Here is a 55,785-nt window from a genome sequence, read left to right on the forward strand (position 1 = left end):
GCGGCTGCCCGTCACGGCGGCGCAGGCCGACGCGGACCGTGTAGGAGCCCGGGGGCAGGGAGAAGGAGAAGCCGCCGCTCGGGCTGGTGTAGGAGGCGGAGGACCGCAGTTCCACCGGCTGGTGCGGGGTGATGTCGAGGTAGTGGTAGCCGAGCGGGTCGCCGGCCGCGGTGCGGGCGACGCCGTGCACGGCGCCGCGCGTCGGGCGCTGCGGGCGGCGCGCCGTCACCGCGCCGCCGCCCGGTGTCCGTACCTGTTCACGCGCCCCCCTGGCGAGTGCGGCGGGCGGGTGTCAGTCCTGGTGGCCCTGGGCGCGGAGGATCTCGTCGATGCGGGCGCGGTGGGCCGCCTCCCAGGTGTCGAGGGGTTCCGCGGCCTCCTTGGCGAGCTTCGCGCGGGCGTCGGCGAGGAGTTGGGGCGCGCGGTCGCGCGGGGCGACCACGATGCCCTCCTCGTCGGCCACCACGATGTCGCCGGCGTGCACCCGGACCCCGCCGCAGGTGACCGGGGCGTTCAGGGGCGTGGCGGCGGCCTTGGCACCCGGGATGGGGATGACGCCGCGGGCGAAGACGGGGAAGCGCATCTCGCGGATCTCGGCGAGGTCGCGGACCACGCCGTCGATCACGAACGCGGCGATGCCGTTGCGCTGGGCGACCGCGCAGACGTTGCCGCCCGCGACCGCGTGATCGATGTCGCCGGCCTCGACCACGACGACGGAGCCGACCGGGGCGCGGTGGATCGCGGCGTGCAGCATCAGGTTGTCACCGGGCGGGCAGCGCACGGTGAAGGCCGGACCTGCCACCCGCGGCACCGACGGCCACAGCGGCCGGATGCCGATGTCCATGACCTGCGCGCGGTCGAGCAGGTCGGCGAGCGTGGTCGGCGGCACATCCTGGAACCCTGCGGTCTCGTCCACGCGCCCGACCGTAGCACCGGCGGTACCGGTATGTGCCGGCGTGCGCAGGCGCGAGGGCGCCCCGGGCGCCGGCGGGGCGCCCGGGGCAGCGGCCCGGGGGAGGGCCGGTCAGGCGCTCAGGGCCTGGGAGACCTGCGCGAGGCTCGGGTTCGTCATCGTGGACTTCTTGCCGCTGGGCGCGACCACGAGGACGGTCGGCACCGTCTGGTTGCCGCCGTTGGCCTCCTCCACGAACTTCGCCGACGCCGGGTCCTGCTCGATGTTGATCTCGGTGTAGGCAATGCCCTCCCGGTCGAGCTGGCTCTTCAGCCGGCGGCAGTAGCCGCACCAGGAAGTGCTGTACATCGTCACGGTGCCGGACATGTCGTGATCCGCTCCTCGTCCAGGGTCCTCAAGTTGCCTCGGTCCGGGAACGCCGGACGAGGTCTCGGCATTCCCGGCAACGCCCCGGCCCCGGCGCGCATTCCGGACCGGGGCGGGCCACCCGGTACGGGCCGGGCTGTGGACAACCCGGCGGGGCTGTCGCCGGAACCTGGCACAGTGGCGGTGTGACTGCGACAACCCACGACTCGCTCTTCCCCGCGATGCCCGACTCCGCGGACGCGGTGCTCGACGGACTCGACCCCGAGCAGCGCGCCGTCGCCACGGCCCTGCACGGCCCGGTGTGCGTGCTGGCCGGCGCCGGCACCGGCAAGACCCGTGCGATCACCCACCGGATCGCGTACGGCGTGCGCGCCGGCGTCCTCCAGCCCGCCACGGTGCTGGCGGTGACGTTCACCGCGCGCGCGGCGGGGGAGATGCGCGGCCGGCTGCGGCAGCTCGGCGCGGGCGGGGTGCAGGCACGGACGTTCCACGCCGCGGCCCTGCGGCAGTTGCAGTACTTCTGGCCGCGCGCGATCGGCGGCGAGATGCCGCGCATCATGGACCGCAAGGTGCAGCTCGTCGCGGAGGCCGGCGCCCGCTCCCGGATCAGGCTGGACCGCAGCGAACTGCGGGACGTGACCGGCGAGATCGAGTGGTGCAAGGTCACCCAGACGGTGCCGGAGGAGTATCCGGCCGTCGCCGCCAAGACCTCGCGCGACGTGCCGCGCGACCCGGCCGAGGTCGCGCGGATCTACGCGACGTACGAGCAGCTGAAGCGCGACCGCGGCCTGATCGACTTCGAGGACGTCCTGCTGCTGACCGTCGGCGTGCTCCAGGACCGGCCGGACGTGGCGGAGACCGTCCGCTCGCAGTACCAGCACTTCGTGGTGGACGAGTACCAGGACGTCAGCCCGCTCCAGCAGCGCCTGCTGGAGCTGTGGCTCGGCGGCCGCGGGAATCTGTGCGTGGTCGGCGACGCGTCCCAGACGATCTACTCGTTCACCGGCGCCACCCCGGACTACCTGCTCGGCTTCCGCACCCGCCACCCGGACGCCACCGTGGTCAAGCTCGTCCGGGACTACCGCTCCACCCCCCAGGTCGTCGGCCTGGCCAACGGCCTGCTCGCCCAGGCCCGCGGCCACGCCGCCGCCCACCGGCTCGAACTGGTCTCGCAGCGCGACCCCGGCCCCGAGCCGGTGTACACCGAGTATCCGGACGAGCCGGCCGAGGCCGAGGGCGCCGCCCGCCGGATCAAGGACCTGATCGACGCCGGGGTGCGCCCCAGCGAGATCGCGGTGCTCTACCGGATCAACGCCCAGTCGGAGGTGTACGAACAGGCGCTGGCCGACGCCGGTGTGCCCTACCAGCTGCGCGGCGCCGAGCGGTTCTTCGAGCGGCCCGAGGTGCGCGAGGCGGGCATGCTGCTGCGCGGCGCCGCCCGCGCGGCCGCCAACCCCGGCGAGCAGCCGGAGACGATCCCGCAGCAGGTGCGGGCCGTGCTCAGCTCGCGCGGCTGGGCCTCGGAGCCGCCCGCCGGTTCGGGCGCGGTGCGCGACCGGTGGGAGTCGCTGGCGGCGCTGGTGCGGCTGTCGGAGGACTTCGCCGCGGCCCGGCCCGACGCGGTGCTCGCGGACTTCGTCACGGAGCTGGACGAGCGGGCCAACGCGCAGCACGCCCCGACCGTGGAGGGCGTCACCCTCGCCTCCCTGCACGCGGCGAAGGGCCTGGAGTGGGACGCGGTGTTCCTGGTCGGCCTGACCGAGGGCACCATGCCGATCACCCACGCCAAGACCGACGAGCAGATCGAGGAGGAGCGCCGCCTGATGTACGTCGGGGTGACCCGGGCCCGGCTGCACCTGTCGATGTCGTGGGCGCTGTCGCGTTCGCCGGGCGGGCGCGGCGGGCGGCGGCCCTCCCGCTTCATGGACGGGCTGCGGCCGGGCTCCGCGCCGCGGGGGGCTCGGGGCGCCGGCGGCCAGGGCGGCGTCGAGCGCGGTGCGGGCGGGCGCAGCCGGCGGCGCGGCCCGGTGCTGTGCCGGGTGTGCGGGCGGACCCTCTCGGACGCGGGCGAGATCAAGCTGATGCGCTGCGAGGACTGCCCCTCCGACCTCGACGAGGCGCTGTACGACCGGCTGCGCGGCTGGCGGACGGAGCAGGCGAAGGCGCTCGGCCAGCCCGCCTACTGCGTCTTCACCGACAAGACGCTGCTGGCCATCGCCGAGGTCCGGCCGTCCGACGAGCAGGGGCTCGCCGCGATCCCGGGGGTGGGGGCCAGGAAGCTCGACAAGTTCGGGGCCGAGGTGCTGGCACTGTGCACCGGCGATGCGCGCGATGAGGTCGGGGACGCCGGGGACCCCGAGGACGCCGCCGCCGACGGGGGGCCGGAGGAGGCTTCGGACGAGGTCGGAGCGGGTGCGGTGGAGGCGTTTCCCGCGGACGGGGAAGAGGCCGCCGAATCTTCTTCGGAAGAAGCCGAAAAATAGTTTGCGCATCCCGCAGGAGTCCTCATAGCCTGCGGGAGCACGGTCGGGAGCGGGTCTTCCAAGAGCCGCCAAGACTGTGATGTACTAGGCAAGTCCGGTTTACCGCCCTTACGAGACGCCGAGAGGAGGCGAGCACAGTGAGCACCTTCACCACCATCACCAAAGTGACCGATCGCCCGGTCGCCGCTGCCGCCTGCTCGCTCGACGTCTCCATGGTCTCGCTGCGCGGCACCGGTCTGTCCCTCGCCTCCGCTCTGCTGCCGGTTCTGCCGCTGCGGGCGCGGAGTGAGCGACCGACCGAGGCGCCCGCGGTAGCGGCGGCGAAGGCACAGGCGGCTGCCTATGCCTTTACCTCCGCGGCCGTCGGCGCCGGCGCGATCAGCGCGATCTCCGCTATGCGCGGTGCCAATGGTGCCGATACGGCCATTGTCACCGGCCTGGTGAACGGACAGCAGGAAAAGCAGACGCAGCACGGTAGCTGGGCCTTCCGCGGGCCTGAACCCTGGAGCGATCCAACCTGACAGCGAGTCAGGTCGGCACCCTCTCAGGGCCGCGGAATCCCACACCGGGAACCGCGGCCCTTCTGTTTTCTCCACCCGAGATCGCTGTCTTCGCAGACAGGACAACCGAAGACCGGCCCACCGGCCGAACCGACAGACGAGGAACGAACACCGTGCATTCCGCCCCGCACGACACGTCCGGACTTCAGCCCGACCTGACCGGGACGCCCACCGGCGACCTCACCGACCGCCCGCCTCTCGGCTCCACCGCCGGGAACCCCAGCACAGACCCTCCGGAGAAGACCTTGCTGCCCCTCACCGAGCTTGACGACGAGATCGAGCGACTCGGCGTCCCCGTCCCCTGCCGCACCTACGACCCCGAGGTCTTCTTCGCGGAGTCCCCGGCGGACGTGGAGTACGCCAAGTCCCTCTGCCAGACCTGCCCGGTCCGCGAGGCCTGCCTCGCCGGTGCCAAGGACCGCCGCGAGCCCTGGGGTGTCTGGGGCGGCGAGCTGTTCATCCAGGGTGTCGTGGTGCCCCGCAAGCGGCCGCGTGGCCGTCCGCGCAAGAACGCCGTGGCGGCATGAGCACGCGCGCCGTGTTCCGCGCCCGGCCCGGCACGATCGACCGGCCCCTGACGCACGACCCGAAGCACCGCGACTCCAAGAATCAGGCCCCGATGACAACTCCCCGCACCGATCAGCCCGCACGCACCTCCGACGCCATGGCGTCGACCCAGAACAGGAACCTCGAAATGCAACTCATGCCAGAAGCCCTGGCACGTGCCCATATGCAGGACCGGCTGCGCGAGGCCGAACGCGAACGCAGGTCCCAGCACCTGATCGCCGCCCGCCGCTTCCAGCGCCGCGCCGAACGCGCCTCGCTGCGCGCCCGCCGCGCACTGGCCATGGCGGTCATGCAGTAACGCGCACCACCACCCACGCCCGCGCGCGGGTAGCCGGGATGCAGTAACGGCCCCCCGGCACCTGTGCAACGGCACTGACCACCTACGATCCCGCGGGACCGGCCCGACCAGGGCCGGTCCCGCGGTGCGTTGCCGCGGCGCGGCCCCCTCCCGCGGAGGTACCGTCAACCGGTGGATCACAAACCCGATCAGGCCACGACGGCGACCGGCACAGCGTCCGGCGCGACCACCCGCACCGCGTCCGGTACGAGCTGCGGCCGCTGCGGCACCGTTGCCGATACCTTTCCGCTGAGCTGGGCCTGCTCCGTCGAGAACGGCCGGCGCCGCTACTTCTGCGACACCTGCGTCCGCCGGCACCTGCGCAGCATCGAAGGGCGCCTCGACTCCGCCTGGTGGTAGCTCACTCCGGCGGCGCGGTGTCCTTCGGGGCGAACCCGGGCAGCCACTCCGCCAGCTCCGCGCGCAGCCGCACCTGGGCGCCGAGCTGGCACAGCACCCCGACCGTGCTGAGCGTCACCCGGTGGATCAGCAGATACGACGGCGGCAGGTTCAACTGCTTGCCCAACTGGTGGGCCGGCGAGCGCGGATCGGCGATCCGGGCCGCCTGCGCCCGCATCCACGCCCGGTCGAACCGGAACTCCTCCTGCCCGGCCGGCTCGATGATCGGCAGCAGGTAGTCCAGCACCGCCTCCGCGTCGAGCTTGATCGTCGGCTTGACGAACCCCTCCGCGCGCAGCATGCGGTACACCTCGTCCGCGTCGCCCGCCAGCGCCAGCCGCAGCGCGGTGCCGATCGGCAGTGGCAGCCCCTCCGGCAGCCGGTCCACGGTGCCGAAGTCCAGCACCCCCAGCCGCCAGCCCTCCGCCGGGCCGTCGTCGGTGAGCAGCCGGAAGTTGCCCGGGTGCGGGTCGGCGTGCAGCAGCCCGGTCCTGGCCGGGCCGGCGAACAGGAAGTGCGCCAGCAACTGCCCGGCCCGGTCCCGCATCTCCTGGCTGCCGTCCGCGATCACCTCCGACAGCGGCACCCCGCCCATCCACTCGGTGACCAGCACCTGGTCCGCCTGGTGCACCACGTCCGGCACCTCGACGTCGGGGTCCCCGGCGAACTCCCGCGCGTGCGCGTGCTGGGCCGCCGCCTCCAGTTCGTAGTCCAGCTCCTCCGCGATCCGCGCCCGCAACTCCGCCAGCAGCGGCTTCACGTCCATCCCCGGCACCAGCGGACCGAACAGGCGTGCCACCCGGCCCAGTTGCGACAGGTCGGACAGCAGCGCGTCCCCGGCCCCCGGATACTGGACCTTCACCGCGACCTGGCGGCCGTCGCTCCACACCGCCCGGTGCACCTGCCCGATCGACGCGGCCGCGGCCGGGGTGTCCTCGAAGGACGTGAACAGCGAGCGCCAGTCCTTGCCGAGCCGCTCGGCCAGCACCCGGTGCACGGTGCGCGCCGGCATCGGCGGCGCCGCCTCCTGGAGCTTGGTGAGCGCCGCCCGGTACGGTCCCGCGACGTCCTCCGGCAGCGCCGACTCGAAGACCGACAGGGCCTGCCCGAACTTCATCGCGCCGCCCTTCAGCTCACCGAGCACCTTGAAGAGCTGCTCCGCGGTGCGCTCCTGCAACTCGGTCGCGACCTCGTCGGCCGGCCGGCCGCCCAGCCGCTTGCCCAGCCCGAGCGTGGCCCGCCCGGCGAAGCCCAGAGGAAGCGCGGCCAGCTTCGCGGTGCGAGTCACCGCCTTGCGCGGAAGATCAGACATGCGCCCCCTCATTTCCCGTCGGTCACATGGCCATTGTGCCTCCCTCCGCCGCCGGCGGACCGTGCCGATCAGCGCCGATCGACCGCGGAACGCCGTCCCGGGCCGCCTCCGCCCCGCCCCGCGGGCCCGCACAGACCCCGCCCGGCGGGCCCGCACCCGGCTCCGGCCCGGCCTTCGCGACCCCTCCTGCCGCATCCGCTCCGCCCTCCGGCGCGTCAGCCGGCCGGTCCCGATCCGCCGCGCCGCACCCGCACCGGCCGTCCGGCACCAGCGCCCGCACCCGGGTGGACAGCCGGGCCAGCGACAGCTCCACCCGGGCGCCCGCGCTCGGCGGCAGCCGCCCGTCCAGATAGGCCAGCACATGCGCCGCCGCCAGCCCCGCCACCGCCGTGGCCAGCGCGATGTCGCAGGCCGGCACCGCCGACGGGCGCCCGGACCGCAGCTGCGCCAGCACCCGGGGCAGCGCCGGGTCCCGATCGGCCAGCGCCAGCCCCTGGCACTCGCCGCAGCCGCTCCACCCGGGCAGCACCAGCGGCCCGACCAGTCCGGTGCCCTCCAGCACCCCCGCGTACAGGTGCGGAACGCCCGAGGCCACCAGCCGGCGCGCGTCCTCCACGTCGGGCGCGTACGCGAGCAGGCCCTCCCGCGGGGCGACCACGACGACCGTGCCCGGCGGGCGCGGGCGCGGGCCGGCGTCCGGTCCGGCCCGGCCGTGCCCGCGGGGCATTCCGGGAGCAGCCCGGCGGACCACACCGCGCCCCGCGGCGTCCCGCCGCTCACCCACCTGGTCGGCCGGGAAGCCCGCCGGGCCGATGTCCCAGGGTTCGACCCGACCGGTGTCGGCCACGTCGACCGAGCCGACCCCCGCCGCCGACAGCACCGCCGCCACCGCCGCGCCCACCCGCCCAGCCCCCAGCACCCGCACCCGCGACGCGCGCCGGTGCCGTATCCGCAGCGCGCCCTCGCCCGGGGCGGGGTGCACCACGGACAAGGCGGCCAGGTCCGGGCGCAGCCGGTCCAGCATGTCCGTGCGGTGCCGCAGCGCCCCGGACAGGTCGGCGTGCGCCGAGGCGTCGTCCAGCACGCCGCCCTCCGCCAGCATGCCCAGCAGCCTGCGGACCCGGTCGGGCCCCAGCCCCAGCGCCTCCGCCTCGCGGGCCAGCACGTCGGCGCTGCGCGTGCCGTCCAGCAGCGACAGGAAGCCGGCCGCCGGGCCGTCCACCGGCTCCAGCACCACCGCCCGCTCCGGGTCCACCCCGAACTGCACGCACTCCTGGTCCCGCCAGCTCCTGCGCAGCGCGCTCTTCAACATCAACCGCATGGCTCCGCCCTCTCCACCCGCCGGGCAGGACCGGGCCGACCCGGGCACGCCACCGCGCCCGTCTCCGCAAGCCCGCCCGGACCCACCACGACCGAATCAACCGATCACTCTCGGTGACCGCTGGCTCCACTGTGCTCGAAAGCGCGCTCGACCCGGCAAAAGTTGTCCACAGGCTGTGAGGAATAGTCGTTCAAGATGAGCACAAAACGAGGTGATGAGCGGGGCAACCGGCCTGGAGGCGGGACTTTCGCCGGGTACAGCGGGTAACGTCGAGCTGTGTCCGCTGACCCTGCCCATGACATCGCAGACCAGCCCGCCCGCGGCACCCGGGCGGGCGAGTCCGGCGGGCCGGGCGGGCCGGCCGTGACGGGCCCGGTCGAGGTGCGCCGCAGCGCCCGCCGCCGCCGTACGGTGTCCGCCTACCGGGACGGCGACCGTACGATCGTGCTGCTGCCGGCCCGGATGTCCGCGGCGGAGGAGCAGCGCTGGGTGACGGTGATGCTGGACAAGCTCGCCGCGCAGGAGAGCCGCCGGATGCCCGGCGACGACGAGCTCGCCGCCCGCGCCGCGCGCCTGTCGGAGCAGTACCTGAACGCCCGGGCCGTCCCGGACACCGTGCGCTGGGTCACCAACCAGAACTCCCGCTGGGGCTCCTGCACCCCGGCCGAGGGCAGCATCCGCCTGTCCCACCGGCTCCAGGGCATGCCCGAGTACGTCATCGACTACGTGCTGCTGCACGAGCTCGCGCACCTGCTGGTGCCCGGCCACGGCCCGCGGTTCTGGAAGCTGCTGGAGAACTATCCGCGCACCGAGCGCGCCCGCGGCTTCCTCGAAGGGGTCGTCGCCGCCGAGCGCCTGCCGCACGCGCCCGCCCCGAGCGAGGACTGACACCGCCGGGACCGCACCGGTACCTGGCTGGTACGGGCCGGTGATGGCCGCTTCCGGTGCAAGCGGTTAGCCTGACGCAACGCACCGGGACGCAGGTGTGTGCACAGCGGCGCGCCGAGCCGGACGACAGGCGGAAATGGGGGAAGTTCGCGCATGGCCAGGGAGTTCCAACGTGGCCACAAGGCCAGGATCAGTGATCTGACCGCGGGCAGGGATCTCTACGTGGGCGTGCAGATCACCGCTCCCGGCCTCACGTTCGACATCAGCTGCTTCGGGCTCGACGCCGACGAGCGGCTTTCGGACGACCGCTACTTCGTGTTCTTCAACCAGCCGAAGTCGCCGGAGGAATCGATCCAGCTGCTGGGCGCGCAGGCCGGGGACACCGAGTCCTTCCGGGTCACCCTCGACAAGGTCCCCGACGCCGTGCGGAAGCTGTCCTTCACCGCCACCATCGACGGCGACGGGCAGATGTCGCAGATCTCGCCCGGCTACATCCGGCTGGTCGCCGGGGGCGAGGAGGTCGCGCGGTACCCCTTCACCGGCGCGGAGTTCAGCACCGAGCGCGCGGTGATGCTCGCCGACGTCTACCTCAAGGACGTGTGGCGCTTCGCCGCGGTCGGCCAGGGCTTCGACGGCGGGCTGGAGGCGCTGCTGCGGAACTTCGGCGGCGAGGTCGCCGAGGACGAGCCGGCCGCCCAGGAGCCGCAGGCCGCCCCGGGGTTCGCCCCGCCCGGCGGCGCACCGCCCCCCGCCCCCGGCTTCGCGCCGCCGCCCGGACCCGCCGCGGCCACCCCGCCGCCGCTTCCGGCACCGGCACCCGCGCCGGCACCCGCCCCCGCGCCGACGCCCCCGCCCCTTCCCGCGCCCGCGTTCGGCACCCCGCCGCCCGGGCCCGCCGCGGGCACCCCGCCGCCGCTGCCCGGCGCCGCCGCCCCCTCCATCCACCAGGCGCCCACCATGGTCGGGCCGCTGACCCCGCCGCCGGCCCAGGCACCGCCCTTCGGCCAGGTACCGCCCCCGTCCCCACCGCCCGCCTTCCCCGGCCAGGCCACCCCGCCGCCCTTCCCGGGGCAGCCCGGCCCGCCGGGCCCGCCGACGGGCGCCCCGGGCGGATACGCGGTGCCGCAGACACCCACCCTGGCCGCGGGCATCTCCGTGTCCATGCAGAAGTACCGCGAGCAGCCGACCGGTCGGCGCTGGACGCAGCAGAACCCGAAGATGATGCGCGCCGACCTCGGCCAGGGCGACGGGCAGCCGGTGCTGGCCCGGCAGGGCGCCATGGTGCTCTACCAGGGCAGGGTCGACTTCGGCTACAAGGGCGCGGGCTTCCGCGGCCGGGTCGTCGGCAACATGACCGGCCAGGAGATGCAGCTCATGCGCTGCACCGGCGCCGGCCAGGTCTTCTTCGCGGAGAACGCCTCCTACCTGCACCCGGTGGAGTTGCAGGGCGACGCGATCTGCGTCTCCGCAGAGAACGTGCTCGCCTTCGACGAGGGCCTCCAGCACGAGGTGCGCAGGATCGAGGGCCACGGCATCCCGGGCGGCGCGCTGTTCACCATGCAGTTCCAGGGCACCGGCACGGTGGTCGTCAAGACCCACGGCACCCCGGTGGTCCTGCCGGTCACCCCGACCACCTACGCCGACAGCAACGCGATCGTCGCCTGGTCGGCAGGCTCCCAGGTGATCGTCTCCAGCCAGGTGCGGCTGCGCAGGAGCGCCTACCCCGGGCACAGCGGCGAGACCGTGAACCTCCAGTTCCGCGGCGCCCCCGGCAACTTCATCGTCGTCCAGCCCTACGAGGTGTGACCCGCCATGGACCAGCAGATGATCGCGGGTTACGCCCCCAGGCCGGTCACCGCCCGCATGGAGAACCACGGCTCGTCCATGCTCAAGGTCGCCATGGCTACCGGCCAGGACCTGTACGCCAGGACCGGGTCGATGATCGCCTACGAGGGCTTCATCCAGTACGAGGCGAACCCGCCCGCGGTGCGGCAGATGGCGGCGTCCTGGCTGACCGGTGAGAGCGCGCCGGTGATGAAGTGCAGCGGCGACGGCCTGCTCTACCTGGCCGACTACGGCGCCGACGTGGTCTGCCTCAACCTCGCCGACGAGTCGGTGTCGGTCAACGGCACCAACCTGCTGGCCTTCGACGCCCACCTGCAATGGGGTGTCGAACGGGTCAAGGGGCTGGCGAAGTTCGCCGGCCAGGGCCTGTTCAACGTGGCGGTGACCGGCACCGGATGGGTCGCGATCACCTCGCGCGGCACCCCGATCGTGGTGGACTGCGGCTCTGGCGCCGACGAGACGTATGTCGACCCGGACGCCCTGGTGGCCTGGTCGTCGGGGCTGAAGATGAAGGCCAAGCGCAGCTTCAAGGCGTCGTCGCTGATCGGGCGGGGCAGCGGCGAGGCGTTCCAGATCGCCTTCTCCGGCCAGGGCTTCGTGGTCGTCCAGCCCAGCGAGGACAGTACCGACCGGCTCCGGGCCCGGGGCTGAGGGGGAGCGAACACATCATGCAGAGCCCGCTTTTCGCCTTCACCGAGGTCCAGAACCAGGACCACTACAGCCTCCAGAACTCCTACCTGCTGCGGGTCCGGCTCGACGGCAACACCGGCCCGGACTGCCTGGCGCGCAAGGGCGCAATGGTCGCCTACCAGGGCATGGTCGAGTTCGACGGGGAGTACCAGCCGCACCACCAGCGCCGCGCCGCGCGGGCGACCGGCGAGGGACTGGACCTGATGCGCTGCTCCGGCCAGGGCACCGTGTACCTCGCGAACCTCGCCCAGCAGATCCACATCCTGGATGTCGACCACGACGGGATCACCGTCGACAGCGCCTACGTCCTGGCCCTGGACTCCGGGCTGCACTGGGACGTCGTCGCGGTCGACAGCCAGTACGGCATGGCCGGCACCGGGCAGTACAACGTCGCGATCGCCGGGCAGGGCAAGGTGGCCCTGATGACCTCGGGCAAGCCGCTGATGCTCCCGGTCACCCCGGAGACGTACGTGTCCTGCGACGCGGACGCGGTCGTCGCCTGGTCGACGTCGCTGCGGGTACAGATGCAGGCGCAGACGAGCAGTTCGTCGGTCTTCCGGCGGCGCGGCAACACCGGCGAGGGCTGGGAGCTGAACTTCGTCGGCCAGGGCTACGTCCTGGTCCAGCCCAGCGAGATGATGCCGCCGCAGAACGTCGAACTGCACGGGCTGCGCGGCCAGTACGGCATCGGGGCCCAGGGCGGCAACCAGGGCAACGCGTGGGGCGGCCGCTGACGGCTTCGGCCGCGCGAAAGCCGTCGCAGCAACAGGTAAGGGGCGCCGTCCCAAGACGGCGCCCCTTACCTTTCGGCTTGCGGCCGGCGGCTGCCTACAGCAGCGCCAAGGTGCGGGCCATGAGGGTGCGGACGGAGCGGTCCGGCAGCTCCGCGACCTCGTCGAAGCTGAACCAGCGCAGCGCCAGCGACTCGTCGCTGACCGCCTCGGTGGCACCCGGGGGCGCCACCGCCGCGTACTGCACGTCGAAGTGCCAGGCGCACGGCACCAGGTGGCGGTCGAGGTTCACCGGGCCGGGCACCAGGAGGTCGAGCCCCTGGATGCCGGACTCCTCGGTGCCCTCGCGCAGGGCGGCGCCCGACAGCGAGAGGTCCTCCGGCTCGCAGTGCCCGCCGGTCTGGAGCCATGTCCTCAGCTTGGCGTGCAGGGTCAGCAGGACATGCTGCCGCTCGGCGTCCAGGATGAGCACGCTGCCGGTGATGTGCCCGTCCTTGCACGGCTTGCCCATGCCGTCCGGGTGGGCGGCCAGGTGCGCGAGGTACGCGTGGCGCAGCTCGTCCTGGCCGGCGTCGGGGGCGTGCCAGTTCTCCAGGACGCCCACCGCGTCCTTGTGCAGGGTACTCACTTGCCGCTGTCGCCGTCCTCGTCGCCGGAGCCCTCGGCGGGCTTGCCGCCGCCCGCGGAACCGCCGTCCTGGCCCGGTGCGGGCTTCTCCGGCTGCTCGGGGGCCTGGTCGGCGGATTCGCCCGCGGGGCCGGTGGCGCCCTTGTCCAGGCTCGTGGGGGCGCCGCCGGCGGCCTCGCCGAGCAGCTTGTCCAGCTCGGAGAAGTCCAGCGAGTCGCGGTGCACGAAGCCGTCGGGGTCGTCCAGGTCGGCCGCGGTCGGCAGCATGTCCGGGTGTGCCCACAGCCCGTCGCGGCCCTCGGCGCCGCGGGCGTCGGCGAGCGAGGCCCACAGCCGGGCGGCGTCGCGCAGCCGGCGCGGCCGCAGTTCGAGGCCGATCAGGGTGGCGAAGGTCTGCTCGGCCGGCCCGCCGCTCGCCCGGCGGCGGCGCAGGGTCTCCCGCAGCGCGCCCGCGGACGGCAGGTGCGGCGCGGCGGCCTCGTGCACGACCGCGTCCACCCAGCCCTCGACGAGCGCGAGCGCCGTCTCCAGCCGGGCCAGCGCGGCCTTCTGCGCCGGGGTGTCCTCGGGCTGGAACATGCCCTGCTGCAGTGCTTCCTGAAGCTGCTCGGGCTGCGTCGGATCGAGCTGTCCGACCGCCTCCTCCAGGCGGGCGGTGTCGACCTTGATGCCGCGCGCGTATCCCTCGACGGCACCGAACAGGTGGGCGCGCAGCCACGGCACATGGGCGAACAGCCGCTGGTGGGCGGCCTCGCGCAGCGCCAGGTAGAGCCGCACCTCCTCCTGCGGGATGCCCAGCCCGTCGCCGAACGCGGCCACGTTGGCCGGCAGCAGCGCGGCCTTCCCGGACGGGCCGAGCGGCAGCCCGACGTCGGTGGAGCCGACCACCTCGCCGGCCAGGGTGCCGAGCGCCTGCCCGATCTGGGAGCCGAACATCGCGCCGCCCATGGAGCGCATCATGCCGAGCAGCGGCCCGGTCATGGCCTGCATCTCCTCGGGCAGCACGTCGCCCATGGCGCCGGCCACCCGCTCGGCGACCGGGTCGACCAGGTCCTTCCACACCGGCAGGGTCGCCTCGACCCACTCGGCGCGGCTCCAGGCCACCGCGGTGCCCGCGCCGGAGGGAAGGGACGTCACGCCGTCGAGCCACAGGTCGGCCAGGCGGATCGCCTCCTGGACCCAGTCGCGGTCGGCGCGGCCGACGGTCGCGTCCTTCACACCGTCCGGGGTGCCCTGGGCGACGGTCTGGCGGGCGATGTCCTTGGCCATGTCCCAGTTCACGGGGCCGCCGTCATAGGAGAGCATCTGGCCGAGCTGCTGGAAGGCCGCGCCCAGGTCACCAGGGTTCATGGAGCCGAACATCGCCGCGAACGGGTTGTCGCCGCCGCCCGCGCCGAAAGGACCGGCGCCGCCGAAGCCGAAGGGGTTCGGCTGGCCGCCCTTGGGCTGCTTGCCCTCGTCCCCGTCCTCGGGCTCCTCGGGAGGGACGCCGAATCCGAATGGGATGTCACTCACGGGATTCCTCGGATCTGTGTCGTGATGGGCTGTGTCGGGGCCGGTTCGTGGTCGGGCCTGCCCCCCGGCCGTCGCCGGTGCGGCGGAGCAGGAACTCTCGCACACCGGGCCCGGTGTGGTGGGCTCTACCTCCAGCGTAGACACCTGTCCGGCAGGATGGCGCTGTACGTATCTGAGACAACCGTGGGAGACACCCGGTGAGTTCCCCAGAAGCACACGTTCGCCCAGAGCGGAGTCCCGGTCGGGCCGGGTCCGGGCCGGTGGTCGCGATCACTGGCGCGGCTTCCGGGGTGGGGCGCGCGCTGGCCCTGCGGCTCGCCGAGTCCGACCAGGTCAGGAAGGTCGTCGCGATCGACGAGCGGCGCGGCGAGGTGCCCGGGGCGACCTGGCGGGTGCTGGACGTACGCGACCCGGCGATCGCCGAGAAGCTGCGCGGCGCGTCGGTCGTGGTGCACCTGGCGCTCGACCTCGACCTGGAGTCCGACCCGAAGGCCCGCTCGGCGTTCAACGTGCGCGGCACCCAGACCGTGCTCACCGCGGCCGCCGCGGCCGGGGTGCACCGCGTCGTGCTGTGCACCTCGGCGATGGTCTACGGCGCCCAGGCCGACAACGACGTGCCGCTCGCCGAGGACGCGCCGCTGCGCGCCACCTCCGAGGCGAGCTTCGTGGACGACCTGCTGGAGATCGAGCGGCTGGGCCGGCGCGCCCCGCGCGCCCACCCGGGCCTCAATGTGACGATCCTGCGCCCGGCGGTCCTGGTGGGCGACACCGACACCGCGCTGACCCGCTACTTCGAGTCGCCCCGGCTGCTGGTGGTGGCCGGCAGCCGCCCGTGCTGGCAGTTCTGCCACGTCGAGGACCTGGTGTCGGCGCTGGAGTTCGCGGTGCTGGAGAAGGTCGACGGCGAGATGGCGGTCGGCTGCGACGGCTGGCTGGAGCAGGAGGAGATCGAGCAGCTGTCCGGCATCCGCCGCATGGAGCTGCCGGCCGCGGTCGCCTTCGGCGCGGCGTCCCGGCTGCACCGCCTGGGCCTGACGCCCTCGCCCGCCGGAGACCTCGCCTACACCATGCACCCCTGGGTGGTCAGCGGGCGCAAGCTGTACGAGGCGGGGTGGCGGCCCCAGTGGTCCAACGAGGAGGTGCTCGCCGAACTGCTCGCCGAGGTCGAGGGGCGCAACTCCGTCGCAGGGCGCCGCCTGGGCCGCAAGGACGCCACCACCCTCGGCGCCGCGGGCGCGACCGTCGCCCTGATCGGCGCGGCGGCCGTGGTGCGCAGCGCACGCCGCCGCCGCGGACTGTGAGGCAGGATGAAAGGCATGGCACCCGTGTTCGGTACGCCCGGCGAGTCGGCCGGTCCGTCGGAGTCCGCGCCCCTGGGCGGAGTCCTGCCCGCCGTACGGCTCCTCGCGATCCGCGACACGCCCCTGTCGGTCGACGAGGTCCTCGCCGCGGTCGGTGACGACGCGGCGGGCGGCACAGCACTGTTCGTGGGCACCGTCCGCGACCACGACGGCCGCCCCGACGCCCAGGTGACGGGCCTGTCGTATTCCGCGCACCCCACCGCCGAGGCGGAGCTGCGCCGGGTCGCGGAGAAGGTCGCCGCGGACTTCCCCGTACGGGCGCTCGCGGCCGTGCACCGGGTCGGCGACCTGCGGGTCGGGGACATCGCGGTGGTCGTCGCCGTCGCCTGCGCGCACCGCGGCGAGGCGTTCGCCGCCAGCCGCCGCCTCATCGACGACCTCAAGCGCGAGGTGCCGATCTGGAAGCAGCAGACGTTCTCCGACGGCGAGCAGACCTGGGTCGGCGCGTAGCGCCCCCGCGGCACCAGGGGCTCCTGTCGGCCGGGACCACCGGGCACCGCCCGTTAGTGGTACTTCCGGTTGCGTAACCCCGCGCCCCGGCCGAACGTTGACCTACCGCGTGGTTAATCTGCTCATAGGTCTGATTAACCTCGTTTGGGCCATACGGGATCGGGGAGTTCGCAGTGGCAGCACTCACTTGGTTGCTCATTCCGGTGGCCGCGGCGGTCGCCGCCGCCATCTGGGCCCGCTGGGCCGTCCGCCGGCGCCGCACCGGGGACGGTGCCTCGCTCGCCGGATACGAGCGGTTCCGGCAGGCCATGCAGGCCACCGCGGTGGTGCCGAGCGCGGCCGCCGGCGCCCCTGTGCGCGCGGCCGACAGGGACGTCGTCGTGGACGGAGAAGGGGACTCACCCCGCGGGCCGGTTGTCGGACCGGTCCCGTAGGGTCGGGGCATGTCACGCCGCACCGCGACGCTCCTCGCCTCGACCCTGACGCTGATAGCGCTGCTGTGCGTGGCGCTCGTGACCCCGACGCCGTACGCGGAGATGTCACCCGGGCCGACGGTGAACACCCTGGGCAGCTACGGCGGCGACAAGGTCATCGACATCTCCGGCCACAAGACGTATCCCACCACCGGCAACCTGAACATGACGACGGTGCGCGTCACCGGTGCCGACTACCGGATGAACCTCGTGGAGGCGGTGCTCGGCTGGGCCCGGCACGACGACAAGGTCGTCGAGCACGACACCATCTACCCCCAGGGCCAGACCGCCGAGCAGGCCGACCAGGAGAACGCGGAGGAGTTCAGCCAGTCCCAGGACAGCGCCAAGGTCGCCGCCCTGGCGGAGCTGAAGATCCCCGTGCAGTCCCGGGTGATCGTCTCCAGCGTGGTCAAGGGCGGCGCGGCCGAGGGCCTGCTGCACGCCGGCGACGTGATCAAGGCGGTGGACGGCCACCAGGTCAGCGCGGCCGACCAGGTGGCGACCTTCGTGACCAAGCACTCCCCGGGTGAGAAGACCGTGTTCACCGTGGTCCGGGCCGCCGACGTCAAGAAGAAGTCGCCGCCGGTCCAGCAGGTGACGATCACCACCCGCACCTCCGACGACACCGGCACCAAGCGCGCGGTCGTCGGCATCACGGCGGGCGTGGAGCACCTGTTCCCGTTCACCATCGACATCCGGCTCGCGGACGTCGGCGGCCCCAGCGCGGGCATGATGTTCGCGCTCGGCATCATCGACAAGCTCACCCCGGAGGACCTCACCGGCGGTGCGTTCGTGGCCGGCACCGGCACCATCGACGACAACGGGAACGTCGGCCCGATCGGCGGCATCAGCCTCAAGACGATCGGTGCCCGCGACAAGGGCGCGAAGTACTTCCTCACCCCGGCCGACAACTGCGAGGAGGCCGCCAAGGACATCCCCAGCGGCCTCACCCTGGTCAAGGTGAAGACCCTGGACGACGCCATGGCGGCGCTCAAGGACATCCGCAGCGGCGCCACCTCGAAGCTGCCGAGCTGCAAGAGCTGACCGGCAGGGCGCCGGCCTCCAGGGCGCCGGCCGCCGGTGCGGTGGCGCCCTCCCCGGGCCCTACTCCTCGAACGTGGCGCTGAGCGCGTCCGCCAGCCCCGGCACCAGGTCCTTGCCGGTCAGCACCTCCGTCGCGGAGTCCTTCTCGCGCAGCCGCACCGCCGACTCGCGGCTGCCGTCACGCAGCACCCCCACCGTCATCCGCACCTCCTGGCGCTCGGGGTGCGCCGCCACCCAGGCGGTCAGCGCCTTGCCGTCGAGGCCGGCGGGGATCGCCGCCTCCGCCGACGGCGGCAGCATCAGCCGCTCCACGGTGAGCGCGCAGCCCGCGATCACATCCGGCCAGGCGATGGTGGCCAGGAACTCGTCGAGCGCCTGGCCGGCGGGCAACTCGTCCTGCTCGATGGGGGTCAGGCCGGCGTCCGCGGAGTCGGCGTCGGCCAGCCCGAGCTGGTCGGCGAGCGCGGGCTCGCGGCTGCGCAGCTGCGCGGTGTCGACGAGGGCGAACAGCCGCGCGGGCCGGTCCCAGCCGAGGCCCGACGCATAGGTGTCGATCTCCAGGACGGCGCGGGTCAGGGGGTTCGCCGCGAGCGGCGCACCTTCGGTCGCAGTGTTGGACATGTCAGTATCCTCCCCCTTCTCCGGCCGGAATCGGGAACCGGCCAATGCGTCGAGAAGTTGCACCCTATGGGGGTCCGACCCGGGGCACCCGAGACCAGCGACCAGTTCGAGGTGCGCACCGTGGTATTCGACATGCCGGAACGCGACGCGGGCGGAGGGGCGTTCGCACCTCGCTTCCCCGTCGGCCGCCCGTCGCGCAGAGCCCGTGCGCTGCTGGTCACCGCGGGCGTGCTGGCGGTGCTGATGGTCGCGTTCGTGATGTTCGCCGGCTTCTGGACGGACCTGCTGTGGTACCGGTCGGTGCACTACGCGTCGGTGTTCCGTACCCTGGCCGGCACCCGGGCCGCGCTCTTCTGCACCTTCGGGCTGCTGATGGCGCTGGCGGTCGGCGTGAACATGTTCCTGGCGTACCGGCTGCGCCCGCTGCCGGGCGCGATGTCGGCCGAGCAGCAGAACCTCGACCGGTACCGCACCGGGATCGCGCCGTACCGGACCTGGGTGCTGCTCTCCGTCAGCACGGTGGCCGGGCTGCTCGCCGGCGGATCGGCCGCCGCCCACTGGCGGCTGTGGCTGCTGTACGCCAACTCCACGCCGTTCCACACCAAGGACCCGCAGTTCCACAAGGACGTCTCGTTCTACACCTTCGACCTGCCCTGGTACCGCTTCCTGCTGGCCTTCGGCTTCGCCGCCCTGGTGCTGTCCCTGGTGGCCGCCACGCTGGTGCACTACCTGTACGGCGGGCTGCGGATCACCTCCCCGGGCGCGCGGGCCGGCGCCGCCGCCACGGCCCACCTGTCGGTGCTGCTGGGCCTGTTCGTCGCGCTCAAGGCGGTCGCCTACTGGCTGGACCGCTACTCGCTGGCGGTGAAGTCCAGCGGGATCAGGGCCACCGACGACTGGACCGGCCTGCGCTACGTCGACGCCAACGCCTACCTGCCGGCGAAGACGATCATGTTCGGCATCGCGCTGATCTGCGCGCTGCTCTTCTTCACCACGCCCTGGCGCCGCACCTGGACGCTGCCGACCGTCGGCTTCGGCCTGATGCTGCTCTCCGCGATCCTGATCGGCGGCCTGTACCCGGCGATCGTGCAGAAGTTCCAGGTCCAGCCCGACGAGGCGGCCAAGGAAGCGCCGTACATCCAGCACAACATCGACGCCACCCGCGCCGCCTACGGCATCGACGGCACCGTGGAGTCCGACTACAAGGGCACCAGCAAGGCGTCGGACGCCAAGCTGCGCACCGACGCCGGAACCGCCGCCTCCATAAGGGTGCTGGACCCCGACGTCGTCTCCCCGGCCTTCCAGCAGACCCAGCAGTCCGGCAGCTACTACTCCTTCCCCGCCACCCTGGACGTCGACCGGTACACGGTGGACGGCAGGGAGCAGGACACCGTGGTCGGCGTCCGGGAGCTCAACGTGAAGGGCATCCCGGAGAAGAACTGGATCAACGACCACTTCAAGTACACCCACGGCTACGGCGTCGTGACGGCCGAAGGCACCACCGTGACCGGCAACGGCACCGCCGCGGACACCGCGGACACCGCAGACACCGCGGCCGCCGCGGGCTCCGGTACGGCCGGCGGTGTCGACCTCACCGGGCAGCCGGTCTACACCGAGCAGGGCCTGCCCACCGCCGGGGACCTCGGCTCCTACACCCAGCAGATCTACTTCGGCGAGCAGACCACGCAGTACTCGATCGTCGGCGGCCCCACCAAGGAGCTGGACTACGCCGGCAAGAAGCACGAGGTGACCACCACCTACCGCGGCAAGGGCGGGGTCAGCCTCGACAACCCGGTCACCAGGGCGGCGTACGCGGTGACCTTCGGCGAGCCGAAGATCCTCTACTCGGGGGCCATCGGGCACGGTTCGCAGATCCTGTACGACCGCACCCCCAAGCAGCGCGTCGAGGCGGTCGCGCCCTGGCTGACGGTCGACGGCGACCCGTACCCGGCGGTGGTCGGCAAGCACGTGGTGTGGATAGTCGACGCCTACACCACCACCGACGAGTACCCGTACTCCTCGCGTACGACGCTCGGCGCCGGCGGCGGCCAGGGGTCGGGGCAGCACCAGGTCAACTACGTCCGCAACTCGGTGAAGGCCACCGTGGACGCCTACACCGGCAAGGTGACGCTCTACCAGTGGGACACCCGGGACCCGGTGCTCAAGACCTGGATGAAGGCGTTCCCGCACACAGTGCGGTCCAAGAGCACGATCCCGGCGGGACTCATGGCGCACCTGCGCTACCCCGAGGACCTGTTCACGGTGCAGCGGCAACTGCTCACCCAGTACCACGTCACCAAGGCCGCGCAGTTCTCCACCGGCAGCCAGGTCTGGCAGGTGTCGGGCAACTCCGCGTCGAAGTCGGGCAAGGCGGCGCCGCCGACCTACCTGAGCCTGGAGATGCCCGGCCAGAGCACGCCGCGCTTCTCGCTCACCTCCACCTTCACCCCCAAGAAACGCGGCACCCTGGCGGCGTTCGTCGCGGTGGACTCCGACGCGACCAGCCCCGACTACGGGACGATACGGCTGCTGGAGACGCCGACGAACGACCCCGTGGAAGGGCCGCGACTGGTGCAGAGCAAGTTCGACTCCGGCTATGCCCAGCAGATCTCCCGGCTGCGCGGCAAGGACTCCACCGTCGAGTACGGCAACCTGCTCACCCTGCCGCTGGACGGCGGGCTGCTGTACGTCGAGCCGGTCTACCTGCGCGGGGCGGACATCGACTACCCGCTGCTGAAGAAGGTGTTCGTCAGCTTCAACGGGCGCACCGCCTTCGACGACACCCTCGACGAGGCGCTGGACGCGGTGTTCGGCACCAGCGATGCGACGCCTGCGCCAACACCGACGACGCCGACGACATCTACGACGCCGACGACGCAGCCGGCCTCTTCGGCGCAGGCCGCCGCGAAAGGCTCCGGCGGCTCCTCCGCGGCTCCCTCGGGCGCGTCGGCGGACCCCGGGGTGGAGGCGGCGCTGACGAAGGCCCAGAAGGCGTACGACGACGCGCAGGCGGCCCTGCGCAAAGACGACTGGACGGCGTACGGCACGGCCCAGCGGCGGCTGGGCAGGGCGCTCCAGGAGGCGCGGCGGGCGGAGGAGGCGGCCGGAGCGGCGGCCGTCAACCCCGCCAAGTCCCCGGCCACGCCTTCGAAGGCGGGCTGATCAGGTGACGTCCCGCGCCGTGGTACGGTTGATCCACAACGACGCGGGGTGGAGCAGCTCGGTAGCTCGCTGGGCTCATAACCCAGAGGTCGCAGGTTCAAATCCTGTCCCCGCTACCAAGGCGGCCTGGGGTCTCAACGGACCTCAGGCCGTTTTTTCATGCCCGCAGGCCGGTTGCCGAGGGCCGCGTCTAGCGGATGGCAACCAGGCGTGCGGTCAAGGAAGTTCGGGTCACTTCACTCATTTGTGTGACCCCGGGTTTACGGTGTTTGGTCTAGCGTCTTGTCGGGAAGTCGATAAAACGCCGAAGTGACCAAGCGGGGTGCGGTATACCAGGTGTACGCCGCTGACAGGTGGTGCAACGATGGGGCTTATGGGGGACGGTGCAGGTCTGCTGAACACTCGTCAGAACCGCGAGGAGCGGGAGCCGACGGGCCGTAAGGCCATGACCGTGGCCGGACTGCTGCCGGCGCCCCGCAGCGGCGAGTCCACGGGACAAGGCGCGCCCGTACCCGACGACGCCTCGACCGCCGTGCCGCCCCTGCTCACCGAACTGCCCGACGAGGACACCCTCGCGATGCGCGAGGAGGCCGAGATCGAGGCCCGGCACCGGTCCGCCGCCGACGCCGGCGACGCCCGGGCGATGAGCGCGCTGGGCACCCTGCTGCTGCGCCGCGGCGACCTCGACGGGGCGGAGCCCTACCTGCGGGGCGCCGTCCGGGACGGCGACCGCGCCGCCGCCAACAACCTCGCCCTGCTGCTGCACCAGCGCGGGCACGCCGACGAGGCCGCCGGATGGTGGCGGATCGCCGCCGTCGCCGGCTCCGCGCCCGCCGCCCACGCCCTCGGCCGCCACCTGCGCGAGCGCGGCGACGAGCCCGGCGCCGACTACTGGCTGCGCCAGGCCGCCGAGGCCGGCCACGCGCTGGGCGCGTACGCCCTCGCCGACCTGCTCGACCACCAACGGGACATCGCCGCCGAGCGCTGGTTCCGCGTCGCCGCCGAACAGGGCCACCGCGAGGCCGCCTACCGGCTGGCGCGGATCTGCTCGGTCCGCGGCCAGGAGCGCGAGGCCGAGCAGTGGTACCGGCAGGCCGCCGCCAAGCGGCACCGCCGGGCCGCGCTCCGGCTCGGCACGCTCCTGGAGGAGCGGGGCGAACTCAAGGAGGCCGAGCACTGGTACCTGACGGCCGCGCGCGACGGTGAGGCGCGCGCCGCCTGCGCGCTGGGCTTCCTGCTGCGCGACGCCGGCGACCTCGACCAGGCCGCCACCTGGTGGCGGCGCGCGGCCCAGGCCGGGGAGGGCAACGCGGCGAACGCGCTGGGCGCCCTGCACGCCCAGGAGGGCGAGACGCAGACCGCCGAGCGCTGGTACCGCACCGCCATGGAGGCCGGCGACGTCAACGGCGCGTACAACCTCGGACTGCTCTGCGCCGGCAACGGCCGGGACACGCAGGCCGAGCAGTGGTACCGCAAGGCCGCGTACGCCGGGCACCGCGAGGCGGCCAACGCGGTCGCCGTGCTGCTCCTCCAGCGCGGGGACGCGGCCGGCGCCGAGCCGTGGTTCTCCAAGGCGGCTGAGGCCGGCAGCATCGACGCGGCCTTCAACCTCGGCATCCTGCACGCCTCCCGGGGCGAGGACGCCACCGCGCGGCGCTGGTACGAGCGCGCCGCCGCGGCCGGCCACGCCGAGGCCGCGCTCCAGGTCGCGATCGCCCTCCAGCGCGAGGGCGACCAGCACGCCGCGGAGCGCCACCTGCGCTGCGCGGCCGGCGGCGGCAGCGCCGAGGCGGCCTTCCGGCTCGGCGCGCTGCTCGACGGCCGCGAGGAGGGTGCCGCGGAGTCCGCCGGGGAGGCGGAGGAGTGGCACAAGCGGGCGGCGCGCCAGGGGCACCGCCGCGCCCAGGTGCGGCTCGGGATGGGGGCGGCCAAGCGGGGTGACGTGGTCGAGGCCGCGCACTGGTACCGGCTCGCCGCCGAGGCCGGCTCGCGCAACGGGGCGTTCAACCTCGGGTTGCTGCTGGCGAGGGAGGGGAGCGAGCCCGAAGCCGCGCTGTGGTGGGCCCGTGCGGCCGAGGCGGGGCACGGGCGGGCGGCGCTGCGGATGGCGCTGCTCTCGGCGCGGCGCGGGGATCTGCCCGCCGCGCAGTCCTGGTGTGCCCGGGCGATCGACTGCGGGCCGCCCGAAGTGGCGGAGCGCGCCGCGCGGTTGACAGCGGCGGTCTCCCACGAACTCACCGCGTGAGGAGCCTGAGCGGTCCGCCCGGGCTGCCCGCAGCCGCCGGCTCCCGGACCACCTGCCGGCGGGCGGGCTGCTCGCGCCGTTCCCTCCCGGAGCTTCGCCCGGTAGGGACCCGCACGCGCCCCTGGGCCAGGGACGGGTCTTCCGCGGCTGGTGGGTGGGCGCTTCGCGATTCCCTGCCGCAGCGCTTCGCCTGACGACCCCGTCCGTTGGCGGGCCGGGGGGAATGGATTTGGTGGGGTGAGTGGGGCGGGGTATGGTGAAGGCACAACGACGCGGGGTGGAGCAGCTCGGTAGCTCGCTGGGCTCATAACCCAGAGGTCGCAGGTTCAAATCCTGTCCCCGCTACCACGTAGGACGTAAGCCCGGAAGCAACTGCTTTCGGGCTTACGTGTTGTTCGGGCAAAGTCCGGGTGAAGCTGCTTGGTCGGGGGACGGGTGGGGCGGGACGATGGGGGCGGAGAGTCGCGCAAGGCCGGGAGGCGGGGTTGCTGCGCAGACGGCGTCGGGTAGCGGGGGTGGGCGTTTCCGCGGAGTGGGCGGCGGAGGCGGCGCGGTGGGGTGCGTGGTGCGAGGGGGTGCGGGAGGGGCGGCGAGATGACGATGCGCGGGTGTTGTGGGGGCGGTTGAGGGAGGCGGCGGCGCGGGGGCCGGCGCAGAGCCGGGCCGCGGCGGTGGAGGCGTTGGGGCGGGCGCCGGCGGAGTTGCTGACGCGGCTGGACCGGGTCGCGCGGGTGGCGGGGCGGGGGCCGACCGGTTTTCTGCCGACTGATCTGCTGGGCGGGCTGGTGGGGGCGTTGGACGCGGACGGGCGGGTGCGGCAGGCGGCGGTGGAGGCGTTGGCCGCGTTCGGGGGCCCGTTGCCGGCCGCGGCGCTGGCGCTGCGGGCGGCGGACTGGGTGCCGGAGGTCGCCGCGGGGGCGCGGGTCGCGCTGCGGTCGCGGACGGCGCCGGACGAGGCGCCCGCGGTCGTGGGGGTGCTGCTGCGGGTCGCGGGGCGGCGGCGGGCGCGCGGGCTGCTCGCGGAGTACCGGGCGGTGCTGGCCGAGCCGGCGCAGCGCCGGGCGGTACGGGCGCTGGCGGCGCACCCCGACCCGCGGGTGCGCCGCTTCGGGGTGGAACTGGCGCTGGACCTGGGGGAGTACGTCCGCGGCGACCTGCTGCGTACGGCGCTGCACGACGCGGACCAGGCGTGCCGGCGGATGTGTGCGCAGCGGCTGCTGGAGCTGGACCCGGAGCAGGCCGGGCGGCTGTTATGGGCGAGCGGCGCGGGGGTGCGCGAGTTGGCGGTCTCGGCGCTGCCCGCGGACGTGCCGGCCACGCGGCTGGTGGCGCCGTTGGCGGACCGGGCCAGGATGGTGCGGGCGCAGGCGCGGTGGAAGCTCTACCAGCGCGGTGAGCCGCCCGCGGAGGTCTACCGCAAGCAGTTGCGCAAGGCGGTGAAGTCCGCGGACGCCGGGCCGGGGCTGCTGGCGGGGCTCACCGCGGGGTTGGGGGAGTGCGGGGACGCCGCGGACGTGGAGTTGCTGGCCAGGGTGCTGCCGGACCCGCGGGCGGGGGTGCGCCGGGCCGCGGCGCGGGCGGTGGGGCGGCTGGCCAGGCCCGGCGAACTGGTGCCGCTGCTCGGGCCGTTGGCCAATGATCCGGACCCCGGGGTGGCCCGGGAGGTGTTCGAGGCGCTGCTGCGGGTGCCGCACGAGGTGCCGCCGGAGACGCTGTGGATCGGGCGGACCAGGACCGAGCCGGCGGTGCGCAGGCTGGCGGAGCTGATCGGGGTGCGGCGCGACGCCGCGGAGATCCGGACGACGGACCCTACGCGCAGTCGGGGCAGAGCCCGCGGTAGGTGACCTCGGCGGAGGAGACGGTGAAGCCGAAGCGCTCCTGCTCGGGCAGGGCGGTGAGCGGGTCGCCGGTGGGGTGCACGTCGCGGACGGTGCCGCAGTTGGCGCAGACCAGGTGCTGGTGCGGGCGGTGCGCGTTCGGGTCGTACCGCTTGGCGCGGCCGTCGGTGGCGACCTCGATGACCTCGCCGATGCTCACCATCTCGCCGAGGGTGTTGTAGACGGTCGCCCGGGAGATCTCGGGGAGCCGGGAGATGGCGCGCGCGTGCACCTCGTCGGCCGTGAGGTGCACGTGGTCACCGTCGAGCACCTCGGCGACGACTCTCCGCTGCGCGGTCATGCGCCAGCCGCGCTCGCGCAGTCGTTCCAACAGGTCGCTCATGCGTGCCAGCTTAACAGTCGGGGTCCAGAGGGCGGATCTCATCCATGAATGACTCAGGTCTTGACTTAGACAATGTCTATCGTAGGATCGAGTCCGGCACCGATGGTGAGGACGGCGGTGGCCGAGGGACGAAGCGAGATCAGGGAGGCATCAGGTGACTGCTCAGGAGACGGGTCCGCTGACCACGGAGTCGGGTGCGCCCGTCGCGGACAACCAGAACAGCGAGACGGCCGGCCCCGGCGGTCCGGTCCTGGTGCAGAGCCAGCACCTGCTGGAGAAGCTCGCCCACTTCAACCGCGAGCGCATCCCGGAGCGGGTGGTGCACGCGCGCGGCGCCGGGGCGTACGGCACCTTCACGCTGACCCGGGACGTGTCGCAGTGGACCCGGGCGGCGTTCCTGTCGCAGGTCGGCAAGGAGACGGAGGTGTTCCTGCGGTTCTCCACCGTGGCGGGCAACCTCGGCTCGGCGGACGCGGTGCGCGACCCGCGCGGCTTCGCGGTGAAGTTCTACACCGAGGAGGGCAACTACGACCTCGTCGGCAACAACACCCCGGTGTTCTTCATCAAGGACGCCCTGAAGTTCCCCGACTTCATCCACACCCAGAAGCGCGACCCGTACACCGGCTCCCAGGAGGCGGACAACGTCTGGGACTTCTGGGGGCTGAGCCCGGAGTCCACCCACCAGGTGACCTGGCTGTTCAGCGACCGCGGCATCCCCGCCTCCTACCGCCACCTCAACGGCTACGGCTCGCACACCTACCAGTGGAGCAACGAGGCGGGCGAGGTCTTCTGGGTGAAGTACCACTTCAAGACCGACCAGGGCATCAGGAACCTCGCCCCCGAGGAGGCCGCGCGGCTGGCCGGGAGCGACCCGGACTCGCACCAGCGCGATCTGCGGGAGGCCATCGAGCGCGGCGCGTACCCGAGTTGGACCGTGCAGGTCCAGGTGATGCCGGCCGCCGACGCGGCGACGTACCGCTTCAACCCGTTCGACCTCACCAAGGTGTGGCCGCACGCGGACTACCCGCCGGTCGAGATCGGCCGCCTGGAGCTGAACCGCAACCCGGAGAACGTCTTCGCCGAGGTCGAGCAGTCGGTCTTCAGCCCCGCGCACTTCGTGCCCGGCATCGGCCCGTCCCCGGACAAGATGCTCCAGGGCCGGCTGTTCGCCTACGGTGACGCGCACCGCTACCGCGTCGGCATCAACGCCGACCACCTCCCGGTCAACCGCCCGCACGCCACGACGGCGCGCACCTACGGCCGGGACGGCCACCTGTACGACGGCCGCCACAAAGGCGCGAGGAACTACGAGCCGAACAGCTTCGGCGGCCCCGTCGAGACCGGCCGCCCGCTGTGGGAGTCCACCGCGCTCACCGGCGCCACGCAGTACGCCGCCGCGCCCGCGCACGCCGAGGACGACGACTTCGTGCAGGCCGGGGACTTCTACCGGATGCTCGACGAGGACGCCAGGGCGCGCTTGATCGACAACCTCGCCGGCGCGCTCGCGCAGGTCTCGCGTGCGGACATCGTCGCGCGCGCGATCGGCAACTTCCGCGCCGCGGACCCCGACTACGGCAAGCGGCTGGAGGCCGCGGTCCAGGCCCTCCGCGGCTGAAACCGGCGCTTGACCGTACGCCGGAGGGGGACCGGACGCCATGGGGCTCCGGTCCCCCTCCGGTCATGTCCGCGCGTCATGTCCGCGCGTCGGGCCGGAGTGGGGATCAGGCCGGGACGGCGGTGCGGGCGGGCGCCCACAGGCGGATGATGTCGCGGACGGACACCACGCCCACCGGATCGCGGCCGTCCAGCACGATCAGGTGCCGGAAGTTGCCGCGGACCATGGCGGAGGCGGCCTCCTCCAGCGTCCACGCCGGTGCGGCGAAGACGACGTCGGTGGTGGTGTGGTCGTGCGCGTGCTCGTGGTCGGGGTCGAGCCCGGCGCCGACCGCGTCGAGGACGTCGCGCTCGGTGAGGATGCCGAGCCCGCAGGTGTCGGGATCGAGGACGATGGCCGCGCCGATCCGGCGGGCGGACATCAGTCGGGCGGCTTGGCGGAGGGTGTGGGCGGGGCCGATGGTGAGTACCACCGTGCTCATTGCGTCGCTGACCAGCATGGGGGGACCTCCAGGGGGTGGAACCGTCCGCGCGGGCCGTGGGGGCCTTCCGTGAACGGTTTCACAAGTTCACAAGCGAGGGTGATGTCATGGTTACACACCGTGCCCCCGCCGTGCAAGGGTCAGATCCGCCCCAAGTACCCCAGCAACTCCTCGTGCAGCAGCCCGTTGGACGCCGCCGCGTTGCCGCCGAACGGCCCCGACTCGCCTTCCAGCGAGGTGAACCGGCCGCCCGCCTCCCGCACGATCACGTCGTTCGCCGCCATGTCCCAGACGCTCAGCTCCGGTTCCGCACAGATGTCCACCGAGCCCTCGGCGACCATCATGTACGGCCAGAAGTCGCCGTACCCGCGGGTCCGCCAGCAGTTGCGGGTCAGGTGCAGGAAGCCCTCCAGCCGGCCCGCCTCCTCCCAGCCGGACAGCGAGGAGTACGCGAAGGACGCGTCCTCCAGCCGCCCGACCCCCGAGACGTGCAGCCGGGTCGCCGAGGACAGGCTGCGCCCGGTGTAGGCGCCGCCGCCCTTCGCCGCCCACCAGCGCCGGCCGAGCGCGGGCGCGGACACCACGCCGACCACCACCTCGTCGCCGCCCTCGCCGCGCACCGCGAGGGAGATCAGCGTCGCCCACACCGGCACGCCGCGCACGTAGTTCTTGGTGCCGTCGATCGGATCGACGATCCACCGGCGGGCACCGCCGCCCTCGCTGCCGTACTCCTCGCCGAGCACCGCGTCCCGCGGCCTGGCCCGGGCGAGCTGGCCGCGGATCAGCTCCTCCGCGGCCTTGTCCGCCTCGGTCACCGGCGTCAGGTCGGGCTTCGTCTCCACCTTCAGGTCGATCGCCTTGAACCGCTCCATCGTCGCGGCGTCGGCGGCGTCGGCGAGCACATGGGCCAGCCGCAGGTCGTCGTTGTAATCGGGCATGGCCCGAACCTATCGATTCGGCCAGGTCCGGGGCCATCACGTCCACGGCCCCGCCACACGACCGCCACCGGCGCCGCCCGCCGCGCGGCCTTGACAGGGTGCCCGCCCGCGCCGATCCTTCTCGGCACGCCCGCCGCCCACGACGCCTGCGGTACTGGGGAGGCAACGATGCCTACCGTGCGCGAAGCACTCCTCGAAGCGGCGTCCACCGCGCTCACCGAACGGGCGTGGAGCGAGGTCCGGATGGTCGAGGTGGCCGCGGCCGCGGGTGTGTCCCGGCAGACCCTCTACAACGAGTTCGGCGGCAAGGACGGGCTCGGCCGCGCGCTGGTGCGGCGCGAGGCCGAGCACTACCTCGCCGGGCTCGACGAGGTGCTGGCCCGGGCCGCGCGCGCCGGCGGCGACGCCGGCGACCGGATGGCGGCCGCGGCCGGCTGGACGCTGGGCCGCGCCCGGCGCAGCCCCCTGGTGCGGGCCGCGCTCGCCGGGGACCAGGGCCCGCGCTCCCGGCTGCCGCCGCTGCCCGACCTCGCCGACGCGCTGCGGGCCCGGGTCACCGCGGGCCTTGCCGCCGCGGCGCCCCGGGTGCCCGCCGCGGAGCTCGCCTGGGCCGGCGACACGGCGGTCCGCCTGACCGTCTCGTACGTCGTCGCGCCCGCGCGCAGCGACGAGGAGGCGTGTGCGCGTATCGCGGGGCTGGTGCGCAGCCTGCTGGTGCGGCACCGGCGCTGACGGCGCGTCAGGACGATCCGGGCGCGCGGGCCCAGGCGCGCGGGCTCAGTGCGAGGAGCCGGAGATCTGAAGGCCGATCACGCCGAGGATCACCAGCGAGATCGACACCAGCTTGAGCGCGGAGACCAGGTCGCCGAGGAACGCCATGCCGTAGATGGCGGTGCCGGCCGCGCCGATGCCGGTCCACACCGCGTACGCCGGGCCGACGTCGAGGCGCTTCAGGGAGAGGGTCAGCAGGCCGAACGAGCCGAGCGCGAACAGGCAGAAGGCCACCGTCGGCCACAGTCTGGTGAAGCCGTGCGACAGCTTCAGGCACACCGCGAACCCCGTCTCGAAGAGCCCCGCGACCACCACGAGAAGCCAGGGCATCGGGTGCCTCCGTATCCGTATCCGTCGTTCCGCGTACCGCGTTGGGCTGTGCGTCGCACGCGTGTGTTCGGAGCCGATCATCACACAGACGGTGCGGGGAACCGATGGGGGTACCGTCAGTGCCTGCGTGCCGCGGTGAGCTTCACGCCGTCAGTCGCCTTCGTGGCGCTCGCGGGTGGCCAGCAGGCGGCGCAGCGAGTCCAGCCGGGCGGGTTCGGCGTGGCCGGCCGCCACCCAGGCGTCCAGCGCGCAGTCCGGCTCGTCGTGCGAGCAGGCGCGCGGGCACTCCTCGGTGCCGGGCACCAGGTCGGGGAACGCCTGGATCACCCGCGACGGGTCGATGTGCGCCAGGCCGAACGACCTCACCCCCGGGGTGTCGATCACCCACCCGTTCTCGCCGGGCAGCGGCAGCGCGAGCGCCGAGGTGGTGGTGTGGCGGCCGCGGCCGGTGACGGCGTTGACCACACCGGTGGTCCGCTGCCGCTCGACCAGCGCGTTCACCAGCGTGGTCTTGCCCACCCCGCTGTGCCCGACCAGCGCGGTGACGTGCCCGGCCAGCCGCTGCCGGACCTGCTCCACCCCGCCGGTCAGGAAGTCGTCCCGGTTGGTGACGACGTACGGCAGGTCGAGCGCGCCATAGGTCTCCAGCAGCGGCTCGGGCGGCGCCAGGTCGGACTTGGTGAGCACCAGCAGCGGGGTCAGGCCCGCGTCATAGGCGGCGACCAGGCAGCGGTCGATCATCCGGGGGCGCGGCTCGGGGTCGGCGAGCGCGGTGACGATGGCCAGCTGGTCGGCGTTGGCGACCACCACCCGCTCGTAGGGGTCGGTGTCGTCGGCGGTGCGGCGCAGTACCGAGGTGCGCTTCTCCACCCGCACGATGCGCGCCAGGGTGTCCTTGGCGCCCGACAGGTCGCCGACCACGGCCACCCGGTCGCCGACCACCGCCGACTTGCGGCCCAGCTCGCGCGCCTTCATCGCGGTGACCTCGCGGTCCTCGACCAGGACGGTGAGCCGGCCGCGGTCCACGGTGAGCACCATGCCCTCGGCGGCGTCCTCGTGCTTGGGGCGGATCGAGGTGCGCGGGCGGGTGCCCCGGCTGTTCGGGCGGACCCGGACGTCGTCCTCGTCGGGGTTCTTGCCGTAGCGGCGCATGGAGGTCAGCTCCGTCCTTGCCCGGCGCCGGGACCCGCGGGCCCGGTGCCCGGGCGGGCCAGCATGCCCGTCCACAGGTCGGCGAAGTCCGGCAGCGTCTTCGCGGTCGTCGCGATGTCCTCCACCTCGACGCCGGGCACGGCCAACCCGATCACCGCGGCTGCCGTGGCGAGCCGGTGGTCGTCGTAGGTGTGGAAGACCCCGCCGTGCAGCGCGCGGGGGCGGATCACCAGGCCGTCGTCGGTCTCGTGGACGTCGCCGCCCAGGGCGTTCAGCTCGGCGGCCAGCGCGGCCAGCCGGTCGGTCTCGTGCAGCCGCAGATGGGCGATGCCGGTCAGCCGGGACTCGCCGTCGGCGAGCGCGGCGACCGCGGCGATCACCGGGGTCAGCTCGCCCACGTCGCCCAGGTCGGCGACGAGCGGACGCAGCCGGCCGCTGCCGGCGAAGGTCAGGCCGTGGTCGGTCAGCTCGCAGGAGCCGCCCATCCGGGTGAAGATGTCGCGCAGCGCGTCGCCGGGCTGCGCGGTGACGCGCGGCCAGCCCGGCACGGTGACGCGGCCGCCGGTGACCAGGGCGGCGGCCAGGAACGGCGCCGCGTTCGACAGGTCCGGCTCCACCGTCAGGTCCCGGCCCAGCAGCGCGCCCGCCGCGACCCGCCAGACACCGGCGGTGCCGCCGTCCTCGGGGGCGTCCACCTTGGCGCCGGCCTTGCGCAGCATGTCGACGGTCATCCGGATGTGCGGCACCGACGGCAGTGACTCGCCGGTGTGCCGCAGCTCCAGGCCCTTGTTGAAGCGCGGCCCGGACAGCAGCAGGGAGCTGACGAACTGCGACGAGGACGACGCGTCGATGTCCACCGCGCCGCCGGACAGCGACCCGGCGCCGTGCACGGTCATCGGCAGCGCGCCGCGGCCCTCGTCGTCGATCCGGGCGCCGAGCGCGCGCAGGGCGTCGATCACGCCGTGCAGCGGGCGCTCGTAGGACCGGGCGTCGCCCTGGAAGCGGACCGGGCCGTCGGCGAGCGAGGCCACCGGCGGCAGGAAGCGCATCACGGTGCCCGCGTTGCCGACGTCCACGGTGGCCGGGCCGTACAGCCCGGCGGGGATGATCCGCCAGGCCTCGCCGCCGTCGGGGTTGACCGTTTCGTCGATCTGCACGCCCATCGCGCGCAGCGCGTCCGCCATGAGCACGGTGTCGCGGCTGCGCAGCGGGCGGCGCAGCCATCCGGGCTCCGCGGACAGCGCGGCGAGCACCAGGGCGCGGTTGGTCACCGACTTCGAACCCGGCACGTGGACGGTGGCGTCCACGGCGGCGGGCGCGGTCGGGGCCGGCCACAGATCGGTCTGCGGGGTGCTGTCGGTCATGGGCAGCAAGCCTAGTGGCTCAGGTCAGGGGAGATGAGCCGACGAATACGGCGAAACCCGCCGGAAACAGGGTGCCGCTACCCTCTGCCGCCCGTCCGCCCGCAACGGACCCCCCGAAGGCCCCGTGCCCCCGTGCCGCCCGGCGGCTTTTCCGGCCGCCCGCCGTTCTGGGCGCCGCCTCACCGCACCAGCAGCCACCGGCCGCCGGCGAACAGCGAGCACAGCGCGACGACGTAGAACAGCAGCAGCCACAGGGCCGCCGGGGTGTGCGTGAGCCGGGCGAGCTGGTCGGCGTCCGAGGCACCGCTGCGGTCCCGGCGGCGGGAGCCCTGCAATTCCGCGACCGGCCGGACCCCGCCCAGCAGCAGGAACCACACCACCAGGTACGCGAACACGGCCTGCACCTGCGCGTTCGTCAGCCACGACACCAGCAGGAACAGCGCGCCGGTGACGACCACGGTCAGCACCCCGTACGCGTTGCGGATCATGACGAGCATCACCAGGAGCAGCGCGGTCGCGCCCCACAGCAGCGCGGTGATGTGCCCGGCGGTCAGCAGCCCGGCTCCGGCCAGGCCCAGCAGCGGGGGAGCGGTGTAGCCGGCGGCGGCGGTGAAGACCATGCCGGGGCCGTGCGGGCGGCCCTTGGAGACGGTCAGGCCCGAGGTGTCGGAGTGCAGCTGTATGCCCTGGAGGCGGCGGCCGGTCAGCAGGGCGACCAGGCCGTGGCCGCCCTCGTGCGCGATCGTCACGGCGTTGCGGGTGAGGTGCCAGGCACCGCGCACCACCACGGCGGCCAGTGCGACCAGGGCCGTGGCCCCCACCAGCCAGTGCGAGGGGGCGGACTGCGTGCCGGTCAGCCGGTCCCACATCTCGGTGATGCTCGCGACGTTCATGCGGTGCTCATTCCTCTCGGGTCTCCCGCGGCCCGGGACGGGCCCTGCCGTGCCCGGGGTGTCGGCCGGGCCCGTGGTCGTGGCAGTGTGGCAGCCATGTGCGGTCGATATGCGGCGAGCCGGAAACCCGAGGAACTCGTCGACCTCTTCGAGGTCCACCGGTGGGACCCGGAGGAGACCCTCGCGCCCGACTGGAACGTCGCTCCGACCAAGGACGTCTCCGTCATACTCGACCGTCCTGTGCGTGACTCCGGTTCCCCGGAGCCGGTCCGGCAGCTGCGGACGCTGCGCTGGGGCCTGGTGCCGTCCTGGGCGAAGAGCCCCGACGTGGGGGTGCGGATGATCAACGCCCGCGCCGAGACAGCCGCCGAGAAGCCGTCCTTCCGCCGCGCGCTGACCGCCCGCCGCTGCCTGATCCCCGCCGACGGGTACTACGAGTGGGTGACCGGCGTCCAGGAGCGGCAGCTGGAGGAGGAGGGCCGCAAGAAGCGCTCCCGCAAGCAGCCCTACTTCGTCACCCCCGCCGACGGCTCGGTCTTCGCGATGGCCGGGCTCTACGAGTTCTGGCGCGACGCGACCCTCCCCGACGGCCACCCGCGCGCCTGGTGGGCCACCTGCACGGTGCTCACCACCGAGGCGGAGACCACCGACCTGGCCGGATACGACGGGACCGGCCCCCGCTCGCTCGCCGCCATCCACCCGCGGATGCCGCTGATGATGACCCCCGACCGCTGGGACGCCTGGCTGGACCCGCGAAGCAGCGACCCCGAGGTGCTCCAGGGCCTGCTGACCGCCCCGCCCGCGGGACTGCTGCGGGCCCACCCGGTCGGCACCGCGGTCAGCAACGTGCGGAACAACGGGCCGGAACTCCTCGCGGAGCTGGCGGCGCCGGAGGAGGAGACGCTCTTCTGACGCGCGCTTCCGATCCGGCGCACGCTTCTGATCTGACGCGCGCTTCCGATCCGGCGCACGCCTCCGACGCACGGCCTGCGGGCCGCGCCGCCCGGGCCGGGGCGCTCTGGCAGGCTTGGCGGGATGCACACCCCTGACGTCGAGAGCGTAGAGAGCGTCGAGACCCCGGCGGGCCCGGCCCGGATCATCTGGCACCGGCCCGCGGGCCGGGCCCGCTGCGTACTGGCCCTCGGGCACGGCGCGGGCGGCGGCATCACCGCCCGCGACCTGGCCGCGCTGGCCGAGGCGCTGCCAGGCCGCGAGGTGGGCGTCGCGCTGGTCGAGCAGCCCTGGCGGGTCGCCGGGAAGAAGATCGCCCCGGCGCCGAAAACCCTGGACACCGGCTGGCGGGCGGTGTGGCCGCGGCTGGCCGCGCCCGGGCTGCCGGTGGTGGCCGGCGGGCGCAGCGCGGGCGCCCGGGTCGCCTGCCGCACCGCGCCGGAGCTGGGCGCGGCCGCCGTGCTCGCGCTGGCTTACCCGCTGCACCCGCCCGGCAGGCCGGAGAAGTCCCGCTACGACGAACTGGCGGGCGCGGCCGACGTGGTGCCGCTGCTCGGCGTGCAGGGCGGCGCCGACCCCTTCGGGCGGCCCGAGGAGTTCCCGGCGGAGCGGCGCCCGATCGAGGTGCCGCACGCCGACCACGCCTTCGCGGTGCCCAAGCGGGCGCCGGTCACCCAGGAAGCGGCGCTCGCCCGGATCACCGGGGCCGTCGCGGAATGGCTGGCGGGACTGGGGTTCGCCGCCCCGGAGTGAGGGGCCTGCAACCGGCGCGGTAGGCCGAACGGGTGCGCTTCTCGTCCGCGGGAATGACGACAGCGCGCGCGCTGTTGTGCGTGTCGACAGGGCCGCGCCGGGCGGTACCGCACAGGGTGAGAGAGGCAGCCGCATGGTTTCAGCCGCATGCCGGTCACGCGAGGAGGCCGCGGCACAGGTGAGCGCGCAGATCGCGCCCGTCAGTGCTGGTCAGGCCGCCGCAGCGCCGTATCTGGACTGGACCCGGTGGCCCGAGCAGGACCGGGGCAAGGCCGCGACCGGCACGTCCACCAGCCGTGCAATATCCTCCCAAGCGGGCGGGTCCTCTTCTGGGCGCGCCGGCGTTATCGAGGAGGTGGGTCCGGTCACCGGCACCGACGACAGCACGGCGGGCACGACGGGTGCGTCCGCTTCGGGCGAGCCCGTGTCCGCGGCCACGGGGGCGGCACAGGAGACCGAGGCGCAGCGCAGCCGGCGGTTCGAGCGGGACGCGCTGGAGTTCCTGGACCAGATGTACTCGGCCGCCCTGCGCATGACGCGCAACCCGGCCGATGCCGAGGACCTGGTGCAGGAGACGTACGCGAAGGCGTACGCGTCGTTCCACCAGTTCCGCGAGGGCACCAACCTCAAGGCGTGGCTGTACCGCATCCTCACCAACAGCTTCATCAACTCCTACCGCAAGAAGCAGCGCGAGCCGCTGCGCAGCGGCTCGGAGGAGATCGAGGACTGGCAGCTCGCACGCGCCGAGTCGCACATGTCCACCGGCCTGCGCTCCGCGGAGTCCCAGGCGCTGGACCACCTGCCCGACTCCGACGTGAAGACGGCCCTGCAGACCATCCCCGAGGAGTTCCGCATCGCGGTGTATCTCGCGGATGTCGAGGGCTTTGCGTACAAGGAGATCGCGGACATCATGGGTACACCCATCGGGACCGTGATGTCGCGGCTGCACCGCGGACGCCGCCAGCTCCGCGAACTGCTCGAGGACTACGCCCGGGACCGCGGGCTCGTCCCCGCCGGTGCGGCACGTGAGAAGGGCGCGGATTCATGAGCTGCGGAGACGCACATGAGACGGACTGCTCCGAGGTGCTCGACCACCTCTACGAGTACCTCGACGAGGAGATGTCCGACGACGCCTGCGCCAAGTTCAAGGAGCACTTCGACGAGTGCCACCCCTGCTTGGAGAAGTACGGCCTGGAAGTCGCCGTCAAGAAGCTGGTGAAACGCTGCTGCGGCTCCGACGACGTGCCCCGCGACCTGCGGTCCAAGGTGATGATGCGGATCGAGCTGGTCCGCCGCGGCGAGGACGTCTCCGACCAGGAGGCGGTCGGCTCCGAGATCACCACGACCGAGGCGCCGTCGGCCTGACGGCCCCGGGACGGCTTCCGGACCGGCGTCAAGCCACTCGGCCGTAACTCACCCCTACGAGTGGGCGGCGGTGCCCCCTTCCGGCGTAATGGCCCCAAAGTCCGGATCGCCGGGCGCCGCGGCCCTATCCTCCTGAGTCTCGTACACGTCCGTACGGACTAGGAGGCGCCGCCGTGCCAGCCGCACACCGCCGCTCGCCGCCGCACGCGGTCTGCTGGGGTCCCGCCTGCGCCCGCCGGGTCCGGCAGGAGGCGCAGCAGGCGACCGTGCAGGCGCTGATGCAGGCCCTGGAGCTCAAGGACCCCTACACCAGGGCGCACAGCGAGCGGGTCGGCACGCTGGCCGCGCTGGTCGCCCGCGAACTGGGCGCGCCCGCGGCCCGGGTCGAGGCGGTCCGGCTCGGCGGCACCCTGCACGACATCGGCAAGCTCGCGGTGCCGACCGGGGTGCTGCGCAAGAACGGCCCGCTCACCGACGAGGAGCGCCGCGTGATCGAGCGCCACCCGGCCGACGGGGACAGCGTGCTGCGCGGCATCTCCGTGCTCGGGGAGGCCCGCGCCGCGGTACTGCACCACCACGAGCGGATCGACGGCACCGGGTACCCGTACGGGCTGGCCGGGGGCCGGATTCCGGAGGCGGCCAGGATCGTGGCGGTGGCCGACGCGTTCGACGCGATGACGTCCACCCGCAGCTACCGCCGGGCCCGGCCGGACGGGCCCGCGCTGGCGGAGCTGCGGCGCTGCGCGGGCACGCAGTTCGACCCGATGATGGTGGAGGCGCTGGCGGGCGCGCTCGCGGCGCGCCCCGCGGCCGAAATGCCGCACCGGCCGGACCTGCCGGATATTCCGCACCGGCCGGACCTTTCGCACCGGCCGGACCTTTCGCACCGGCCGGACCTGCCCGACCGGCCGGCCGCGGTGCTGTGCGGGGCGACCGCGGCGGTCGAGGGCCCCCTGCTGTCCAGGGTGCCCGCACACCGTCCGACCTGGGCATGGTTGGATGCCGGTGCGAAGGGCAAGGGAGTCGGGTGAGGCCCGCGTTCCGCGAGCAGCGGGCTCGGGCTGAGACAACGGCCAGAATGTGCAAGGTTGGTGTCGTACAGGGTGCTACGGGCCGCACCGGGCCGACCGGCTGAGCGGGCAGGCGGGAACTGACGTTGAAGATCTTCGGAAGAGTGCGGCACCGGCCGTCGCCCACGTGGCGCCAGGCCACCGACCGGGCGTTCACGCTGATCGACGACGGTCGCTACGAGGACGCCGGCGCGCTGCTGACCCGGGCCGCCGATCTGGAGCCGTGGCTGTCGGAGTCCTGGTACAACCTCGCGCTGCTGCACAAGTTCCGGCACGACTGGGCCCAGGCCCGGATCGCCGGGCTGCGCGCGGTCGCGCTGCTGGACCGCCCGGTCGGAGCTCCCGACTGGTGGAACCTCGGCATCGCCGCGACCGCCCTCCAGGACTGGCCGCTGGCCCGCCGCGCCTGGCAGGCGTACGGGCTGCGGATGCCGGCCGGCACCGCCGAGCGCGGCGGCGAGGAGTCGGTGCGGCTGCCGCTGGGCAGCGCCGCGGTGCGGCTGTCCCCCGAGGGCGAGGCCGAGGTCGTCTGGGGGCGGCGGCTGGACCCCGCCCGGATCGAGGTGCTGTCCATCCCGCTGCCGTCCTCCGGGCGGCGCTGGGGCGAGGTCGTCCTCCACGACGGAGTGCCGCACGGCGAGCGGGCCACCGAACGCGGTTCCGGCGCGTCGGTCTACCCGGTCTTCGACGAGATCGAGCTGTGGGCGCCCTCGCCAGTGCCGACCTGGCTGGTGCTCCTGGAAGCCGGCACCCAGGCCGACCGCGACGCCCTGGAACGGCTGGCCGCCGAGGCCGGTTACGCCGCCGAGGACTGGTCGTCCTCGGTGCGGCTGCTGTGCCGCACCTGCTCGGAGAGCCGGATGCCCACCGACGACGGCTCCGCGGCCACCCGCGACCCGCACGACCACGGCGAGCCGGGCCACCCGGGCCACCTCAGCCACCTCAGCCACGCCGGGGAGGAGCCGGGCTGGACCCCCGAGCGGGAGTGCGGCATCGCCGCCCCGGCCGGCCTGGTCCACGGCCTGCTCGACAGCTGGGTCGCCGACAGCCCGGACACCCGGGACTGGCGGGACCTGGAAGAGGTCTGCTGACCCTCCCCGCCCGCCGCCCGGCCCGGCCCCGGCCCGCTTCGCGATCTCGGCGGTGGGGCCCCGCGCGGTCCCGTACCCTGGGACGGATCACTTTCAGGTTCCGGGAAGGCGTACGGCGGAGATGTCCCAGCAGCACACCGAGCAGCAACCCGACTTCGTCGACGACGTGACCGACGCGGCGGACCGCGAGCAGGCCCACCGCGAGCGCGGCACCGTGCGGCCGATCACGGTCGTGGGCAACCCGGTGCTGCACCGCGAGTGCCAGGACGTCACCGACTTCGACGACGCCCTCCTCGCCCTGGTGGACGACATGTTCGCCTCGCAGCGCGCCGCCGAGGGGGTCGGCCTGGCCGCGAACCAGATCGGCGTCGACCTGAAGGTCTTCGTCTACGACTGCGCCGATGACGACGACGTCCGGCACGTCGGCGCCGTCTGCAACCCGGTGCTCGTCGAACTCCCCGCGGACCGGCGCCGGCTGGACGACTCCAACGAGGGCTGCCTGTCCGTGCCGGGCGCCTACATGGAGCTCGCCCGCCCCGACTACGCGGTGGTCCGCGGCCAGGACCTCCAGGGCAACCCGATCACCGTCCAGGGCACCGGCTACTTCGCGCGCTGCCTCCAGCACGAGACCGACCACCTCTACGGCCGCCTCTACATCGACCGCCTCTCCAAGCGCGACCGCAAGGACGTCATGCGGCAGATGGCCGAGGCCACCCCCCGCTTCGAGACGGTCCCCAACGACTGACGCGGCCGCACTCGGAAGCCCGCACCCAGAAGTCAGGCCGCGCTCAGAAGTCCTCGTCGAGGGCCACCGTGCCCTCGACGGCGATCTGGTAGGCGGAGGGGCGGCGCTCGAAGAAGTTGGTGAGCTCCTGCACGCCCTGCAACTCCATGAAGGAGAAGGGGTTCTCCGAGCCGTAGACCGCGGGAAAGCCGAGGCGGGTGAGCCGCTGGTCGGCGACGCACTGGAGGTACTCCCGCATGGACGAGGTGTTCATGCCGGGCAGGCCGTCGCCGCACAGGTCGCGGGCGAAGAGCAGTTCCGCCTCGACCGCCTCGCGCATCATGTCGGTGACCTGGTCGCGCAGTTCGGCGTCGAAGAGGTCCGGCTCCTCCTTGCGCACGGTGTCCACGACGTCGAACGCGAAGGACATGTGCATCGTCTCGTCGCGGAACACCCAGTTGGTGCCGGTGGCCAGGCCGTGCAGCAGACCGCGGGAGCGGAACCAGTACACGTAGGCGAAGGCGCCGTAGAAGAACAGGCCCTCGATGCAGGCGGCGAAGCAGATCAGGTTGAGCAGGAAGCGGCGCCGGTCGTCGCGGTCGTTCAGCCGGTCGACGGTCTCCACGGAGTCCATCCAGCGGAAGCAGAACTGCGCCTTCTCGCGGATGGAGGGGATGTTCTCGACGGCGGCGAACGCGGCGGCGCGGTCGTCGGGGTCGGGCAGGTAGGTGTCCAGGAGGGTCAGGTAGAACTGGACGTGGACGGCCTCCTCGAAGAGCTGGCGGGACAGGTAGAGCCGCGCCTCGGGGGAGTTGATGTGCTTGTAGAGGGTGAGCACCAGGTTGTTGGAGACGATGGAGTCGCCGGTGGCGAAGAACGCCACGAGCCGTCCGATCAGGTGCTGTTCGGCCGGGGAGAGCTTGGCGAGGTCGGCGACGTCGGAGTGGAGGTCGACCTCCTCCACGGTCCAGGTGTTCTTGATGGCGTCGCGGTAGCGCTCGTAGAAGTCCGGGTAGCGCATCGGGCGCAGGGTCAGTTCGAAGCCCGGGTCGAGCAGGTTCTTCGCGGCGGTGGTGCGGGCGGTCTCGGTGGTCATTACTGGCATGCCTCGCAGGACTCGGGGTTCTCAAGGGAGCAGGCGATCGCGTCGGCGTCGGCGATCACCGGTACGGCGGCGGGTGCCGCGGTGGGTGCGGTGGGTGCGGGGGCGGCGGGTGCCGCGGGTGCGGACCCCGCCGACGCGGCGGCGGACGCCGCGCGGGCGATCCGGGTGGCCGGCCGCGACCGCAGGTAGTACGTGGTCTTCAGCCCCCGCTTCCAGGCGTAGGCGTACATCGAGCTGAGCTTGCCGATCGTCGGCGTCTCCAGGAACAGGTTCAGCGACTGGCTCTGGTCGAGGTACGGCGTGCGGTCCGCGGCCAGGTCGATCAGGGCGCGCTGCGGCAGCTCCCACGCGGTGCGGTACAGCTCGCGCACCTGCGCGGGAATCCGGTCGATGCCCTGCACCGAGCCGTTGGCCTCGCGCAGCGCCTCGCGGGTCGGCGCGTCCCACAGCCCCAGCCGCTTGAGGTCCGCGACCAGGTAGGAGTTGACCTGGAGGAACTCACCGGAGAGCGTCTCGCGCTTGAAGAGGTTGGACACCTGCGGCTCGATGCACTCGTAGACGCCGGCGATGGAGGCGATGGTCGCGGTCGGGGCGATCGCCAGCAGCAGCGAGTTGCGCAGGCCGGTGGTGGCGATCCGGGCGCGCAGCGCGGCCCAGCGGTCCGGCCAGTGCGGGGCGGTGGCGAAGTGGTCGGGGTGCAGCACGCCGTCGAAGGTGCGGGTCTGGTCCCAGGCCGGCAGCGGTCCGCTGCGCTCGGCGAGGTCGCAGGACGCCTCGTAGGCGGCGAGCATGATCCGCTCGGCGATCTTCGTGGACAGCCGGCGGGCGGCCTCGGAGCCGAAGGGCAGGCGGAGCCGGAAGAAGACGTCCTGGAGGCCCATGACGCCCAGCCCCACCGGCCGCCAGCGGGCGTTGGAGCGGCCGGCCTGCTCGGTCGGGTAGTAGTTGATGTCCACCACGCGGTCCAGGAAGGTCACTGCGGTGCGCACGGTGCGGTCCAGCCGCTCCCAGTCGATGCCGTCGCCGTTGCCATTGCCGTCGCTGCTGCCCTCGCCGCCGCCCTCGACGACGAACGCGCCCAGGTTCACCGACCCCAGGTTGCACACGGCCGTCTCGGAGTTGTCGGAGACCTCCAGGATCTCCGTGCACAGGTTGGACGAGTGCACGGTCCGCCCGGGCCGGGCGGTCTGGTTCGCGGTGCGGTTGGCGGCGTCCTTGAACGTCATCCAGCCGTTGCCGGTCTGCGCGAGGGTGCGCATCATCCGGCCGTACAGCTCGCGGGCCGGCAGGGTGCGGCGGGCCAGCCCGGCGGCCTCGGCACGGCGGTAGGCGGCGTCGAAGTCCTCGCCCCACAGGTCGACCAGCTCGGGCACGTCGGCGGGCGAGAACAGCGACCAGTCGGCGTCGGCGTCGACCCGGCGCATGAACTCGTCCGGCACCCAGTGCGCGAGGTTGAGGTTGTGGGTGCGGCGGGCGTCCTCGCCGGTGTTGTCGCGCAGTTCGAGGAACTCCTCGATGTCGGCGTGCCAGGTCTCCAGGTAGACCGCGGCGGCGCCCTTGCGGCGCCCGCCCTGGTTCACCGCGGCCACCGAGGCGTCCAGGGTCTTCAGGAACGGCACGATGCCGTTGGAGTGCCCGTTGGTGCCGCGGATCAGCGAACCGCGGGCCCGCACCCGGGAGTAGGGGATGCCGATGCCGCCCGCGTGCTTCGACAGCCGCGCCACCTCGTGGTAGCGGTCGTAGATGGAGTCCAGCTGGTCGAGCGGGGAGTCCAGCAGGTAGCAGGAGGACATCTGCGGGTGGCGGGTGCCGGAGTTGAAGAGGGTGGGGGAGCTGGGCAGGTACTCCAGCGCGCTCATCAGCCGGTACAGCGCGGCGACCTCGTCCACCGCGCGGGTGCCGGCCCCGGTGTCGGCGCCGGTGCCGGCGCTGTCGTTGTCCGCGAGGCCGCAGGCGACCCGCAGCATGAAGTGCTGCGGGGTCTCGATCACCTGGCGGGTGATCGGGTGCCGCAGCAGGTAGCGGCTGTGCAGGGTGCGCAGGCCGAAGTAGCCGAAACGGTCGTCGGCACCGCCCGCGAGGGCCTCGGCCACCAGCGCGTCCAGCCGGTCCGCGTGGGCGGCGGCGAAGGCGGCGGTGCGGTCGCCGATCAGGCCCTCGCGGTGGCCGACGGCGACGGAGGCGGTGAAGGAGACCGCGCCCTGCCCGGCCGCCTCCTCGGCGATGGCCTCGGTCAGCAGGCGGGCGGCGAGCCGGGAGTAGGCGGGGTCCTCGGAGATCAGCCCGGCGGCCGCGTCGGTGGCCAGGGCGCGCAGTTCGGCCCGTCCGGCGCCCGCGCTGCGGCCGCGCAGGGCCGCGGCGCTGACCCGGCCGGGGTCGGTGTCGGGCAGGTCGGCGGTCAAGGCGACCAGCGTGCGCAGGAGTTCGGCACCGGCGCTGTCCGCGGGCTCCGGCACCACGGGCCGGCCGGGCGGAGCGGTGGGGGCCGCCGAGGCGGTCTCGGCGGTGGGCGCGGGGGCGGTGGGCGCGGTGGTCACGGTGGTGCTCTCCCTCGTACGCGGCGGCGGCCGCGCGGCGGACGGCGGGAGGCAGGGCGGGGCGTTTTCCGGCACGCCGCCGTGCGCCCGTCGGCCCAGTCCACGAGGCCCGGACGGTTCCTCCTGTCGCGCCCGGAGGGCGCGGGAGGCACTCCCGCGTGGGTGTGCACGCGGACGTGGCGGCCGGCAGGCGATCGGGCTGTACGGCGCGCCGGGGCGCGGCCGTTCACCGTTGCGGGGCAGCGCCGGATTTCCACCGGCTTCCCCTGCGGCAACGAGGTCGAGCATACATGTAGTGCTGCCCGTCGAAGGCACCCCTACATGTTGTGTCGCACGGTCAGTCCCGGTCCGGGCTATGGACGTTGCGGGGCCGCGCCGGGCGGGCTTTCAGGGGGCCGGCACCGAGGGTGCCGGCCCCTTCGGGGGGTTCACGGCTGGGCGCGCTTGCGGTCGGCCTCCTTCAGTTCCCGGGTGATCTTCGCCTCGTGGCGCAGGCCGAGGACGGGGACGAAGGTGAGGGCGAGTGCGAGGGCGAGGAGGGCGGCGATGTCCAGGAGAACGGTCATGAGTCAATGGTGCTCACGCGGCTTACCGGCGAACAGTGGCAGGACTGCCGTACTACCGCAACATACTGCCAGATGGCACTCTGGACGCCATGCTGGCGAACGTGGCGACGGTGGTCCTGGACGGGGTGCACCCCTTCGAACTCGGGGTGGTCTGCGAGGTGTTCGGGCTCGACCGCAGTGACGAGGGGCTGCCCCGGTACGACTTCGCGGTGGTCTCGGCGGAGGGCCCGCGGGTGCGCACGCACGCCGGGTTCGAGATGGTGGTGCCCGAGGGCCTGGAGCGGCTGGAGGAGGCCGACCTCGTGGCGGTGCCGGCCGGCGACGCCTACAACGACCGGGACTTCCCGCAGCCGATGCTGGACGCGCTCAACCGCGCGGTCGAGCGCGGCGCGACCGTACTGAGCGTGTGCTCGGGGGTGTTCGTGCTCGGCGCGGCCGGGCTGCTGGACGGGCGGCGCTGCGCCGCGCACTGGCGGCACGCCGACCGGCTCGCGCGGCGCCACCCGCTCGCCCGGGTCGAGGCCGACGTGCTCTACGTCGACGACGCCGGCGTGGTCACTTCGGCCGGCACCGCGGCGGGGATCGACGCCTGCCTGCACCTCGTCCGCAAGGAGCAAGGCAGCGCGGTCGCCAACGGCATCGCCCGGCGGATGGTGGTCCCGCCGCACCGCGAGGGCGGCCAGGCGCAGTACGTGGACCGGCCGCTGCCCCGCGCGCAGAGCGACACCGTCGGCGGGGTGCTGTCCTGGATGGAGCGGCACCTGGACCGCGAGGTGACCGTGGAGGAGCTGGCGCTGCGCGCCCACATGTCGCCGCGCACCTTCGCGCGGCGCTTCCAGCAGGAGACCGGGACCACGCCGTACCGCTGGCTGCTCGGGCAACGTGTGCTGCTCGCCCGGGAGTTGCTGGAGGGGACCGACGAGACGGTCGACTCCGTCGCGCTGCGGGCCGGTTTCGGCAACGCGGCCACCATGCGGCACCACTTCGTGCGCTGGACCGGCACCACCCCGCAGGCGTACCGGCGTACCTTCCGCTCGCCGAGCCCGTCGGCGTAGCGGCCCGGACCTTCCCGCCGCCGGGTGGTCGACGCGCGTGGTCGACGCGCGTGGTTCCTACGCCCGTCGACCACCCTCGGCGGGAGGTCCCGCGGCTATGCGGAAGGGGCGGCCGTGGGGGCCAGCGGGAGTTCGGGCTCGCCCGGTTCGCCCGGCGCCGCGCTGTAGTCGGCGCGGACGGTCTCGTCGGTGCCCGCCGGCGCCTTCACCGCACGGAGCACCAATGTGAGCACCACGGCCACGACCAGGTTGAGCACGAACGCGGTGAGCCCGATGTACCCGATCCGGCCGATCCCCGGAATCGTGTCGGAGTTCCCGCCGAAGTGCGCCTGCGCCGGGCTGGACTGCTCGTACGCCTTCCAGGTGCCGTACGCCATGCCCGCGGCCCAGCCGGCCAGCAGCGCCCAGCGGTGGAACCACCGGGTGAACAGCCCGCCGACGATCGCCGGCACCGTCTGCAGAATCCAGATGCCGCCCAGCAGCTGGAAGTTGATCGCCACGGTCTTGTCCATCGACAGCACGAAGACCAGCGCGCCGACCTTCACCACCAGCGAGGCCAGCTTGGAGACGCGGGTCTCCTCCTCGGCGGTGGCGTGGGGGCGGATCAGGTCCTTGTAGATGTTGCGGGTGAACAGGTTCGCCGCGGCGATGGACATGATCGCGGCGGGCACCAGCGCGCCGATCGCGATCGCGGCGAAGGCGACCCCGGTGAACCAGCTCGGGAAGACGTTCTCGAAGAGCTGGGGGATGGCGAGTTGGGGGTTGTAGCCCTTGACGCCCTTGCCGACGCCGTCCGCGACCGCCATGAAGCCGAGCATCGCCAGCAGCCCGAGCATCAGCGAGTACAGCGGCAGGATCGCGGTGTTGCGCTGGATGACGGTACGGCTCTTGCCGGAGAGCACCGCGGTCACCGAGTGGGGGTAGAGGAACAGCGCCATCGCGGAGCCCAGCGCGAGGGTGGCGTACGACCACTGCGCCTGCGGGGCGACCAGCAGCGAGCCGCGCGGCTTGCCGGTGGCGGGGTTCTTCACCGCGTAGGCGGTGCTCGCCTTGTGGAAGATGTCGTCGAACCCGCCCAGCTTGTACGGGATGTAGATGATCGCCACCGCGATCACGATGTAGATCAGCGCGTCCTTGACGAAGGCGATCAGCGCGGGCGCGCGCAGCCCGGAGGAGTAGGTGTAGGCGGCCAGCACACCGAAGGCGATCAGCAGCGGCAGGTCCTTGACGAACCAGTTGGTCGAGTCGCTGCCGCCGATCCCCACCACGTCCAGCACGGCCTGGATGCCGACGAGTTGCAGCGCGATGTAGGGCATCGTGGCCAGGATGCCGGTGAGCGCGACGGCCACCGACAGGCTCTTCGAGCCGAACCGGCCGCGGATGAAGTCCGAGGAGGTCACATAGCCGTGCCGGCGCGAGACCGACCACAGCCGCGGCAGGAAGAGGAAGACCAGTGGGTAGGCGATGATGGTGTACGGCACCGCGAAGAAGCCGGCCGCGCCGGCCCCGTAGATGGCCGCCGGGACGGCGACGAAGGTGTACGCGGTGTACAGGTCGCCGCCGAGCAGGAACCAGGTCACCCAGGTGCCGAAGCTGCGGCCGCCCAGCCCCCACTCGTCCAGGTGCAGCGCGTTGTCCGCGCGGCGCCAGCGGGCGGCCATGAAGCCCATCGCCGTGACGGCGGCGAAGAAGAAGATGAGGACGCCGAGCGCGACCCCGTCGACGTGGTTGTTCACTTGGCGCCCCCGTCCTTGCGGCTGCGCGCGTCCCGCCGGACCAGCACGTACGCGGTGTAGGTCAGCACCGCCGACACCGGCACCCAGGCGAGCTGGTACCAGTAGAAGAACGGCATCCCGATGAAGGTCGGGGTCAGCCGCGAGTAGGTGCTGACCCACAGCATGCTGACGAGTGGAATGAGCAGGCAGATTCCGGCCACCACCCGCGCGGGCGTGACCACCGGCAGTGGTTCGTCCGCCGGCCGGCGCGGTGGTGGCACGTGTGTCGGCGCTGTCGGCACAGTTGGTGCTCCCGTCCCCTAGAGCGATCATTGCGGTGCGCAGGAATCTATGGGAGAGCGGAGACAGGCGTCACTACCTGTGCCGATATCAGCGGTACGGGTCGGGCCCGGTGCGGTGGGCGGGGAGCGGGGCGGGGACGGGAGACCGGCTCGGTGCCGGCTCGCTGGCGGCTCCGGATGTGCTCCGGTGCGGGCTCAGTCGGTGGGCCGGTTGAGCCGCGCCACGAATTTGTACCTGTCGCCGCGGTACACCGACCGCACCCACTCCACCGGTTCGCCGGTGGTGTCCACCGAGTGCCGGGAGAGCATCAGCATCGGCAGCCCGACATCGGTGCTGAGCAGCCCGGCCTCGCGCGGGGTGGCCAGCGACGTCTCGATCGTCTCCTCGGCCCGGGCCAGCCGGACGTCGTAGACCTCGGCGAGCGCGGTGTACAGCGAGGTGTACTTCGCCAGGCTGCGGCGCAGCGCCGGGAAGCGCTTGGCGGACAGGTGGGTGGTCTCGATCGCCATCGGCTCGCTGTTGGCCAGCCGCAGCCGCTCGATCCGCAGCACCCGGCCGCCGGCCTTCATGTCGAGCAGCCCGGCCAGCCGGTCGTCGGCGGTGATGTAGCCGATGTCCAGCAGCTGGGAGGTGGGCTCGAGCCCCTGGGCGCGCATGTCCTCGGTGTACGAGGTGAGTTGCAGCGCCTGGGAGACCTTCGGCTTGGCCACGAAGGTGCCCTTGCCCTGGATGCGCTCCAGCCGGCCTTCGACCACCAGCTCCTGGAGCGCCTGGCGCACGGTGGTGCGGGAGGTGTCGAACTCGGTGGCCAGGGTGCGTTCGGGCGGCACCGGTGAACCGGGGGGCATGGTTTGGGTGATGTCCAGGAGATGGCGCTTGAGGCGGTAGTACTTTGGCACGCGAGCGGTGCGGCCCGCGGTCGCCGTACCCGTGGATTCCGCGTTGCTGTCCGTCGCGCTGTCCATCCCGCGTGCTCCCGACTGCCGTCCTGCTGCCGTCACCGGCTCCTCCGTTGATCGCGGTCACATGGTGGCACGGGCTCCCCGCCGGAGGGAGGCGGTGGGTGGCTGATGCCCTCCAGGTGTCGGTCCGATAACAGGTCCGACGGGTGTTCTTATACACCCTTGACACCCCCAAAGGTCTAGGCCAAGCTCCCGGGTACTGGTCTAAACCATTAATGACCAATCCCAGACCCACGAGCAGGACGCGGCTGTAAACGTGCGTGCGGCAGCCGGCATTTCGGGCGGTGGGGGGAGTTTCGGGCATCCTTGAGGAGGGTGGCATGAGGCGCAAGCTCATCGCTGCGATCGGCGTCGCGGCAGTGCTCACTGGTGTCGCGGCCTGCGGCGGCAACAGCAAGTCCGATTCGGGCAAGGGAAGTTCGGCCGGCCCGGCCGACTTCAAGGGCAAGACCCTCAACGTATGGCTGATGAGCGGCTCCAACCCGCCCGGGTGGACCAAGGACATCACCGCCGCGTTCGAGAAGCAGTACCCCGGCGCGAAGCTGAAGATCACCGTCCAGCAGTGGGACGGCATCCAGCAGAAGCTCACCACGGCGCTGTCGGAGAGCACCCCGCCGGACGTCATCGAGGTCGGCAACACCCAGACGCCGTACTACGCGGCGACCGGCGGGCTGAAGGACCTCACCAGCGCCAAGGCCGACCTCGGCGGCAACGACTGGGTGCCGGCGCTCAACGGCTCCGCGGTCTACGACGGCAAGCAGTTCGCCGCGCCCTGGTACTTCGCCAGCCGCGTGGTCGTCTACAACAAGAAGATCTGGTCCGCGGCCGGCATCACCACCACGCCGAAGACGCAGGACGAGCTCTTCGCCGACCTGACCAAGATCAAGGCCAAGGGCACCAAGGACGCCTTCTACCTGCCCGGCCAGGACTGGTACGGCTTCGACGGCTTCCTGCTCGACGCGGGCGCCGACCTGGTCAAGAAGGACGGCGACAAGTACCAGGGCAACCTGGACACCCCGCAGGCCGCCGCGGCGATCAACCTCTACAAGAAGCTCAACTCCTTCGGCACCGCGCCCAAGGACAAGGACGAGGCGACCCCGCAGCAGTCCGACGTGTTCGCCAAGGGCGACGTCGGCGCGTTCCTGGGCCTGGGCTGGGAGGCGGCCGGCGCCATCTCCAAGAACGCGGCGCTGAAGGACCAGGTCGGCTACTTCGCCTTCCCCGGCAAGACCGCCGACAAGACCGCCAGCGTGTTCGTGGGCGGCTCCAACCTGGCGATCTCCCAGGCGAGCAAGAACCCCGAGCTGGCCCAGAACTTCCTGAAGCTGGCGCTGTCCGACCAGTTCGAGGGCGAGCTGGCCAAGGAAGGCGGCGTCGTCCCGAACAAGGCGAGCCTCAACTCCAACCTGAGCGGCAACGCGTTCGGCTCCGTCTCGGCCGCCGCCGCGGCCAACGGCGGCACCACCCCGCTGATCCCGGCGTGGGGCAACGTCGAGAACGCGCCCAACCCGATCACCACCCTCTTCATGACCGGCGTGCTCCAGGGCCAGTCCCCGAGCGAGGCCGCCAAGAAGGCGGACACCGAGATCGACAAGCGGCTCAGCCAGCAGTAGTCACCCGGGTCCGGTCCCGGGCGCCCGCCGCCGAGCACGGCGGGCGCCCGGGCCGGGCACACCGTTGCGCAGCGGACGGCACGAGGAAGAGGGAAGCATGGCCGCGCAGTACAAAGGGACGCAGGTACGGGCCCCCGACGAGGAGACGGCCGTACCCCGGCAGCGCAGAGGCGACGGCGAGCAGCCGCCGACCGGCCCCGGCAAGTCGCGCACCGCCGGCGGCGCGATCGCCGGCCGCACACTGCCGTACCTGCTGATCCTGCCCGCGCTGGTGGCCACCATCCTGCTGCTGGGCTACCCGCTGGTGCGGAACGTGATCATCTCGTTCCAGACCCTCAACGCCTTCCAGCTGATCCAGCACACCACCCAGTGGACCGGGTTCGGCAACTACAAGGCCCAGCTGACCAGCGCCGACTTCTGGCACACCACCGAGCGCTCGGTCTTCTTCACCCTCGCCAACGTCGCGCTGATCATGGTCGCCGGCACCCTGGTGGGGCTGCTGCTGTACCGGCTCGGCAAGAAGATGCGGCTGCTGCTGTCGATCGGGATGGTGCTCGCCTGGGCGATGCCGATCGTGGCCGGCACCACCGTCTACCAGTGGCTCTTCGACACCCGCTACGGCGTCGTCAACTGGGTGCTGTGGAAGCTCGGCTTCCACTCGATGCACGGCTACAACTGGTTCGGCCACCAGTTCTCCACCTTCGCGGTCATCACCCTGATGGTCGTCTGGCAGTCGATCCCGTTCGTCGCGCTCAACCTCTACGCGGGCCTGACCACCATCTCCGGGGAGATCTTCGAGGCGGCCCGGATGGACGGCGCGGGCGCCTGGCGCTCCTTCACCTCGGTGCTCTTCCCGATGCTCAAGCCGTTCTTCCTGAGCACCGCGTTCCTGGAGATCATCTGGGTGTTCAAGGCGTTCACCCAGGTCTACGCGCTGAACGGCGGCGGCCCCGCCGGCCTGACCGAGACCCTGCCGGTCTACGCCTTCGTCGAGGGCGTCGGCAACCAGCACTACGGCACCGGCGCGGCGATCTCCGTGCTGACCATCCTCATCCTGCTGGTGCTGATGTCCTACTACTTCCGGATCATGCTGAAGCAGGAGGACGAGCTGTGAGGCGCTCCACGTTCGGACGGCTGTGGCCCAACGTCGTCGCGGTCATCCTCTTCGTCTTCTTCATCTTCCCCGTCTACTGGATGCTGACGACGGCCTTCAAGCCGGACCTCGACATCATCTCCACCACCCCGGTCTTCGTGCCCTTCCACGGCACCACGTCGCACTTCGACAAGGCCGTGCACGCGGCGGGCTTCTGGACGCTGGTGCGCAACAGCCTCACCGTCACCATCGGTTCGGTGCTGCTGTCGCTGGTGGTGGCGACCGCGGCGGCGTTCGCGGTGGCCCGGATGCGCTTCCGCGGCCGCAAGGCGTTCCTCCTGATCGTGATGATGGCCCAGATGGCGCCGTGGGAGGTCATGACGATCTCCGTCTACATGATCGTCCGCGACCAGGACATGCTCAACAGCCTGCTGCCGCTGACGCTCTTCTACATGATGATGGTGCTGCCGTTCTCCATCTGGACGCTGCGCGGGTTCATCGCCGCGGTGCCCAAGGAACTGGAGGAGTCCGCCCTCATGGACGGCTGCACCCGGTTCCAGGCGTTCGTCCGGGTGGTGCTGCCGCTGCTGGCGCCGGGGCTGATGTCCACCTCGCTGTTCGGCTTCATCACCGCCTGGAACGAGTTCCCGCTCGTCCTCATCCTCAACAAGGAGAGCGGCCAGACGCTGCCGCTGTGGCTCACCCAGTTCCAGACCAACTTCGGCGACGACTGGGGCGCTACCATGGCCGCCTCCAGCCTCTTCACCATCCCCGTGGTGATCGTCTTCCTGGTCCTCCAGCGCAGGGCCGTCGCCGGCATGACCGCCGGGGCGGTGAAGGGATGAGCCCCATCGCCCGCACCGAAGACCTCGACGGCTCCGCCGGACCCGACCTCGCGACGGTCACCGCGGACGCGCTGGCCGTCCTCCAGCCCGGCTTCGAGGGCACCACCGCGCCCGCATGGGTGCTGCGGCTGATCGACGAGGGGCTCGGCTCGGTCGCCCTGTTCTCCCGCAACGTGGCCTCCCCCGACCAGGTGGCCGCGCTCACCGCGCAGCTGCGCGCGAAACGCCCCGACCTGCTGGTCACCGCCGACGAGGAGGGCGGTGACGTCACCCGGCTGGAGGCGCGCGGCGGTTCGTCGTTCCCCGGCAACCTCGCGCTCGGCGCGGTCGACGACGTGGCGCTGACCCGCGCGGTCGCCGCCGAACTCGGCCGCCGGCTGGCCGCCTGCGGGGTGGACTTCGACTGGGCGCCGTCCGCCGACGTCAACTCCGACCCGGACAACCCGGTGATCGGGGTGCGCTCCTTCGGCGCCGACCCCGAGCTGGTGGCCCGCCACACCGCCGCCTACGTCGAGGGGTTGCAGTCCGCGGGCGTGGCCGCCAGCGTCAAGCACTTCCCCGGCCACGGCGACACCGCGGTGGACTCCCACCACGCGATGCCGCGGATCGACGTCGACCTGGACACCCTGCGCTCCCGCGAACTGGTGCCCTTCCGCGCCGCGCTCGCGGCCGGCGCCAAGGCCGTGATGAGCGCGCACATCCTGGTGCCCGCCCTCGACCCCGAGCTGCCCGGCACGCTCAGCCCGGCGGTCCTCGGCGGACTGCTGCGCGCGCCCGTCGAGGAGGGCGGCCTCGGCTACGACGGCCTGGTGGTCACCGACGGCATCGAGATGCAGGCGATCTCCGGCACCTACGGCATCGAGCGCGGCACCGTGATGGCGATCGCCGCGGGCTGTGACGCGATCTGCGTCGGCGGCGGCCGCAGCGACGAGCAGACCGTGCTGGACCTGCGCGACGCGATCGTGGCCGCGGTCAAGGACGGCTCCCTGCCCGCCGAACGGCTGGCCGACGCCGCCCGCCGGGTACGGGAACTGGCCGCCTGGGCGGCCGCACAGCGGTCGGGTGCGGCGGAGGGGAGCGCGCCCGACACCGGCATCGGCCTGACCGCGGCCCGCCGCGCGCTGCGTGTCACCCGCGCCGCGCACCACACCCCGCTCGACGCCCCGCCCTACGTGGCCGCCTTCACCCCGATGGCGAACATCGCGGTCGGCGACGTGACGCCGTGGGGCGTGGCCGCGGAGCTGGAGCGGCTGCTGCCCGGCACCCGTACCGGCAGCTACCGCACCGCCGACGCCGCCGAGGTGCTGGCCGCGGCGGGCGGCAGCCGGGTGGTGGCCGTGGTCCGCGACGCGCACCGGCACCCGTGGATGGCGCAGGCGCTGGCCGGACTGGTGGCGGCGCGGCCGGACACCATCGTGGTCGAGATGGGGGTGCCGCAGTCCGAGCCGGTCGGCTCGCTGTACGTCGCCACCCACGGCGCCGCCCGGGTCTGCGGCGAGGCCGCGGCGGAAGTGATCGCCGCCCGCGACTGACCCCGCCCGCCGCACACACGGCGAGACGCCGCGGACCCCCGAGCGGGGTCCGCGGCGTCCTGGCGTGTACGGCCGGACCCGATCGCGGCTACAGGCCCTGCCAGTCCGGCTTGGCGGCGTAGGTGGCGCGGAAGTACGGCGCCAGCTTCAGCTTGGCGGCGGCGGCCTCGTCGACCACGACCGTGGCGTGCGGGTGGAGCTGGAGCGCGGAGGCGGGCACCACGGCGGCGACCGGGCCCTCCACGGTCTGCGCGACGGCCTCGGCCTTGCCCTCCCCGGTGGCCAGCAGCACCAGGTGCCGGGCCTCCAGGATGGTGCCGATGCCCTGGGTGATCACATGGCGCGGCACCTGCGCGATGTCGCCGTCGAAGAAGCGGGCGTTGTCCACCCGGGTCTGCTCGGTGAGCGTCTTGATCCGGGTGCGCGAGGCGAGCGAGGAGCAGGGTTCGTTGAACCCTATGTGCCCGTCGGTGCCGATGCCGAGCAGTTGCAGGTCCACCCCGCCCGCCGCCGCGAGCGCCTCGTCGTACGCCGTGCAGGCCGCGCGTACGTCGGCGGCGGCGCCGTCGGGGCCCATGAACGCCTTCGGGGACAGGCCGAGCGGCTCGACCACCTCGCGCAGCACCACCGAGCGGTACGACTCCGGGTGGCCGGCGGGCAGCCCCACGTACTCGTCGAGCTGGCAGACCCGGGCGCGGGCGGCGTCCACGGCGCCGGACCGGACCTTGGCGGCGAGCGCGGTGTAGACCGGCAGCGGGGTGGAGCCGGTCGCCACGCCGAGCAGGGCGTCGGGCTTGCGGCGCAGCAGGGCGGCCATGGCCTCCGCGATGAGTTCGCCGCCCGCGGCGGCGTCCGGCACGATGACAACTTCCACGCTGGTCCTGCCGTTCTCAAGAAGGGAACATGTGGTATAGACCAATCTAGCAGACGAGGTCACTCAGGTGGTGCGGACCGCCGGGTCCTGTGGTCGACTGGTGAGGGTCGGAACCCCGTCCGGTGGGATGGAGGCGATGGGGATGCCGGTGCCCGCGTCGTCCCCGGCTCCCGGTACGGGAGAGCCGGGCTGGATCATGTTCGGTGAGATGGCCGAGCAGCCCGAGGTGCTGCGGCGGGTGCTCGACGAGGCCGCGCCGCAGGTGCGGCGGACTGCCCGGCGGATCGCGGACCGGCGGCCCCGGTTCGTGCTGCTCAGCGCGCGCGGCACCTCCGACCACGCGGCGCTGTACGCGAAGTACCTGATCGAGGTCGAGTTGGGGCTGCCGTGCGGCCTGACCTCGATGTCCACCGTCACCGCCTACGGGGCCAGCCCGCGCCTGGCGGACGTGCTGCTGATCAGCGTGAGCCAGTCCGGCGGCTCGCCCGACCTGGTCGCCACCACCCGGGCCGCCCGCGAGGCCGGCGCGATCACGCTCGCGGTGACCAACAACCCGGACTCGCCGCTGGCCGAGGTCGCCGAGTTCCACCTCGACATGCTCGCCGGACCGGAGAAGGCGCTGCCCGCGACCAAGACGTACACCGCGGAACTGCTGGTGCTCTACCTGTTCGTGCGGGGCCTGCGCGGCGACGCGGGTGCCGCGGACGCGCTGCCCGACCTCGCCCGGGAGGTGCTGGACCGGTCCGCGGAGGTCAGCGCGCTCGCCGGGCGGTACCGCTTCGCCGAGCGGATGGTGCTCACCTCGCGCGGCTACGGCTACCCGACCGCCAAGGAGGCCGCGCTGAAGCTGATGGAGACCAGCTACATCCCCGCGCTCGCCTACTCCGGCGCCGACCTGCTGCACGGGCCGCTGGCCATGGTGGACAACATCTCCCCGGTGATCGCGATCGTCCCCGAGGGTCCGGGCGGCCGGGCGCTCCAACCGGTGCTCGACCGGCTCCGCGGCCGCGGAGCCGACCTCGTCGTCGTCGGCCCCCGGGTCCACGTCAGGGCCGCCTCCGGCGGTTTCGTGCTGCCCACCCGCGAGCTGCCCGAGGCCCTCCAACCGATCCTGGAGATCCTCCCGCTCCAACGCCTCGCCTACGAAGTGGCCGTCGCCCGCGGCCAGGACCCCGATGCCCCGCGCGCCCTGGCCAAGGTCACGAAGACCCGCTGAACGTCCTCCGGTCCGGCGCCGGGTTCGAGCCCCGGAGGCGAGGCGGCGGCAAACGAAGGGGCGGCCGGAAACACTTCGGGCCGCGGTGCCGGGAGAGGACCCTCAACCTCTCCAGCACCGCAGCCCGGAGCTGCCGTCGGCGCCGTGGCCGGGGGGTGTGCGGTGCCCTCCGGCCCGATAGGGCCGACCAGTGAGGCGTCCGGCGTAGTCAGGGCAGAGAACGCCTTGGCCTCGGTCCGTCCTCCTGTGCGGGGAGGGCGGAGGTCTACTCATCGGTATTCTGGACTAGACCACTGGGGCTTGTCCATGGGTGTGCCACCGATTCCGTCCCGTGAATTCCCGGCCGGGCGCGCCGGGAAACGCGCCGGACCGCACCGGTTCGGCCGGGAGGTACGCTCACATGCGTGCCCTCCATGAACGACCTCGTCCGCGAGCACACCGGCCTCGACCGGTCCGACCTCGAATGGCTGCACCTGCTCGTCTCGGAGTGGCAACTGCTCTCCGACCTGTCCTTCGCCGACCTCGTGCTGTGGGTGCCCACCCGCGACGGCACGCGCTACGTGTCGGTCGCGCAGATGCGCCCCAACACCGGCCCCACCTCGTACCAGGACGACATGGTCGGCCACCTGGTGCCGCGGGGCCGCCGGCCGCTGCTGGACGCGGCGCTGGACGAGGGGCGGATCGTCCGCGAGGGCGACCCGGAGTGGCGCGAGGAGGTGCCGGTGCGGGTGGAGTCCATCC

54 protein-coding genes and 2 tRNA genes (2 of these 56 cut by a window edge) are annotated in these 55,785 nt (G+C 72.9%); 34 read left to right on the forward strand and 22 right to left on the reverse strand.

Features of this window, described 5'->3' with window-relative positions; translation table 11 throughout:
• The 3 genes from AC3EVP_RS03690 to AC3EVP_RS03700 all read right to left on the reverse strand — a co-directional run.
• Positions 1-229, reverse strand: the start of a protein-coding gene (locus tag AC3EVP_RS03690; protein WP_435125914.1) for a GrpB family protein. 695 nt of this gene lie to the left of the window's left edge; the window shows 229 of its 924 coding nt (coding positions 1-229); its start codon is at positions 227-229; its stop codon lies off the left edge, out of view.
• Positions 230-292: 63 nt separating this feature from the next.
• Complete coding sequence (locus AC3EVP_RS03695; RefSeq protein ID WP_435125917.1) at positions 293-916, reverse strand: RraA family protein; 624 nt, start codon at positions 914-916, stop codon at positions 293-295.
• A 108-nt stretch (positions 917-1,024) separates the two neighbouring features.
• Positions 1,025-1,279, reverse strand: coding sequence for a mycoredoxin (locus AC3EVP_RS03700; protein WP_335977368.1), 255 nt, complete (start codon positions 1,277-1,279; stop codon positions 1,025-1,027).
• Positions 1,280-1,500: 221 nt separating this feature from the next.
• Here AC3EVP_RS03700 and AC3EVP_RS03705 point away from each other — a divergent pair, with 221 nt between their 5' ends.
• The 5 genes from AC3EVP_RS03705 (at position 1,501) to AC3EVP_RS03725 (ending at position 5,586) form a co-directional block, all read left to right on the forward strand.
• Complete coding sequence (locus tag AC3EVP_RS03705) at positions 1,501-3,762, forward strand: ATP-dependent DNA helicase UvrD2 (protein ID WP_435126273.1); 2,262 nt, start codon at positions 1,501-1,503, stop codon at positions 3,760-3,762.
• 137 nt (positions 3,763-3,899) lie between these two features.
• Positions 3,900-4,283: a hypothetical protein gene (locus tag AC3EVP_RS03710; RefSeq protein WP_435125920.1), complete on the forward strand. Its 384-nt coding sequence runs from the start codon at positions 3,900-3,902 to the stop codon at positions 4,281-4,283.
• A 152-nt stretch (positions 4,284-4,435) separates the two neighbouring features.
• Positions 4,436-4,849, forward strand: a complete 414-nt coding sequence (locus AC3EVP_RS03715; RefSeq protein WP_335977362.1) for a WhiB family transcriptional regulator — start codon at positions 4,436-4,438, stop codon at positions 4,847-4,849.
• Positions 4,846-5,187, forward strand: a complete 342-nt coding sequence (locus AC3EVP_RS03720; protein ID WP_335977360.1) for a hypothetical protein — start codon at positions 4,846-4,848, stop codon at positions 5,185-5,187. The genes AC3EVP_RS03715 and AC3EVP_RS03720 overlap by 4 nt, the downstream gene beginning before the upstream one ends.
• A gap of 171 nt (positions 5,188-5,358) precedes the next feature.
• A complete protein-coding gene (locus AC3EVP_RS03725) occupies positions 5,359-5,586 on the forward strand; it encodes a hypothetical protein (RefSeq protein ID WP_335977358.1) in 228 nt (75 codons plus the stop codon).
• Between the two features lies 1 nt (position 5,587).
• Here AC3EVP_RS03725 and AC3EVP_RS03730 read toward each other — a convergent pair whose 3' ends face one another.
• Positions 5,588-6,937, reverse strand: coding sequence for an ABC1 kinase family protein (locus AC3EVP_RS03730; protein ID WP_435125925.1), 1,350 nt, complete (start codon positions 6,935-6,937; stop codon positions 5,588-5,590).
• A gap of 22 nt (positions 6,938-6,959) precedes the next feature.
• Positions 6,960-8,258 (reverse strand): TOMM precursor leader peptide-binding protein, encoded by a 1,299-nt coding sequence (locus tag AC3EVP_RS03735; protein ID WP_435125929.1) that lies wholly within the window; start codon positions 8,256-8,258, stop codon positions 6,960-6,962.
• Positions 8,259-8,534: 276 nt separating this feature from the next.
• Between AC3EVP_RS03735 and AC3EVP_RS03740 the strand changes: the two genes are divergently transcribed.
• The 4 genes from AC3EVP_RS03740 to AC3EVP_RS03755 all read left to right on the forward strand — a co-directional run bounded on the left by AC3EVP_RS03740 (position 8,535) and on the right by AC3EVP_RS03755 (position 12,415).
• Complete coding sequence (locus AC3EVP_RS03740) at positions 8,535-9,146, forward strand: M48 metallopeptidase family protein (protein WP_435125932.1); 612 nt, start codon at positions 8,535-8,537, stop codon at positions 9,144-9,146.
• A 153-nt stretch (positions 9,147-9,299) separates the two neighbouring features.
• Positions 9,300-10,952, forward strand: a complete 1,653-nt coding sequence (locus AC3EVP_RS03745; protein ID WP_435125935.1) for a TerD family protein — start codon at positions 9,300-9,302, stop codon at positions 10,950-10,952.
• A gap of 6 nt (positions 10,953-10,958) precedes the next feature.
• Positions 10,959-11,642 (forward strand): AIM24 family protein, encoded by a 684-nt coding sequence (locus AC3EVP_RS03750; RefSeq protein ID WP_335977351.1) that lies wholly within the window; start codon positions 10,959-10,961, stop codon positions 11,640-11,642.
• Between the two features lie 17 nt (positions 11,643-11,659).
• Positions 11,660-12,415: an AIM24 family protein gene (locus tag AC3EVP_RS03755; protein WP_335977349.1), complete on the forward strand. Its 756-nt coding sequence runs from the start codon at positions 11,660-11,662 to the stop codon at positions 12,413-12,415.
• A 94-nt stretch (positions 12,416-12,509) separates the two neighbouring features.
• Here the strand turns inward: AC3EVP_RS03755 and AC3EVP_RS03760 are convergent, their stop codons facing one another.
• Positions 12,510-13,040, reverse strand: a complete 531-nt coding sequence (locus AC3EVP_RS03760; RefSeq protein WP_335977346.1) for an NUDIX hydrolase — start codon at positions 13,038-13,040, stop codon at positions 12,510-12,512.
• On the reverse strand, positions 13,037-14,554 hold the full coding sequence (locus AC3EVP_RS03765; protein ID WP_335977345.1) for a zinc-dependent metalloprotease: 1,518 nt from the start codon (positions 14,552-14,554) through the stop codon (positions 13,037-13,039). Before AC3EVP_RS03765 ends, AC3EVP_RS03760 begins: the two co-directional genes overlap by 4 nt.
• 197 nt (positions 14,555-14,751) lie before the next feature.
• Here AC3EVP_RS03765 and AC3EVP_RS03770 point away from each other — a divergent pair, with 197 nt between their 5' ends.
• From AC3EVP_RS03770 to AC3EVP_RS03785, 4 genes are all read left to right on the forward strand, one after another.
• Positions 14,752-15,855 (forward strand): SDR family oxidoreductase, encoded by a 1,104-nt coding sequence (locus tag AC3EVP_RS03770; RefSeq protein WP_335977342.1) that lies wholly within the window; start codon positions 14,752-14,754, stop codon positions 15,853-15,855.
• A gap of 6 nt (positions 15,856-15,861) precedes the next feature.
• A complete protein-coding gene (locus AC3EVP_RS03775; RefSeq protein ID WP_435125942.1) occupies positions 15,862-16,365 on the forward strand; it encodes a molybdenum cofactor biosynthesis protein MoaE in 504 nt (167 codons plus the stop codon).
• A gap of 173 nt (positions 16,366-16,538) precedes the next feature.
• Complete coding sequence (locus tag AC3EVP_RS03780; protein ID WP_435125945.1) at positions 16,539-16,799, forward strand: hypothetical protein; 261 nt, start codon at positions 16,539-16,541, stop codon at positions 16,797-16,799.
• A 9-nt stretch (positions 16,800-16,808) separates the two neighbouring features.
• Entirely contained in the window at positions 16,809-17,882 is a 1,074-nt protein-coding gene (locus AC3EVP_RS03785; RefSeq protein ID WP_435125948.1) for a YlbL family protein, read from the forward strand.
• Between the two features lie 60 nt (positions 17,883-17,942).
• Here AC3EVP_RS03785 and AC3EVP_RS03790 read toward each other — a convergent pair whose 3' ends face one another.
• Complete coding sequence (locus AC3EVP_RS03790; protein ID WP_435125951.1) at positions 17,943-18,503, reverse strand: PPA1309 family protein; 561 nt, start codon at positions 18,501-18,503, stop codon at positions 17,943-17,945.
• A 66-nt stretch (positions 18,504-18,569) separates the two neighbouring features.
• Here AC3EVP_RS03790 and AC3EVP_RS03795 point away from each other — a divergent pair, with 66 nt between their 5' ends.
• The 5 genes from AC3EVP_RS03795 (at position 18,570) to AC3EVP_RS03815 (ending at position 25,754) form a co-directional block, all read left to right on the forward strand.
• Positions 18,570-21,665, forward strand: coding sequence for a UPF0182 family membrane protein (locus AC3EVP_RS03795; protein WP_435125954.1), 3,096 nt, complete (start codon positions 18,570-18,572; stop codon positions 21,663-21,665).
• A 42-nt stretch (positions 21,666-21,707) separates the two neighbouring features.
• A tRNA-Met gene (locus AC3EVP_RS03800) sits at positions 21,708-21,784 on the forward strand.
• Positions 21,785-22,242: 458 nt separating this feature from the next.
• Positions 22,243-23,910 (forward strand): tetratricopeptide repeat protein, encoded by a 1,668-nt coding sequence (locus AC3EVP_RS03805; protein ID WP_335977598.1) that lies wholly within the window; start codon positions 22,243-22,245, stop codon positions 23,908-23,910.
• Positions 23,911-24,181: 271 nt separating this feature from the next.
• Positions 24,182-24,258: transfer RNA gene (locus AC3EVP_RS03810), tRNA-Met, on the forward strand.
• 260 nt (positions 24,259-24,518) lie between these two features.
• On the forward strand, positions 24,519-25,754 hold the full coding sequence (locus tag AC3EVP_RS03815) for a HEAT repeat domain-containing protein (protein WP_435125957.1): 1,236 nt from the start codon (positions 24,519-24,521) through the stop codon (positions 25,752-25,754).
• On the opposite strand, the gene AC3EVP_RS03820 is transcribed toward AC3EVP_RS03815, so the two are convergent.
• The gene (locus tag AC3EVP_RS03820) at positions 25,720-26,130 is read right to left on the reverse strand and encodes a Fur family transcriptional regulator (RefSeq protein ID WP_335977326.1); all 411 of its coding nucleotides are present in this window, start codon (positions 26,128-26,130) and stop codon (positions 25,720-25,722) included. The genes AC3EVP_RS03815 and AC3EVP_RS03820 overlap by 35 nt on opposite strands.
• Before the next feature lie 154 nt (positions 26,131-26,284).
• Here AC3EVP_RS03820 and AC3EVP_RS03825 point away from each other — a divergent pair, with 154 nt between their 5' ends.
• Positions 26,285-27,745 carry a catalase gene (locus AC3EVP_RS03825; RefSeq protein ID WP_435125961.1) on the forward strand — a complete coding sequence of 487 codons (1,461 nt, stop codon included), beginning with the start codon at positions 26,285-26,287 and terminating at the stop codon, positions 27,743-27,745.
• 106 nt (positions 27,746-27,851) lie between these two features.
• Here AC3EVP_RS03825 and AC3EVP_RS03830 read toward each other — a convergent pair whose 3' ends face one another.
• A complete protein-coding gene (locus AC3EVP_RS03830) occupies positions 27,852-28,244 on the reverse strand; it encodes a CBS domain-containing protein (protein ID WP_435125964.1) in 393 nt (130 codons plus the stop codon).
• Positions 28,245-28,366: 122 nt separating this feature from the next.
• Positions 28,367-29,164 carry a histidinol-phosphatase gene (hisN, locus tag AC3EVP_RS03835; protein WP_435125967.1) on the reverse strand — a complete coding sequence of 266 codons (798 nt, stop codon included), beginning with the start codon at positions 29,162-29,164 and terminating at the stop codon, positions 28,367-28,369.
• Positions 29,165-29,332: 168 nt separating this feature from the next.
• Here hisN and AC3EVP_RS03840 point away from each other — a divergent pair, with 168 nt between their 5' ends.
• On the forward strand, positions 29,333-29,896 hold the full coding sequence (locus AC3EVP_RS03840) for a TetR/AcrR family transcriptional regulator (protein WP_435125970.1): 564 nt from the start codon (positions 29,333-29,335) through the stop codon (positions 29,894-29,896).
• 45 nt (positions 29,897-29,941) lie between these two features.
• Here the strand turns inward: AC3EVP_RS03840 and AC3EVP_RS03845 are convergent, their stop codons facing one another.
• The 4 genes from AC3EVP_RS03845 to AC3EVP_RS03860 all read right to left on the reverse strand — a co-directional run bounded on the left by AC3EVP_RS03845 (position 29,942) and on the right by AC3EVP_RS03860 (position 33,674).
• On the reverse strand, positions 29,942-30,265 hold the full coding sequence (locus AC3EVP_RS03845; protein WP_202236051.1) for a DMT family transporter: 324 nt from the start codon (positions 30,263-30,265) through the stop codon (positions 29,942-29,944).
• A 150-nt stretch (positions 30,266-30,415) separates the two neighbouring features.
• Positions 30,416-31,417, reverse strand: coding sequence for a ribosome small subunit-dependent GTPase A (gene rsgA / locus AC3EVP_RS03850; RefSeq protein WP_335977311.1), 1,002 nt, complete (start codon positions 31,415-31,417; stop codon positions 30,416-30,418).
• 5 nt (positions 31,418-31,422) lie between these two features.
• Positions 31,423-32,781 (reverse strand): 3-phosphoshikimate 1-carboxyvinyltransferase, encoded by a 1,359-nt coding sequence (gene aroA, locus AC3EVP_RS03855; protein ID WP_335977308.1) that lies wholly within the window; start codon positions 32,779-32,781, stop codon positions 31,423-31,425.
• A 179-nt stretch (positions 32,782-32,960) separates the two neighbouring features.
• Entirely contained in the window at positions 32,961-33,674 is a 714-nt protein-coding gene (locus AC3EVP_RS03860; protein WP_335977305.1) for a M50 family metallopeptidase, read from the reverse strand.
• Positions 33,675-33,770: 96 nt separating this feature from the next.
• Between AC3EVP_RS03860 and AC3EVP_RS03865 the strand changes: the two genes are divergently transcribed.
• The 7 genes from AC3EVP_RS03865 to def all read left to right on the forward strand — a co-directional run bounded on the left by AC3EVP_RS03865 (position 33,771) and on the right by def (position 39,649).
• Entirely contained in the window at positions 33,771-34,586 is an 816-nt protein-coding gene (locus tag AC3EVP_RS03865) for an SOS response-associated peptidase (RefSeq protein WP_435125975.1), read from the forward strand.
• 123 nt (positions 34,587-34,709) lie between these two features.
• Positions 34,710-35,378 (forward strand): alpha/beta hydrolase family protein, encoded by a 669-nt coding sequence (locus tag AC3EVP_RS03870; RefSeq protein WP_435125978.1) that lies wholly within the window; start codon positions 34,710-34,712, stop codon positions 35,376-35,378.
• 355 nt (positions 35,379-35,733) lie between these two features.
• On the forward strand, positions 35,734-36,426 hold the full coding sequence (locus AC3EVP_RS03875; protein ID WP_335977595.1) for a sigma-70 family RNA polymerase sigma factor: 693 nt from the start codon (positions 35,734-35,736) through the stop codon (positions 36,424-36,426).
• Positions 36,423-36,743, forward strand: a complete 321-nt coding sequence (gene rsrA / locus AC3EVP_RS03880) for a mycothiol system anti-sigma-R factor (protein WP_435125981.1) — start codon at positions 36,423-36,425, stop codon at positions 36,741-36,743. The genes AC3EVP_RS03875 and rsrA overlap by 4 nt, the downstream gene beginning before the upstream one ends.
• 173 nt (positions 36,744-36,916) lie before the next feature.
• A complete protein-coding gene (locus tag AC3EVP_RS03885) occupies positions 36,917-37,774 on the forward strand; it encodes an HD-GYP domain-containing protein (protein ID WP_435125984.1) in 858 nt (285 codons plus the stop codon).
• Positions 37,775-37,899: 125 nt separating this feature from the next.
• The gene (locus AC3EVP_RS03890) at positions 37,900-38,904 is read left to right on the forward strand and encodes a tetratricopeptide repeat protein (RefSeq protein ID WP_335977293.1); all 1,005 of its coding nucleotides are present in this window, start codon (positions 37,900-37,902) and stop codon (positions 38,902-38,904) included.
• 121 nt (positions 38,905-39,025) lie between these two features.
• Positions 39,026-39,649 carry a peptide deformylase gene (gene def, locus AC3EVP_RS03895; RefSeq protein WP_335977290.1) on the forward strand — a complete coding sequence of 208 codons (624 nt, stop codon included), beginning with the start codon at positions 39,026-39,028 and terminating at the stop codon, positions 39,647-39,649.
• 43 nt (positions 39,650-39,692) lie between these two features.
• On the opposite strand, the gene AC3EVP_RS03900 is transcribed toward def, so the two are convergent.
• The 3 genes from AC3EVP_RS03900 to AC3EVP_RS03910 all read right to left on the reverse strand — a co-directional run bounded on the left by AC3EVP_RS03900 (position 39,693) and on the right by AC3EVP_RS03910 (position 43,836).
• Positions 39,693-40,724: a ribonucleotide-diphosphate reductase subunit beta gene (locus AC3EVP_RS03900; protein WP_435125989.1), complete on the reverse strand. Its 1,032-nt coding sequence runs from the start codon at positions 40,722-40,724 to the stop codon at positions 39,693-39,695.
• Positions 40,724-43,192, reverse strand: coding sequence for a ribonucleoside-diphosphate reductase subunit alpha (locus AC3EVP_RS03905; protein WP_435126278.1), 2,469 nt, complete (start codon positions 43,190-43,192; stop codon positions 40,724-40,726). Before AC3EVP_RS03905 ends, AC3EVP_RS03900 begins: the two co-directional genes overlap by 1 nt.
• A 506-nt stretch (positions 43,193-43,698) precedes the next feature.
• Complete coding sequence (locus AC3EVP_RS03910; RefSeq protein WP_435125992.1) at positions 43,699-43,836, reverse strand: hypothetical protein; 138 nt, start codon at positions 43,834-43,836, stop codon at positions 43,699-43,701.
• 89 nt (positions 43,837-43,925) lie between these two features.
• On the opposite strand from AC3EVP_RS03910, the gene AC3EVP_RS03915 reads away from it, so the two are divergent.
• Entirely contained in the window at positions 43,926-44,891 is a 966-nt protein-coding gene (locus tag AC3EVP_RS03915) for a helix-turn-helix domain-containing protein (protein ID WP_435125995.1), read from the forward strand.
• A 95-nt stretch (positions 44,892-44,986) separates the two neighbouring features.
• Here the strand turns inward: AC3EVP_RS03915 and mctP are convergent, their stop codons facing one another.
• The 3 genes from mctP to AC3EVP_RS03930 form a co-directional block, all read right to left on the reverse strand.
• On the reverse strand, positions 44,987-46,627 hold the full coding sequence (gene mctP / locus AC3EVP_RS03920; protein WP_435125998.1) for a monocarboxylate uptake permease MctP: 1,641 nt from the start codon (positions 46,625-46,627) through the stop codon (positions 44,987-44,989).
• Positions 46,624-46,848 (reverse strand): DUF3311 domain-containing protein, encoded by a 225-nt coding sequence (locus tag AC3EVP_RS03925; RefSeq protein ID WP_435126001.1) that lies wholly within the window; start codon positions 46,846-46,848, stop codon positions 46,624-46,626. The genes mctP and AC3EVP_RS03925 overlap by 4 nt, the downstream gene beginning before the upstream one ends.
• 255 nt (positions 46,849-47,103) lie before the next feature.
• Positions 47,104-47,874 (reverse strand): GntR family transcriptional regulator, encoded by a 771-nt coding sequence (locus AC3EVP_RS03930; protein WP_335977282.1) that lies wholly within the window; start codon positions 47,872-47,874, stop codon positions 47,104-47,106.
• A gap of 317 nt (positions 47,875-48,191) precedes the next feature.
• Between AC3EVP_RS03930 and AC3EVP_RS03935 the strand changes: the two genes are divergently transcribed.
• From AC3EVP_RS03935 to AC3EVP_RS03950, 4 genes are all read left to right on the forward strand, one after another.
• Positions 48,192-49,484, forward strand: coding sequence for an extracellular solute-binding protein (locus AC3EVP_RS03935; RefSeq protein ID WP_335977281.1), 1,293 nt, complete (start codon positions 48,192-48,194; stop codon positions 49,482-49,484).
• A 97-nt stretch (positions 49,485-49,581) separates the two neighbouring features.
• Positions 49,582-50,598 carry a carbohydrate ABC transporter permease gene (locus AC3EVP_RS03940; protein ID WP_435126005.1) on the forward strand — a complete coding sequence of 339 codons (1,017 nt, stop codon included), beginning with the start codon at positions 49,582-49,584 and terminating at the stop codon, positions 50,596-50,598.
• Positions 50,595-51,422, forward strand: a complete 828-nt coding sequence (locus AC3EVP_RS03945) for a carbohydrate ABC transporter permease (RefSeq protein WP_335977277.1) — start codon at positions 50,595-50,597, stop codon at positions 51,420-51,422. Before AC3EVP_RS03940 ends, AC3EVP_RS03945 begins: the two co-directional genes overlap by 4 nt.
• Entirely contained in the window at positions 51,419-52,954 is a 1,536-nt protein-coding gene (locus AC3EVP_RS03950; RefSeq protein WP_435126008.1) for a glycoside hydrolase family 3 protein, read from the forward strand. The genes AC3EVP_RS03945 and AC3EVP_RS03950 overlap by 4 nt, the downstream gene beginning before the upstream one ends.
• Before the next feature lie 88 nt (positions 52,955-53,042).
• Here AC3EVP_RS03950 and nagB read toward each other — a convergent pair whose 3' ends face one another.
• Positions 53,043-53,828, reverse strand: a complete 786-nt coding sequence (gene nagB / locus AC3EVP_RS03955; RefSeq protein ID WP_335977273.1) for a glucosamine-6-phosphate deaminase — start codon at positions 53,826-53,828, stop codon at positions 53,043-53,045.
• Positions 53,829-53,970: 142 nt separating this feature from the next.
• Here nagB and AC3EVP_RS03960 point away from each other — a divergent pair, with 142 nt between their 5' ends.
• Positions 53,971-55,044, forward strand: coding sequence for an SIS domain-containing protein (locus tag AC3EVP_RS03960; protein WP_435126281.1), 1,074 nt, complete (start codon positions 53,971-53,973; stop codon positions 55,042-55,044).
• A 413-nt stretch (positions 55,045-55,457) separates the two neighbouring features.
• Positions 55,458-55,785: the start of a sensor histidine kinase gene (locus tag AC3EVP_RS03965; protein WP_335977584.1), read on the forward strand. The gene runs 1,124 nt beyond the window's last position; the window shows 328 of its 1,452 coding nt (coding positions 1-328); the start codon lies at positions 55,458-55,460; its stop codon lies beyond the right edge, outside the window.

This window comes from Actinacidiphila sp. bgisy144 (assembly GCF_057708105.1).

Coding starts and splice junctions, on each gene's coding strand:
- AC3EVP_RS03845 (WP_202236051.1), bottom strand. CDS start 30,265: ATGCCCTGGCTTCTCGTGGTGGTCGCGGGGCTCTTCGAGACGGGGTTC.
- AC3EVP_RS03860 (WP_335977305.1), bottom strand. CDS start 33,674: ATGAACGTCGCGAGCATCACCGAGATGTGGGACCGGCTGACCGGCACG.
- AC3EVP_RS03790 (WP_435125951.1), bottom strand. CDS start 18,503: ATGTCCAACACTGCGACCGAAGGTGCGCCGCTCGCGGCGAACCCCCTG.
- AC3EVP_RS03960 (WP_435126281.1), top strand. CDS start 53,971: ATGCCGGTGCCCGCGTCGTCCCCGGCTCCCGGTACGGGAGAGCCGGGC.
- AC3EVP_RS03930 (WP_335977282.1), bottom strand. CDS start 47,874: ATGGACAGCGCGACGGACAGCAACGCGGAATCCACGGGTACGGCGACC.
- AC3EVP_RS03755 (WP_335977349.1), top strand. CDS start 11,660: ATGCAGAGCCCGCTTTTCGCCTTCACCGAGGTCCAGAACCAGGACCAC.
- AC3EVP_RS03910 (WP_435125992.1), bottom strand. CDS start 43,836: ATGACCGTTCTCCTGGACATCGCCGCCCTCCTCGCCCTCGCACTCGCC.
- AC3EVP_RS03830 (WP_435125964.1), bottom strand. CDS start 28,244: ATGCTGGTCAGCGACGCAATGAGCACGGTGGTACTCACCATCGGCCCC.
- AC3EVP_RS03900 (WP_435125989.1), bottom strand. CDS start 40,724: ATGACCACCGAGACCGCCCGCACCACCGCCGCGAAGAACCTGCTCGAC.
- hisN (WP_435125967.1), bottom strand. CDS start 29,164: ATGCCCGATTACAACGACGACCTGCGGCTGGCCCATGTGCTCGCCGAC.
- def (WP_335977290.1), top strand. CDS start 39,026: ATGTCCCAGCAGCACACCGAGCAGCAACCCGACTTCGTCGACGACGTG.
- AC3EVP_RS03735 (WP_435125929.1), bottom strand. CDS start 8,258: ATGCGGTTGATGTTGAAGAGCGCGCTGCGCAGGAGCTGGCGGGACCAG.
- AC3EVP_RS03870 (WP_435125978.1), top strand. CDS start 34,710: ATGCACACCCCTGACGTCGAGAGCGTAGAGAGCGTCGAGACCCCGGCG.
- rsgA (WP_335977311.1), bottom strand. CDS start 31,417: ATGCGCCGCTACGGCAAGAACCCCGACGAGGACGACGTCCGGGTCCGC.
- AC3EVP_RS03700 (WP_335977368.1), bottom strand. CDS start 1,279: ATGTCCGGCACCGTGACGATGTACAGCACTTCCTGGTGCGGCTACTGC.
- AC3EVP_RS03730 (WP_435125925.1), bottom strand. CDS start 6,937: ATGTCTGATCTTCCGCGCAAGGCGGTGACTCGCACCGCGAAGCTGGCC.
- AC3EVP_RS03785 (WP_435125948.1), top strand. CDS start 16,809: ATGTCACGCCGCACCGCGACGCTCCTCGCCTCGACCCTGACGCTGATA.
- AC3EVP_RS03750 (WP_335977351.1), top strand. CDS start 10,959: ATGGACCAGCAGATGATCGCGGGTTACGCCCCCAGGCCGGTCACCGCC.
- AC3EVP_RS03745 (WP_435125935.1), top strand. CDS start 9,300: ATGGCCAGGGAGTTCCAACGTGGCCACAAGGCCAGGATCAGTGATCTG.
- AC3EVP_RS03840 (WP_435125970.1), top strand. CDS start 29,333: ATGCCTACCGTGCGCGAAGCACTCCTCGAAGCGGCGTCCACCGCGCTC.
- AC3EVP_RS03720 (WP_335977360.1), top strand. CDS start 4,846: ATGAGCACGCGCGCCGTGTTCCGCGCCCGGCCCGGCACGATCGACCGG.
- AC3EVP_RS03950 (WP_435126008.1), top strand. CDS start 51,419: ATGAGCCCCATCGCCCGCACCGAAGACCTCGACGGCTCCGCCGGACCC.
- AC3EVP_RS03705 (WP_435126273.1), top strand. CDS start 1,501: ATGCCCGACTCCGCGGACGCGGTGCTCGACGGACTCGACCCCGAGCAG.
- AC3EVP_RS03795 (WP_435125954.1), top strand. CDS start 18,570: ATGGGGGTCCGACCCGGGGCACCCGAGACCAGCGACCAGTTCGAGGTG.
- AC3EVP_RS03940 (WP_435126005.1), top strand. CDS start 49,582: ATGGCCGCGCAGTACAAAGGGACGCAGGTACGGGCCCCCGACGAGGAG.
- AC3EVP_RS03915 (WP_435125995.1), top strand. CDS start 43,926: ATGCTGGCGAACGTGGCGACGGTGGTCCTGGACGGGGTGCACCCCTTC.
- aroA (WP_335977308.1), bottom strand. CDS start 32,781: ATGACCGACAGCACCCCGCAGACCGATCTGTGGCCGGCCCCGACCGCG.
- AC3EVP_RS03935 (WP_335977281.1), top strand. CDS start 48,192: ATGAGGCGCAAGCTCATCGCTGCGATCGGCGTCGCGGCAGTGCTCACT.
- AC3EVP_RS03820 (WP_335977326.1), bottom strand. CDS start 26,130: ATGAGCGACCTGTTGGAACGACTGCGCGAGCGCGGCTGGCGCATGACC.
- rsrA (WP_435125981.1), top strand. CDS start 36,423: ATGAGCTGCGGAGACGCACATGAGACGGACTGCTCCGAGGTGCTCGAC.
- AC3EVP_RS03805 (WP_335977598.1), top strand. CDS start 22,243: ATGCGCGAGGAGGCCGAGATCGAGGCCCGGCACCGGTCCGCCGCCGAC.
- AC3EVP_RS03865 (WP_435125975.1), top strand. CDS start 33,771: ATGTGCGGTCGATATGCGGCGAGCCGGAAACCCGAGGAACTCGTCGAC.
- AC3EVP_RS03775 (WP_435125942.1), top strand. CDS start 15,862: ATGAAAGGCATGGCACCCGTGTTCGGTACGCCCGGCGAGTCGGCCGGT.